This is a genomic window from Ensifer sp. Root558, assembly GCF_001427045.1.
Classification (GTDB): domain Bacteria; phylum Pseudomonadota; class Alphaproteobacteria; order Rhizobiales; family Rhizobiaceae; genus Ensifer; species Ensifer adhaerens.
This window is the reverse complement of the sequence record NZ_LMGC01000012.1, coordinates 617,645-675,315: the sequence shown is the minus strand read 5'-3', so window position 1 is coordinate 675,315 and position 57,671 is coordinate 617,645. Positions and strand designations below refer to the sequence as shown.

50 protein-coding genes (2 of these 50 running past the window's edge) are annotated in these 57,671 nt (G+C 62.5%); 16 read left to right on the top strand and 34 right to left on the bottom strand.

Features of this window, described 5'->3' with window-relative positions; translation table 11 throughout:
- Window positions 1–2,827 carry the 3' portion of an ATP-binding protein gene (locus ASD63_RS16565; RefSeq protein WP_034800832.1) on the top strand. It extends 872 nt beyond the left edge of the window, so only the last 2,827 of its 3,699 coding nucleotides appear in the window; its start codon lies beyond the left edge, outside the window; it ends in the stop codon at window positions 2,825–2,827.
- A 92-nt stretch (window positions 2,828–2,919) separates the two neighbouring features.
- Window positions 2,920–4,602 (top strand): iron ABC transporter permease, encoded by a 1,683-nt coding sequence (locus tag ASD63_RS16560; protein ID WP_034801377.1) that lies wholly within the window; start codon window positions 2,920–2,922, stop codon window positions 4,600–4,602.
- Between the two features lie 289 nt (window positions 4,603–4,891).
- Here ASD63_RS16560 and ASD63_RS16555 read toward each other — a convergent pair whose 3' ends face one another.
- On the bottom strand, window positions 4,892–6,844 hold the full coding sequence (locus ASD63_RS16555; protein ID WP_034800830.1) for an acetoacetate--CoA ligase: 1,953 nt from the start codon (window positions 6,842–6,844) through the stop codon (window positions 4,892–4,894).
- A 186-nt stretch (window positions 6,845–7,030) separates the two neighbouring features.
- Here ASD63_RS16555 and ASD63_RS16550 point away from each other — a divergent pair, with 186 nt between their 5' ends.
- On the top strand, window positions 7,031–8,848 hold the full coding sequence (locus ASD63_RS16550) for an AsmA family protein (RefSeq protein ID WP_034800829.1): 1,818 nt from the start codon (window positions 7,031–7,033) through the stop codon (window positions 8,846–8,848).
- Between the two features lie 78 nt (window positions 8,849–8,926).
- Here ASD63_RS16550 and ASD63_RS16545 read toward each other — a convergent pair whose 3' ends face one another.
- The 4 genes from ASD63_RS16545 to ASD63_RS16530 all read right to left on the bottom strand — a co-directional run bounded on the left by ASD63_RS16545 (window position 8,927) and on the right by ASD63_RS16530 (window position 12,952).
- On the bottom strand, window positions 8,927–9,745 hold the full coding sequence (locus ASD63_RS16545) for an ABC transporter permease subunit (protein ID WP_034800828.1): 819 nt from the start codon (window positions 9,743–9,745) through the stop codon (window positions 8,927–8,929).
- A 3-nt stretch (window positions 9,746–9,748) separates the two neighbouring features.
- Complete coding sequence (locus tag ASD63_RS16540; RefSeq protein ID WP_034800826.1) at window positions 9,749–10,660, bottom strand: ABC transporter permease subunit; 912 nt, start codon at window positions 10,658–10,660, stop codon at window positions 9,749–9,751.
- A gap of 4 nt (window positions 10,661–10,664) precedes the next feature.
- Window positions 10,665–11,807 carry an ABC transporter ATP-binding protein gene (locus tag ASD63_RS16535; protein ID WP_034801375.1) on the bottom strand — a complete coding sequence of 381 codons (1,143 nt, stop codon included), beginning with the start codon at window positions 11,805–11,807 and terminating at the stop codon, window positions 10,665–10,667.
- 104 nt (window positions 11,808–11,911) lie between these two features.
- Window positions 11,912–12,952 carry a polyamine ABC transporter substrate-binding protein gene (locus ASD63_RS16530; RefSeq protein ID WP_306299847.1) on the bottom strand — a complete coding sequence of 347 codons (1,041 nt, stop codon included), beginning with the start codon at window positions 12,950–12,952 and terminating at the stop codon, window positions 11,912–11,914.
- Window positions 12,953–13,341: 389 nt separating this feature from the next.
- Between ASD63_RS16530 and ASD63_RS16525 the strand changes: the two genes are divergently transcribed.
- A complete protein-coding gene (locus tag ASD63_RS16525; RefSeq protein WP_051659564.1) occupies window positions 13,342–14,310 on the top strand; it encodes a fatty acid desaturase family protein in 969 nt (322 codons plus the stop codon).
- Here the strand turns inward: ASD63_RS16525 and ASD63_RS16520 are convergent.
- Window positions 14,304–15,713 carry an XRE family transcriptional regulator gene (locus ASD63_RS16520; protein ID WP_034800820.1) on the bottom strand — a complete coding sequence of 470 codons (1,410 nt, stop codon included), beginning with the start codon at window positions 15,711–15,713 and terminating at the stop codon, window positions 14,304–14,306. The genes ASD63_RS16525 and ASD63_RS16520 overlap by 7 nt on opposite strands.
- A 228-nt stretch (window positions 15,714–15,941) precedes the next feature.
- Between ASD63_RS16520 and aceA the strand changes: the two genes are divergently transcribed.
- The 3 genes from aceA (at window position 15,942) to ASD63_RS16505 (ending at window position 18,970) form a co-directional block, all read left to right on the top strand.
- Window positions 15,942–17,231: an isocitrate lyase gene (aceA, locus tag ASD63_RS16515; protein WP_034800818.1), complete on the top strand. Its 1,290-nt coding sequence runs from the start codon at window positions 15,942–15,944 to the stop codon at window positions 17,229–17,231.
- Between the two features lie 120 nt (window positions 17,232–17,351).
- Window positions 17,352–17,591 carry a hypothetical protein gene (locus ASD63_RS16510; protein ID WP_034800815.1) on the top strand — a complete coding sequence of 80 codons (240 nt, stop codon included), beginning with the start codon at window positions 17,352–17,354 and terminating at the stop codon, window positions 17,589–17,591.
- A 269-nt stretch (window positions 17,592–17,860) separates the two neighbouring features.
- On the top strand, window positions 17,861–18,970 hold the full coding sequence (locus ASD63_RS16505) for a helix-turn-helix transcriptional regulator (protein ID WP_034800812.1): 1,110 nt from the start codon (window positions 17,861–17,863) through the stop codon (window positions 18,968–18,970).
- 64 nt (window positions 18,971–19,034) lie between these two features.
- On the opposite strand, the gene ASD63_RS16500 is transcribed toward ASD63_RS16505, so the two are convergent.
- Complete coding sequence (locus tag ASD63_RS16500) at window positions 19,035–19,916, bottom strand: LysR family transcriptional regulator (RefSeq protein ID WP_034800810.1); 882 nt, start codon at window positions 19,914–19,916, stop codon at window positions 19,035–19,037.
- Between the two features lie 89 nt (window positions 19,917–20,005).
- Between ASD63_RS16500 and ASD63_RS16495 the strand changes: the two genes are divergently transcribed.
- Window positions 20,006–20,209 (top strand): hypothetical protein, encoded by a 204-nt coding sequence (locus ASD63_RS16495; protein ID WP_034800807.1) that lies wholly within the window; start codon window positions 20,006–20,008, stop codon window positions 20,207–20,209.
- Between the two features lie 90 nt (window positions 20,210–20,299).
- Here ASD63_RS16495 and ASD63_RS16490 read toward each other — a convergent pair whose 3' ends face one another.
- The 3 genes from ASD63_RS16490 to ASD63_RS16485 form a co-directional block, all read right to left on the bottom strand.
- On the bottom strand, window positions 20,300–22,825 hold the full coding sequence (locus ASD63_RS16490) for a methyl-accepting chemotaxis protein (RefSeq protein WP_034800805.1): 2,526 nt from the start codon (window positions 22,823–22,825) through the stop codon (window positions 20,300–20,302).
- Window positions 22,826–23,179: 354 nt separating this feature from the next.
- Complete coding sequence (locus ASD63_RS35685) at window positions 23,180–23,326, bottom strand: hypothetical protein (protein ID WP_089044690.1); 147 nt, start codon at window positions 23,324–23,326, stop codon at window positions 23,180–23,182.
- 235 nt (window positions 23,327–23,561) lie between these two features.
- Entirely contained in the window at window positions 23,562–24,746 is a 1,185-nt protein-coding gene (locus ASD63_RS16485) for an NAD(P)/FAD-dependent oxidoreductase (RefSeq protein ID WP_034800802.1), read from the bottom strand.
- 123 nt (window positions 24,747–24,869) lie between these two features.
- On the opposite strand from ASD63_RS16485, the gene ASD63_RS16480 reads away from it, so the two are divergent.
- The 5 genes from ASD63_RS16480 to edd all read left to right on the top strand — a co-directional run bounded on the left by ASD63_RS16480 (window position 24,870) and on the right by edd (window position 31,903).
- On the top strand, window positions 24,870–26,306 hold the full coding sequence (locus ASD63_RS16480) for a glutamine synthetase family protein (protein WP_034800800.1): 1,437 nt from the start codon (window positions 24,870–24,872) through the stop codon (window positions 26,304–26,306).
- 15 nt (window positions 26,307–26,321) lie between these two features.
- The gene (locus ASD63_RS16475) at window positions 26,322–27,608 is read left to right on the top strand and encodes an FAD-binding oxidoreductase (protein WP_034800797.1); all 1,287 of its coding nucleotides are present in this window, start codon (window positions 26,322–26,324) and stop codon (window positions 27,606–27,608) included.
- A gap of 96 nt (window positions 27,609–27,704) precedes the next feature.
- On the top strand, window positions 27,705–29,180 hold the full coding sequence (gene zwf / locus ASD63_RS16470) for a glucose-6-phosphate dehydrogenase (RefSeq protein ID WP_034800796.1): 1,476 nt from the start codon (window positions 27,705–27,707) through the stop codon (window positions 29,178–29,180).
- An 8-nt stretch (window positions 29,181–29,188) separates the two neighbouring features.
- Window positions 29,189–29,887 carry a 6-phosphogluconolactonase gene (gene pgl / locus ASD63_RS16465; RefSeq protein ID WP_034800794.1) on the top strand — a complete coding sequence of 233 codons (699 nt, stop codon included), beginning with the start codon at window positions 29,189–29,191 and terminating at the stop codon, window positions 29,885–29,887.
- A gap of 195 nt (window positions 29,888–30,082) precedes the next feature.
- On the top strand, window positions 30,083–31,903 hold the full coding sequence (gene edd / locus ASD63_RS16460) for a phosphogluconate dehydratase (RefSeq protein ID WP_034800791.1): 1,821 nt from the start codon (window positions 30,083–30,085) through the stop codon (window positions 31,901–31,903).
- A 40-nt stretch (window positions 31,904–31,943) separates the two neighbouring features.
- Here edd and ASD63_RS16455 read toward each other — a convergent pair whose 3' ends face one another.
- From ASD63_RS16455 to ASD63_RS16425, 7 genes are all read right to left on the bottom strand, one after another.
- Window positions 31,944–32,327: a GFA family protein gene (locus tag ASD63_RS16455; RefSeq protein ID WP_234798730.1), complete on the bottom strand. Its 384-nt coding sequence runs from the start codon at window positions 32,325–32,327 to the stop codon at window positions 31,944–31,946.
- Between the two features lie 77 nt (window positions 32,328–32,404).
- Entirely contained in the window at window positions 32,405–32,812 is a 408-nt protein-coding gene (locus tag ASD63_RS16450; RefSeq protein WP_034800789.1) for a hypothetical protein, read from the bottom strand.
- Between the two features lie 228 nt (window positions 32,813–33,040).
- A complete protein-coding gene (ugpC, locus tag ASD63_RS16445; protein WP_034800786.1) occupies window positions 33,041–34,129 on the bottom strand; it encodes a sn-glycerol-3-phosphate ABC transporter ATP-binding protein UgpC in 1,089 nt (362 codons plus the stop codon).
- 49 nt (window positions 34,130–34,178) lie between these two features.
- Complete coding sequence (locus tag ASD63_RS16440; RefSeq protein WP_034800784.1) at window positions 34,179–35,837, bottom strand: alpha-glucosidase family protein; 1,659 nt, start codon at window positions 35,835–35,837, stop codon at window positions 34,179–34,181.
- 22 nt (window positions 35,838–35,859) lie between these two features.
- Entirely contained in the window at window positions 35,860–37,005 is a 1,146-nt protein-coding gene (locus ASD63_RS16435; RefSeq protein ID WP_034800782.1) for a carbohydrate ABC transporter permease, read from the bottom strand.
- A gap of 1 nt (window position 37,006) precedes the next feature.
- Complete coding sequence (locus ASD63_RS16430) at window positions 37,007–38,020, bottom strand: sugar ABC transporter permease (protein WP_034800780.1); 1,014 nt, start codon at window positions 38,018–38,020, stop codon at window positions 37,007–37,009.
- Window positions 38,021–38,212: 192 nt separating this feature from the next.
- Window positions 38,213–39,571, bottom strand: a complete 1,359-nt coding sequence (locus tag ASD63_RS16425) for an ABC transporter substrate-binding protein (RefSeq protein ID WP_034800777.1) — start codon at window positions 39,569–39,571, stop codon at window positions 38,213–38,215.
- A gap of 294 nt (window positions 39,572–39,865) precedes the next feature.
- Between ASD63_RS16425 and ASD63_RS16420 the strand changes: the two genes are divergently transcribed.
- Window positions 39,866–40,897 carry a substrate-binding domain-containing protein gene (locus tag ASD63_RS16420; protein WP_034800775.1) on the top strand — a complete coding sequence of 344 codons (1,032 nt, stop codon included), beginning with the start codon at window positions 39,866–39,868 and terminating at the stop codon, window positions 40,895–40,897.
- Window positions 40,898–40,945: 48 nt separating this feature from the next.
- Here the strand turns inward: ASD63_RS16420 and folD are convergent, their stop codons facing one another.
- Complete coding sequence (folD, locus tag ASD63_RS16415; protein ID WP_034800773.1) at window positions 40,946–41,845, bottom strand: bifunctional methylenetetrahydrofolate dehydrogenase/methenyltetrahydrofolate cyclohydrolase FolD; 900 nt, start codon at window positions 41,843–41,845, stop codon at window positions 40,946–40,948.
- A 251-nt stretch (window positions 41,846–42,096) separates the two neighbouring features.
- Window positions 42,097–44,109: a GumC family protein gene (locus ASD63_RS16410; protein ID WP_051659563.1), complete on the bottom strand. Its 2,013-nt coding sequence runs from the start codon at window positions 44,107–44,109 to the stop codon at window positions 42,097–42,099.
- Window positions 44,110–44,378: 269 nt separating this feature from the next.
- Here ASD63_RS16410 and ASD63_RS16405 point away from each other — a divergent pair, with 269 nt between their 5' ends.
- On the top strand, window positions 44,379–45,644 hold the full coding sequence (locus ASD63_RS16405) for a lipopolysaccharide biosynthesis protein (protein WP_234798729.1): 1,266 nt from the start codon (window positions 44,379–44,381) through the stop codon (window positions 45,642–45,644).
- Between the two features lie 15 nt (window positions 45,645–45,659).
- Here the strand turns inward: ASD63_RS16405 and ASD63_RS16400 are convergent, their stop codons facing one another.
- Genes ASD63_RS16400 through ASD63_RS16390 form a run of 3 tightly spaced genes read right to left on the bottom strand, consistent with a single transcriptional unit; the run spans window position 45,660 to window position 48,594 of the window.
- A complete protein-coding gene (locus ASD63_RS16400) occupies window positions 45,660–46,538 on the bottom strand; it encodes a DUF6492 family protein (protein ID WP_034801367.1) in 879 nt (292 codons plus the stop codon).
- 11 nt (window positions 46,539–46,549) lie between these two features.
- A complete protein-coding gene (locus ASD63_RS16395) occupies window positions 46,550–47,365 on the bottom strand; it encodes a WecB/TagA/CpsF family glycosyltransferase (protein WP_034800768.1) in 816 nt (271 codons plus the stop codon).
- On the bottom strand, window positions 47,362–48,594 hold the full coding sequence (locus ASD63_RS16390) for a glycosyltransferase family 4 protein (RefSeq protein ID WP_060516518.1): 1,233 nt from the start codon (window positions 48,592–48,594) through the stop codon (window positions 47,362–47,364). Before ASD63_RS16390 ends, ASD63_RS16395 begins: the two co-directional genes overlap by 4 nt.
- Window positions 48,595–48,749: 155 nt before the next feature.
- Between ASD63_RS16390 and ASD63_RS16385 the strand changes: the two genes are divergently transcribed.
- Window positions 48,750–49,739 carry a glycosyltransferase gene (locus tag ASD63_RS16385; protein ID WP_034800766.1) on the top strand — a complete coding sequence of 330 codons (990 nt, stop codon included), beginning with the start codon at window positions 48,750–48,752 and terminating at the stop codon, window positions 49,737–49,739.
- Between the two features lie 67 nt (window positions 49,740–49,806).
- Here ASD63_RS16385 and ASD63_RS16380 read toward each other — a convergent pair whose 3' ends face one another.
- The 12 genes from ASD63_RS16380 to flgK all read right to left on the bottom strand — a co-directional run.
- On the bottom strand, window positions 49,807–50,373 hold the full coding sequence (locus ASD63_RS16380) for a hypothetical protein (RefSeq protein ID WP_034800764.1): 567 nt from the start codon (window positions 50,371–50,373) through the stop codon (window positions 49,807–49,809).
- On the bottom strand, window positions 50,373–50,741 hold the full coding sequence (locus tag ASD63_RS16375; RefSeq protein WP_034800762.1) for a hypothetical protein: 369 nt from the start codon (window positions 50,739–50,741) through the stop codon (window positions 50,373–50,375). Before ASD63_RS16375 ends, ASD63_RS16380 begins: the two co-directional genes overlap by 1 nt.
- Window positions 50,742–50,865: 124 nt before the next feature.
- Window positions 50,866–51,420, bottom strand: a complete 555-nt coding sequence (locus tag ASD63_RS16370; protein ID WP_034800760.1) for a rod-binding protein — start codon at window positions 51,418–51,420, stop codon at window positions 50,866–50,868.
- Window positions 51,421–51,500: 80 nt separating this feature from the next.
- On the bottom strand, window positions 51,501–51,914 hold the full coding sequence (locus tag ASD63_RS16365; protein ID WP_034800758.1) for a hypothetical protein: 414 nt from the start codon (window positions 51,912–51,914) through the stop codon (window positions 51,501–51,503).
- A gap of 4 nt (window positions 51,915–51,918) precedes the next feature.
- Window positions 51,919–52,671 carry a flagellar biosynthetic protein FliR gene (gene fliR / locus ASD63_RS16360; protein WP_034800756.1) on the bottom strand — a complete coding sequence of 251 codons (753 nt, stop codon included), beginning with the start codon at window positions 52,669–52,671 and terminating at the stop codon, window positions 51,919–51,921.
- The gene (flhA, locus tag ASD63_RS16355; RefSeq protein ID WP_034800753.1) at window positions 52,668–54,755 is read right to left on the bottom strand and encodes a flagellar biosynthesis protein FlhA; all 2,088 of its coding nucleotides are present in this window, start codon (window positions 54,753–54,755) and stop codon (window positions 52,668–52,670) included. Before flhA ends, fliR begins: the two co-directional genes overlap by 4 nt.
- Window positions 54,756–54,886: 131 nt before the next feature.
- A complete protein-coding gene (fliQ, locus tag ASD63_RS16350; RefSeq protein WP_034800750.1) occupies window positions 54,887–55,153 on the bottom strand; it encodes a flagellar biosynthesis protein FliQ in 267 nt (88 codons plus the stop codon).
- A gap of 7 nt (window positions 55,154–55,160) precedes the next feature.
- Entirely contained in the window at window positions 55,161–55,571 is a 411-nt protein-coding gene (gene flgD / locus ASD63_RS16345; RefSeq protein ID WP_034800748.1) for a flagellar hook assembly protein FlgD, read from the bottom strand.
- Window positions 55,562–56,011, bottom strand: a complete 450-nt coding sequence (gene flbT / locus ASD63_RS16340; RefSeq protein ID WP_034800746.1) for a flagellar biosynthesis repressor FlbT — start codon at window positions 56,009–56,011, stop codon at window positions 55,562–55,564. The genes flgD and flbT overlap by 10 nt, the downstream gene beginning before the upstream one ends.
- The gene (flaF, locus tag ASD63_RS16335; protein ID WP_034800744.1) at window positions 56,008–56,355 is read right to left on the bottom strand and encodes a flagellar biosynthesis regulator FlaF; all 348 of its coding nucleotides are present in this window, start codon (window positions 56,353–56,355) and stop codon (window positions 56,008–56,010) included. Before flaF ends, flbT begins: the two co-directional genes overlap by 4 nt.
- 34 nt (window positions 56,356–56,389) lie before the next feature.
- A complete protein-coding gene (locus tag ASD63_RS16330) occupies window positions 56,390–57,436 on the bottom strand; it encodes a flagellar hook-associated family protein (protein WP_060516522.1) in 1,047 nt (348 codons plus the stop codon).
- A gap of 2 nt (window positions 57,437–57,438) precedes the next feature.
- Window positions 57,439–57,671, bottom strand: partial view of a flagellar hook-associated protein FlgK gene (flgK, locus tag ASD63_RS16325; RefSeq protein WP_034800740.1) — the final stretch only. It continues 1,225 nt past the right edge of the window; 233 of the gene's 1,458 nt are visible here — the last part of the coding sequence; its start codon lies beyond the right edge, outside the window; the stop codon is at window positions 57,439–57,441.

Genomic DNA, 57,671 nt, shown 5'->3' with positions numbered 1-57,671 from the left:
GGTTGCCGCGCCACAGGACGATGGCGACCTTGAGGACGCAGGCGTCCACGTCGCTGCAGGCCAGGTCGCTTTACCGGAGGAACCGGAGGCGCTTGCCGCCGCAGATGCGGAAACGTCGGCGCAGGGCGTGGAGCCAGCGGAAGATGACGGCGAGCCGGCGCTTGCAGTCGCGACCGACGTGACCGCGAACGATACGCCGGTTGCCGCGGAAATCCCCGTGACGGAAGAGGTCACTCGCGAGGATGAGACGGTAGAGGCGACCGATGCCGGCACCGCTGAAACGGAACAGGCCGACTTCGCCTTCGTGCCCGGCGGCCGTGCCGTCCGCTTCGTCTGGAAGATCGACGCCGAAGGCCGCTTCAGCGAGATATCCGAGGAATTCGCCACCGCCGTCGGTCCGCGCGCCGCCGATGTGATCGGCGCCACCTTTAACCACGTGGCAGCACGCTACGGCCTCGATCCTGATCAGAAGATCGGCGCGCTGCTGCAACGCCGCGACACCTGGTCGGGCAAGACGATTTTCTGGCCCGTGCAGGGCACCAGCCTCAAGGTTCCGGTCGACCTGGCGGCCCTGCCCACCTACTCGCGCGCACGCGAATTCGACGGCTTTCGCGGTTTCGGTATCGTGCGCCTTGCCGATGCCGTCGAAGACGAGCACGCCAACGGCCTGACGTTCGGCGCCGCAACGGACATGACGGCAGAAGCTGCCGCGGAAGCGACGCCGTCGGAAGACCACGCGCATACTCCAGCGGTCGATCCTGAGACCGTCGGCCCTGAGATCGAGGAGCGGTCCGCCGACGAGGTGCAGGTCGTCGCGCAGAGGTCCTCCGAAACGGAGGCCGAGCCTGTCGCAGCTGCGCAGGATCGTGATGCGCCCCAAGACCAGACCCTCACCTCCAGCGAGGAGGCAGAGGCAGAGCCGGACCATGCAGCCGAAGTTGCCGCGGACGAACAGGTCGCCGCAACTGACGATCTCTTCCAGGGAGAGCGCCCTGCCCTACAGCTCGTCGACAACGCTGAGCCCCCCGTCTCCGACAAGATCGTCGAACTCGAGAAGCATCGCGCGGCGACCGCGCTGACGCGGGGCGAACAGGCGGCGTTCCGCGAGATCGCGCGGCAATTGGGCGAGCATTTTGGCAGGCCGGCGGAAACCGCACCGGCAGAGGAAAGCGACGCAGCGGCCGATGCAAGCACACCCTTCCCGGTAGACGCGCACGAAGCCATCACTTCCTCGACGCCAGCGGCAGAAGAACCGACTGGCGTGGAAGAAACCGGAGAAGAGACCGACGACGGCGCAGCCGAGGACGAACAGGCGAACGTGCATCTCGAGCAGCAAGGGGCAGATATCGGCCTTAGCGGCGAGATCCTCGACAGCCTGCCAATCGGTATGCTCGTGCATCGCGGGGAAAAGCTGCTGCACGCCAATCCGGAATTTCTGCGGCTCACCGCCTATGGCGACCTCGACGACTTTGTCCGGGAAGGCGGCCTTGACGCACTCTTTGCCAATGGCGAAGAGGCGACCGACCAGGAACCCGACGGCACGATGATGCTGATCCGCAGGGACGGTCAGATGCGGCCGGTCATCGCACGGCTGCACACGATCCGCTGGGAAGGCCGGAGCGCGCTGATGCTGGCGCTGACGCCGGCGGCCGCGAACGCGCCGTCGACGAAAGCAGACGATGCCATCTCCGGTGACGACGTCGACCGTCTGAAGACGGAAATCGACGAACTCAAGTCCATCCTCGAAACCGCAACCGATGGCGTTGTCATTCTCGGGCATGACGGCGACATCCGCTCGATGAACCGCTCGGCAAGCGCGCTCTTCAACTATGACGAGGGCGAGATCCGCGGCAAACCTTTCGCCGCGCTCTTCGCTCACGAAAGCCAGAAGGCAGTCATCGACTACCTGCACGGGCTTTCCGGCCACGGCGTCGCGAGTGTGCTGAACGACGGACGCGAGGTGATCGGGCGGGAAGCGAATGGCGGCTTCATTCCGCTGTTCATGACCATCGGCCGACTTTCGGCCTCCAATGGCTTTTGCGCCGTGATCCGCGACATCACCCAGTGGAAACGCACCGAAGAGGAACTCCGGAACGCCAAGCGCGCCGCGGAAACGGCCAATGCCCACAAGACCGAGTTCCTCGCCCGCGTCAGCCACGAGATCCGCACGCCGCTCAACGCGATCATCGGCTTTTCCGACATGATGGCGAGCGAGCATTTCGGCCCGGTCGGTCACCCGCGCTACATCGAATATGCCGGCGACATCGGCCGGTCGGGCCGCCACGTGCTCGATATCGTCAACGATCTGCTCGACATCTCGAAGATCGAAGCAGGCGAAATGGAACTCGATTTCGGCGCCGTCGAGATCAACGACGCGGTCTCTGAAGCCGTGTCGCTCGTCCAGCCGCAGGCCAACAGCCAGCGCGTCATCATCCGCACCTCGCTTTCGGCAGCCGTGCCGAACGTCGTGGCCGACGGCCGGTCGATCAAGCAGATCGCGCTCAACATTCTGGCGAACGCCATCCGTTTCACGCCTTCGGGCGGCCAGATCGTGGTGTCGACCTCCTACGAGGCGAACGGTAGCGTCATGCTGAGGATCCGCGACACCGGCGTAGGCATGACCCGCGGCGAACTGGACCAGGCGATGAAACCGTTCCGGCAGGTGACGACAGGCGCGCGCAAGCGTGGCGACGGCACCGGGCTCGGGCTGCCGCTCACCAAGGCGATGGCGGAGGCGAACCGCGCCCACTTCTCGATCACCTCGGCACCCAACGAGGGAACGCTGGTGGAAATTTCCTTCCCGTCACAACGCGTCTTGGCGAACTGAGGCCGGATGCTATAAGGAAATGTTGACTTGTGGTGGCCAGTTTGCTGGCCGCCATTGGCCATTTCTTGCCGTCATGCCGCGGAATCGATCGATTGCAGTCCACATCTCAGAGCATCAAGCGCCGCCATGCGCGTGCCGGAACCGGTCTTTCGCATCCCCTGCTGGCGACATGGGCCGGATTGACATCGGTGATCGTGCTGATGCCGATCATCGCGATCGCCTGGCTGGCGATCTCGGGCGGCGGCGGCGACTGGCCGCATCTGATGCAGAACGTCATTCCGCGCGCCACCGGGCGCACGCTGCTCTTGATCTCGCTGACGGGTGCCGTGACCGCCTTCGTCGGCATCCTCACGGCCTGGCTTGTCGCAAGCTGCGAGTTTCCGCTGCGGCGCTTCCTGTCGGCAGCACTGGTGTTGCCGCTCGCAATCCCCGCCTATCTCGCTGCCTATGCGTTCGGCGAGCTTTTCACCTTTACCGGGCCGGTGCAGGGACTGATCCGCGCGATCTTCGGCTTCAAGACGAGCCGTGACTACTGGTTTCCGGATATCCGCTCGCTCGGCGGCGCCGTGCTCGTGCTGAGTTCGGTTCTCTATCCCTATATCTACCTCGCCTGCCGTTCGATGTTCCTGATGCAGGGACGCGCGGCCGCCGACGTCGCCCGCACGCTCGGCGCCGGGCCGCTGAAGGTGTTCTTCCGCATCCAGATCCCGATGGCCCGCCCGGCCATCATGATCGGCCTGACGCTGGTGGCGATGGAAACGCTGAACGACATCGGCGCGGTCGAATTCCTTGGCGTGCAGACGCTGACCTTCTCGATCTTCGACACCTGGCTGAACCGCGGCAGCCTCGCGGGCGCCGCGCAGATCGCCTGCATCATGCTGGTCTTCGTCATCGGCCTGATGATGATCGAGCGGGCCGCACGGCGACGCCAGCGCTTCTCCAGCCAGAAGACGACGTCCGCCGTCCACGATGCTGCCCGGCTCATACTGTCCGGCTGGAAGAAGTGGGCCGCCATGGTCGCCTGCCTGCTGCCCGTGGTTTCAGGCTTTGCCGTACCCGTGCTGATCCTCGGCAATTATGCGCTCAAGCGCATCGACCAGTTCATCGAGCCGCGGCTGCTCAACGCGCTCTTTCATAGCATCCTCGTCTCAGGTGCGACCGCAACGGTGACCGTTCTGCTCGGTTTCGTGCTCGCCTATGCGGCGCGCACGGGGCATTCTCGGGTGAGCGACATCGCCGGGCGGCTCGCCTCCTTCGGCTATGGCGTGCCCGGCACTGTTCTTGCGATCGGCGTGCTCTTCCCGCTGGCCGCTCTCGACAACATTATCGATGCCGGCATGCGCGATACGTTCGGTATCTCCACCGGGTTGATGATGACCGGCACCGGCTTTGCGATCATCTACGCCTGCAGCGTGCGCTTCCTCACCATGGCCGAGGGCTCGCTCGAAGCGGGTTTCCAGAAGCTTTCGCCGCATCTCGACATGGCGGCGCGCGCGCTCGGCCGGACCGGCGGCCAGACTTTGCGCACCGTGCTTTTGCCGATGATGCGGCCGGCGGTACTGACCGCCGCTCTCCTCGTCTTCATCGAGACGATGAAGGAGCTTTCGGCAACGATCATGCTCAGACCCTTCAACTTCAACACGCTCGCCACGCTCGTCTACGAAGACGCGTCTCGGGCCAAGGTCGAAGACGCTTCGGTCGCCGCGATGATCATCGTCGTCGCCGGCATGATCCCGGTCATCCTCGTGTCGCGGTCGCTCGAACGCCGCTCCTGAGCCCCGTTCAGCAAGGCCTGGCGGGCGAGAAACGCATAAAAAAAAGGTGGCTGGGAGGCCACCTCGATAGTTGAATGCTAAACCAACAATCGCTCGAGAAGTAACGACGTCATGTCCGCGACGGCATCTCTGCCGAACGCCGATCCAACATCGATCGGCCTCAAGTTGGCATGACCATGCGCCCCCAATCCTTAACAAGACCTTACCCGCCGGATCCGCAATTTTAGGGATTTTTCAGCAAGTCTGAAGCCTTGGTTAATTCCAATCACGCGAATCCGTTAACGCGCCCTCAATTTTTAAGGGCATCCAGTCCGGCGTAAAGATCAAGCGCCTCGGGGTTGGCGAGCGCCTCCTTGTTCTTCACCGGACGGCCGTGCACCACATCACGGACCGCGAGTTCGACGATCTTGCCGGACTTCGTGCGCGGGATATCGGCGACCGCGATCACCTTTGCCGGCACGTGGCGCGGCGAGGCGCCGACGCGGATGCGGTTCTTGATCGCCTTCGTCAGGTCGTCGGTCAGGGCGACGCCGGCGGCGAGACGAACGAAGAGAACGACGCGCACGTCGTCTTCCCAGTCCTGCCCGATGCAGAGCGCCTCTGCGACCTCCTCCATCTGCTCGACCTGATTGTAGATTTCCGCCGTGCCGATGCGCACCCCACCGGGATTAAGCGTCGCGTCCGACCGGCCGTGGATGATGATGCCGCCATGCTCTGTCCATTCGGCGAAGTCGCCATGGCACCAGACATTGTCAAAGCGCTCGAAATAGGCGGCGCGATACTTGGCGCCCTCGGGATCGTTCCAGAACATCACCGGCATCGACGGGAATGCCTTGGTGCAGACGAGTTCCCCCTTCTCACCGCGCACCGATTGCCCCTCATCGTTCCAGACGTCGATCGCCAAGCCAAGACCCGGCCCCTGGATCTCGCCGCGCCAGACGGGCTTCAGCGGGTTGCCGAGGACGAAGCAGGAAACAATGTCGGTCCCGCCCGAGATCGACGCAAGCTGAACGTCAGACTTGATGCCTTCGTAGACGAAGGAGAAGCCTTCCGGCGACAGCGGCGAACCGGTCGAGGTCAACAGCCGAAGGGTGGAAAGATCATGCGTGTTGGCCGGTACGAAGCCGCCCTTGCGCACGGCGTCGATGTATTTCGCCGAGGTGCCGAACACCGCGAACGTCTCGGCTGCGGCATAGTCGAAGAGCACGTTGCCGTCGGGATAGAAGGGCGAGCCGTCGAACAGGCAGAGGGTCGCGCCGACGGCCAATCCGGAAACCAGCCAGTTCCACATCATCCAGCCGCAGGTGGTGAAATAGAAGAGCTTTTCGCCGCGGCGAAGGCTGCAGTGGAAACGATGCTCCTTCAGATGCTGCAGCAGGGTGCCACCGGCCGAATGCACGATGCATTTGGGAACGCCCGTCGTGCCCGAGGAAAACAGCACGTAGAGCGGATGGCTGAAGGGCAAGCGTTCGAAGGTCAGGGTTGTTGCCGCAAACGGCGCGATGAAATCGGCAAGGGTTGCGCCACCCTCGATCGAGGCCGCCAGCGCGGCGCTGTCGCCGGCATAGGGAACGATCAGCGCCGGCACGCCAAGGGCCTTGGAGACCGCGCGAACCTTCACATCGACGTCCTGGCCCTTGCCGTTGTACCAATAGCCGTCGCAGGCAATGAACAGCTTCGGCGTGATCTGGCCGAAACGATCGAGGACGCCCTGCTCGCCGAAATCGGGAGAACAGGACGACCAGATCGCGCCGATCGAGGCGGTCGCCAGCATCAAAGCGATGGTTTCGGGCATGTTCGGCATCATCGCCGCAACGCGATCGCCGGGGCCGATACCCTGAGCCTTCAGCGCCTGCTGCAGGCGCGACACGAGCGCGCGAAGCTCGTCCCACGACAGGCGATACTCGACCTTGTCTTCACCGCGGAAGACGAGCGCGTCGCCGTCGCCGGTTTCGCGAAGAAGGTTCTCGGCAAAGTTCAGCTTCGCGTCGGGGAAGAAGCGGGCGTCGAGCATGCGGTCGCCGTTGACGAGGGCTGTTGCGCCGCGTTCTCCGATGACGCCGCAGTGCTCCCAAACCGCGGTCCAGAAGTCACCGCGCTCGGCCACCGACCAGGCGTGGAAGGCATCGTAATCCGCAAAGGTTCTGCCGAAGCGTTTGCTGCTCCAGGCGATGAATTCGGCCATGGGGCTATGCGCAAGGATTTCCGGACCTGGAACCCACAACGGCTGCTCTGCGTGCATGCTTTCCTCCACTCCTGCTCCATGCCCTCTATACCATGCTGCATCGCAAAATAAACAGCACCGGAAAGCGCCTCGTCATCGCGTGGACGACATTTACCTGTCTGTTGCCTGTCCGTCGCATTTGATTTCTGAGGACCGAAGGCCTATCCAAGCTCACGTGACCCAAGCGACGGCGACCAGGCGGACATGAGACGTAAATTTCTGCATATGATGCGCGACGTACGCCTGTTGTCGCAGCTGCGGCGCCGCCATTTCCTGTGGCCGGCCGCGATCGGCGTCGGGCTTGCAGCCGGCTACAACGCCGTCCTGCCTCTGGTGATTTCGACGACGAACGTGCGTCCGACCGTGGAGCATATGCTGGACGCCTGGTCCGGCGGAAAGAGCCGAATATCGGGCAATCCCGAGATCAGCTTCTGGCCGGAACCGACTTTGACGCTCCGCTCGGCGACGATCGAAACTACGGATGGATCGTCCCGCAAGCTCGCGCATATCGGCAGCATTACCGCGACGTTCAGCCTGTTTTCAGCGATCGACGGCACACCGGCGCTGGACGATATCCGGCTGATCGAGCCCGTCGTCACGCTCGAGCGGCACACGGACGGCACACTCAACTGGCAGCGGCCGCACTGGCTGAGTACCCCGGACACACAGGCTGCCGAGAAGGATACGCCGTTCGGCGATGTCACCGTCGAAAACGGCCGCCTGCAGATCATCGACCTCGTCACCAACCAGACCCGGGAATTTTCCGGCATATCCGGAACCGTCTCCTGGCCTTCGTTCACCAAGCAGCTCAGCGCCCGGCTTTCGGGAAGCCTTGGCGGACAGACGGTGGCCTGGACGCTCGAATGCAACGAACCGCTGATGCTGCTGACCGGCCACGATGCGGCGCTCAAGACGTCGCTATCCTCGGCGGCGCTCAGTCTCTCGTTCGAAGGCAACGGCAATCTCTCCCCTGCACCGACTGCCGCGGGACGGCTGCAGGTTTCGACGGCCTCGCTGCAGGCCCTTGCCGCCTGGTACAAAGGCAAGGCGGCGGGCGCATTGCCGGACAGCGGCTTCAGCCTCAGCGCCAACGTCACCAGCGGTAAGGCCTCGCTGAAGCTCGACGAGCTTCAGCTGACGCTCGGCGGTGCCAACGCGACCGGCATCCTCGACATCTCCACGCCGATCGACGATACCCACCGCGTCGAAGGCACGCTCGCCTTCGACCGCATCGATCTCAATGGGCTGCAGCCGTTCATCGACCCGCTGGAGCCGGACGAACTCACACAACAACTCGGCGACGCGTTCGCGCGCAGCTGGCGTGCCGATGTGCGGCTGTCGGCGCAGGAGGCACTGGTAGGCCCGCTACGGCTCGAAGATCTCGCCGCCGGCGTCATCATCGATCACGGGCGCGCCTCCATCGACGTCGCCGACAGCACCTATGCCAATGGCCGGCTCAGCGGGCGGCTCGCCGCTTCGGAAGAGGGGCTGGCCGGCGGTGGCCGTCTGGAACTGGTGCTGAAGAATGCCGACCTTGCCGCCGCCCTTGCTGACTTCGGTTTCACCGGCCCGGTTCCGACCGGCCGGGGCAATGTCAATCTGGACCTTACGACGGAACACCCGTTCTGGCGCGCGCAGGTGGCCGAGGCTTCCGGCCGCATCAGGCTTTCGCTCGCCAACGGCAACCTCACCGGCTTCGACGCAAATGCCTTTGCGAACCTTGTCCGGGCCGGAGAATTCTTTTCGCTGGCGCAGGCGAGCGACGGCAACTTCGCCTTCCAGACGGCGGATATCGAAGCCAGCTTCGGGGAAGGGTCGGCGCGGCTGAACCGAGCGCTCTTTGCCGGCCAGACCGGCAATCTCTCGGTCAACGGCGTCATTCCCTACCGCAGCGGCAGCCTGGCGCTCGCAGGCACCTACACCGACACATTGAATGCCGGGCAAAGGCTGCGTTTCTTCGTCGGCGGTTCCTGGCCGAATGCAGTGATCTCACCCCTGTCGGTTCTTGGCGAACCCAACTGAAAACGGCCGGCGTCAGAGACACCAGCCGTCGGTTCGTGGCGGACAAGCCGCGTCACGCTAGTCTCGAATTCGCACCGTTCAGGACTGGGCGAAGGCCGCCCGCTCGTCCCGTTCGCGCTGCGCCTCGCGCTGCTTGGTGACGATCGAGGCAACGACCACCCCGATGGCGACGACACCGATGAGGATGGTGCAGATCGCGTTGATTTCCGGCGTCACGCCCAGCCGCACCTGGCTGTAGATCTTCATCGGCAGCGTGGTGGCGCCCGGTCCCGTGGTGAAACTCGAGATCACCAGATCGTCCAGCGACAGCGTGAAGGCGAGAACCCAGCCGGAAAACACCGCGGGCGCGATGACCGGAAGGGTGATCGAGAAGAAGGTCGTGACCGGCGTGGCGCCGAGATCGAGGGCTGCCTCTTCGATCGACCGGTCGAAGCTGAGCAACCGCGACTGCACCACCACAGCAACGAAGCACATGGTGAAGGTGATGTGCGCCAGCGTGATCGTCCAGAAGCCGCGGTCGAGACCGATGGCAACGAACAACAACAGCAGCGACAGGCCGGTGATCACCTCGGGCATGACGAGCGGTGCATAGACCATGCCGGAAAACAGCATGCGGCCACGGAAGCGCGTGTAGCGGACGAGCGCCAAAGCCGCGAGCGTACCGAGCACGGTGGCGAAGGTCGCCGAGATCAGCGCGACGCGGATCGTCACCCAGGCGGCATCGAGCAGCGCCTGGTTATGCCAGAGCTGCGTGTACCATTTGGTCGAAAAGCCCGCCCAGACGGTGACGAGCTTCGATTCGTTGAAGGAGAAGATCACCAGAAGCACGATCGGCAGGTAGAGAAAGCCGAAACCGAGCACGATCGAGGCGATGTTGAAGCGTGACCAGTTGCCCATGTCCTACCTCCCCTCGCTGTCGGCTTTGGCCTGGGCGTTCTGGAAGTAGACGATCGGCAACACCAGGATCAGAAGCAGGATCGTCGCCACGGCCGAAGAGACCGGCCAGTCGCGGTTGGCGTTGAACTCGTTCCAGAGCGTCTTGCCGATCATCAGCGTTTCCGAACCGCCAAGCAGGTCGGGGATAACGAATTCGCCGACGGCTGGGATGAAGACCAGCAGGCAGCCGGCGACGACGCCCGCCAGCGACAGCGGGAATGTCACGCGCCAGAAGGCGGTAAACGGCGTGCAGCCGAGGTCGAGCGCGGCCTCCGTCAGGGTGTGATCCATCTTCTCAAGCGACGAATAGATCGGCAGCACCATGAAGGGCAGATAGGAATAGACGATGCCGATATAGATCGCCCAATTGGTGTTGAGGATGATCAGCGGTTGGTCGATGACGTTGATGCTCATCAGGAACTGGTTGAGCAGCCCCTCGGGTTTGAGGATCGCGATCCAGGCGTAGACGCGGATCAGGAAGCTCGTCCAGAAGGGCAGGATCACCAGCATCAGCAGCGTCGGGCGAATGGTCTTCGGCGCTTTCGCCATACCGTAGGCAACCGGATAGGCGATCAGCAGCGTCAGCACGGTCGAGACGCCCGCGATGATGACGCTCGACACATAGGCGTTGAAGTAGAGGACGTCTTCCGTCAGCCAGACGTAGTTGTCGAAGGAGAATTCCCGCGCCTTTTCAAGGATGCCGGACAGGCCGCCGAACAGATCGAAGACCGGCGTATAGGGCGGCATGGCCACCGCCGTCTGCGACAGCGAGATGCGGAAGACGATGAAGAAGGGGATCAGGAAGAAGAACAGCAGCCAGGCATAGGGGATGATGATGACGAGGCGGCTGAAGAGGGCGGATGCGACACGGGTCATGGCCTCAATCCTTCAGAACGACGCCGGCATCTTCGCCGAAGGAAACCCAGACCTCCTGGTCGTAGCCGAGCGGATCCTCGACCGCGCGCACCGCGTTGAGCGACGAGGCCTTGATCACGCGTCCGTCCTTCAGGCGCACGTGGAAGACGGTCATGTCGCCGAGATAACCGATATCCCAGATCTCGCCCTGAACGGTGTTGACGGGCGCGTGCGCCGGCGGCTGGCGGCTGACGCGGATCTTTTCCGGGCGGACGGCGACGGCGGACTTGCCGCCGGCAGCCGGCGTCTCGGGCGATGCCATGCGGATCGGGAAACCGTTGGTGCCCTCAAGGCGCACATAGCCGCCCTCGGCGCCGGAAACAGCGCCCTCGAAAATGTTGACGTCGCCGATGAAGTCCGCGACGAAACGGGAGTTCGGCGCCTCGTAGATTTCGGCAGGCGTCGCCACCTGAATGACCTTGCCGTGGCTCATCACCGCGATGCGGTCGGCCATGGTCATTGCCTCTTCCTGGTCGTGGGTGACGACGACGAAGGTGAGACCGAGTTCCTGCTGCAGATCCATCAGTTCGAACTGGGTCTCCTCGCGCAGCTTCTTGTCGAGCGCGCCGAGCGGTTCGTCGAGGAGCAGCACCTTCGGCCGCTTGGCAAGTGAGCGGGCAAGCGCGACACGCTGGCGCTGACCGCCCGAAAGCTGGTGCGGCTTGCGCTGGGAAAACTTTTCGAGCTTCACCAGCTTCAACATCTGGGCGACGCGCTCGGCAATATCCGCCTTCGGCATGCCATCCTGCTTCAGGCCGAAGGCGATGTTCTTCTCCACGTTCATATGCGGGAAGAGCGCGTAGGACTGGAACATCATGTTGACCGGACGCCTGTAGGGCGGAATGCCGGCCAGGCTCTGTCCGTCGAGAATGATCTCACCCGACGTCGGCTGTTCGAAGCCGGCGAGCATGCGCAGAAGCGTCGACTTTCCGCAGCCGGACGCACCGAGCAGCGCAAAGAACTCGCGCGTGTAGATATCCAGCGAAAGGTCGTCGACGGCGGTGAAATCGCCGAACCGCTTGGTCACGTTCTTGAAGGAAATGAATGGCTTGGAAGCGGGATCCGCCCAAGGGGCAAAGGACCGCCGGATACTGCCGAGAGACTTCATCATCTATCCCCGAATGATACAGCCGATGGGCACTCTCGTTTTCCCCGGTGCCCCCTTAAGAAAATTGCCCGGATTTTGAGGTCCGGGCAATTCGTTTTCCGCTCTTACTGGCCGGTTACGACCTTTGTCCAGAGACGGGTCAATACCCTCTGCTCTTTCGCCTCGAAGGGCGTCACCGTGAACAGTTTCTGCATCACCTCTTCCGTCGGGTAGATGGCGGTATCTTCCATGACGGCCTTGTCGAGGAACTGCTGCGAGGCCTTGTTGCCGTTGGCGTAGAAGACATAGTTCGATGCCTTGGCGACGACCTCGGGCTTCATCATGTAGTTGAGGAAGGCGTGCGCCTCCTCGACGTGCGGTGCATCAGCCGGAATCGCAAGCATGTCGAACCACATCTGCGCGCCCTGGGACGGGATCGCGTAGTCGACGGTCACACCAGCCTTGGCTTCGGCCGCACGGTCGCGGGCCTGGAAGACGTCGCCGGAAAAGCCGATTGCAAGGCAGATGTCGCCGTTGGCGAGCGCGTTGATGTATTCCGAGGAATGGAACTTGCGCACATTGGGGCGGATGCTCGCCAGCAGCTCAGCCGCCTTTTCGAGATCGGCCGCCTCGTGGCTATCCGGGTTGAGGCCGAGATAGGCGAGCGCCGAAGGCATCACGTCGGTCGGGGAATCGAGGATGTGGATGCCGCAATCCTTGAACTTCGCCGCCAGTTCCGGCTTGAAGATGACGTCCCAGTTGGGCTTCTCGTCCGTGCCAAGGATCGCCTTCATCTTGTCGACATTGTAGCCGATGCCGGTTGTGCCCCACATGTAGTCGATGGCATAGTCGTTGCCCGGATCGTACTTGGCCGTACGCTCCATGATCACGTCCCACATATTGGAAAGGTTCGGCAGCTTCGACTTGTCGAGCTTCTGGAACACGCCCGCGGCGATCTGCCGCTGCAGGAAGGTTGCCGTCGGCACCACCACGTCGTAGCCGGAGCCACCTGCAAGCAGCTTCGTCTCCAGGATCTCGTTGGAATCGAAGACGTCGTAGACGACCTTGATACCGGTCTCCTTGGTGAAATCTTCCAGAATGCTGCTGTCGATATAGTCCGACCAGTTGTAGACGTTGACCACGCGCTCCTGCGCCGAGGCCAGCATGGTCGAGCCGGCCAGAACGGCTGCCGCCAGGGTTGTGACGATGAGCTTGGACATACAACTCCCCTCTTGGTTTTTTCGTATCGGGCCCGGCACGCCGGGACACCGTCCAATCCGCTTCGTTCAGGCCGGAGGTTAGGCATCTTTCTCGATAACCTCAAGCGCTTTCGTGCCGATAAGAAGCGCCGCCCTGTGGGCTCATCAGTTTCACAAGTCGAAGAAAAACGGGCACTTATGGCGCCTTGCTTCCAGCCTGTCGCCTTCGACCCGGCCGCGGCGGCACCGTTAACCATAGCTTTGCCGCCTCTGTACGGACCGCCATTTACGATTGATTAACCATGATCGCCATGCGATTTTCCCGACAGTTGCGGTTCAGGATCTCAGGTGTCGTCATGGGTGAGCAGATCGTCGGCGGGAAAAGCCGCAGGATCGATCCGAAGCAGTTGAAGCGCCTGTCGGTGCTCGAGCCGCAAAAGGCCCTTGCGGCAATCGCATTCGACTGGACGATGATCGCAGCAGCCATCGCCGTCAGCGAGTATTTCGGCAATGTCTTCGTCTACCTGATTGCCGTGGTGCTGATCGCCGGACGCATGCATGCGCTCGGCTGCATGATCCACGAGGCGGCGCACTATCGCATCATCCGCAACCGGAAACTCAGCGACTGGATGAGCGACCTGCTGCTCGCCTGGCCGGTGCTGGCCACGGTCGATGGCTACCGCCAGAACCATCTCGCCCACCATCAGCACGCCAATAGCGACGAGGATCCGGACTGGACAGCGAAGCTCGGCATGCCGCAATTCACCTTTCCGCAAAAGGTTGCGCGCGGCGTCACGCAATTGCTCGGTTACCTCGTCGCGGTCAATTCGCTGCGCGACATGCTGCATATGGCCAAACGCATGGGCAAGAACGACCGTTCAACGCTGCAGTACAAGCTGCTGCGCGTCGGCTTCTACGCCGCCGCCGCCGCGATCTTCACGCTCTTCGGCATCTGGCGGGAAGTGGCGCTCTACTGGGTGGTGCCGTTCCTCACCTTCTTCTGCCTGTTCCTTTATATACGCAGCGTCGCCGAGCATTTCGGCAGCATGGACTATAGCGACGAACTGACGAGCTCACGCACCGTCTATCCGCACGCCTGGGAGAAGCTGTTCTTCGCGCCCCACAACATCAACTACCACCTGGAGCACCATCTGTATCCCGGTGTGCCGTTCTACAATCTACCGGAACTGCACGCGATCCTGATGCGCAACAAGGCCTATGCTGACACGGCCCATATCACCCGCGGCTATACTACCGGGCTACCGGCGGAATGCTTTGCCGCGAATGCGCCGCTTCTGCCCAACCAGCACCCCGTCAGCTACTGAAAATCGAAAACGCTGAGCCCGGTCGCCATCTCATCAAGTCCGAGCGGCCGGGTAACGGGCGGCTCGGCACGCGCCAGGCAGCCCTGGCGCTCGCAGAGCCGACAGCCGGCACCGATTTCGACCGCCGGCAGCAGCACCGAACCGTAGACGGTCTCGTCGGCAAACGAAGCTTCGCAGCCTAGAAGCAGGGCTGTGCGCCGGACGCGCTCGTGGAACGCCGCCTGCGGACCCTCCAGCGTGCGTGCGATGGTCAAGAATGCAGCGCCGTCGGGCATCTCGACACGATCGACCAGTAGCTGGCCCGGCACTGAGAAGGCGGCATGGATATTGAGCTTGGGACAGCCACCGCCGAACTTTGCCTGAGGGAAGCCCGATGCGCCCGCCCTCCGCAATCGGTGGCCGGCATTGTCGATCTCCATCAGGAAGAATGGCAGCCCTTGGGCGCCCGGCCGTTGCAGCATGGTCAGCCGGTTGGCCGCCTGTTCGAAGGAGACCTGGAAACGGGCGCGCAGGACATCGAGGTCGTACTTCGCCCGTTGTGCGGCGGCGAGGAACGCAGCATAGGGCATCATCAGCGCATGCGCGCCATAGCGCGCCAGCTCGAAGCGAGCAATACGGCGTGCCTCCGCGGTCGAAAGCCGTAACGACCCAAGCTCGGCCGTGATCGCCTCGTGGCAGGCAATCGACACGGCCTCCATCGCGATCTCGCGCAACTGGTCGTAGGGCGACAGCCGCTCGGAAACGAAGAGGCGCATGGAGTGCCTGTCGAAGCGACGGCGCAGGTTCGGCATGGCATGGACCGGCAGGCTGCGCACGACGAGGCCATGCTCCTTCTTCAGCCAGGCCTTGAGCGCGCCGATGAGATCATCACCCGGCGAGAGCGCCTCGTGGAAGGCTTCCGCCGCCGCCTCGATGCCGGCAAAATAATTCGGCCGCCCCTCGAAGGTCTCGCGTACCTCGTCCATCGGCAACCGTGTGCCCGAAAGCGCCTCCATGTGCCCCTGCCCCGCCAGGAGGTCAGCCAAGTCCCTGAGACGCGCTGCCTGCTCGCGATAGGCGCGGTAGAGCTTGACGACGCCGCCGGCAGCATTGGGGGCCGCTTCTGCCACCTCGATCAGCTCCTGCTCTCCCGGCAGCTCGGCCGACAGCAGTGGATCGGCGAAAACCTCGCGCAATTGCGTGAGGCTGCCGCCGGTTTCGCCCTGCAACTCGTCGAGGTCGACCTTGTAGACCGAGGCAAGCTTCAAAAGCAGCTGCACCGTCAGCGGCCGCTGGTTGCGCTCGATCAGATTGAGATAGGACGGCGAGATACCGAGGGCCTCGGCCATGGCCGTCTGCGTCAGCGACAGGCCGTTACGAATGCGCCTGACCCGCGGGCCGGCAAAGATCTTGTTCTCGGCCATTTGTAACTACCTTTACAATCCGCTCAACGCAGGGCGTTTTACATTTTTTACAAATTTACTTCGCCGCCCTGTCAAAGGCAAGACAACATAACCCTTTTGATCTCTGCAAACGACCGTTTCCAATAGCCGAATACTGCAGCGCAATGTAAAAACTGTCACATGAACTCGAAACACAAGTCGCCATACGACAAAAGTCGAATGGGTGTTTGATTTTGACAGGAGGAAGTAATGACTGATTTTTACAAGCTCGTTCCCAGCGCACCGCAAGGCCGCTTCGATGGCGTCGATCGCCCCTATACCGCAGAGACCGTGAAGCGGCTGCGCGGGTCGGTCGAGATCCGCTATTCGCTGGCCGAAATGGGCGCGAACCGCTTGTGGAAACTCATTCACGAAGACGACTTCGTCAACGCACTCGGCGCACTTTCGGGCAACCAGGCAATGCAGATGGTGCGCGCCGGCCTGAAGGCGATCTACCTCTCCGGCTGGCAGGTCGCAGCCGATGCCAACACCGCTTCGGCCATGTATCCGGACCAGTCGCTCTATCCGGCCAATGCCGCGCCTGAGCTTGCCAAGCGCATCAATCGCACGCTGCAGCGCGCCGACCAGATCGAGACCTCAGAAGGCAAGGGCCTTTCGGTCGACACCTGGTTCGCACCGATCGTCGCTGACGCCGAAGCCGGTTTCGGCGGTCCGCTCAACGCCTTCGAGATCATGAAGGCCTTCATCGAGGCGGGCGCTGCCGGCGTCCACTACGAGGATCAGCTTGCTTCGGAGAAGAAGTGCGGCCATCTCGGCGGCAAGGTGCTGATCCCGACGGCAGCCCATATCCGCAACCTGAACGCGGCACGGCTTGCCGCCGACGTCATGGGCACGCCGACGCTGGTCATCGCCCGCACCGATGCGGAAGCGGCAAAGTTGCTCACCTCCGACATCGACGAGCGCGATCGCCCCTTCGTCGACTACGATGCCGGCCGCACGGTCGAAGGCTTCTACCAGGTGAAGAACGGGCTTGAGCCCTGCATTGCCCGCGCCATCGCCTATGCGCCGCATTGCGACCTGATCTGGTGTGAGACCTCCAAGCCGGACCTGGAACAGGCCCGCAAGTTCGCCGAGGGCGTGCACAAGGCGCATCCGGGCAAGCTGCTCGCCTACAATTGCTCGCCGTCGTTCAACTGGAAAAAGAACCTCGACGACGCGACGATCGCCAAGTTCCAGCGAGAGCTGGGCGCGATGGGCTACAAGTTCCAGTTCATCACGCTTGCCGGCTTCCACCAGCTGAACTTCGGCATGTTCGAACTGGCGCGCGGCTACAAGGCACGGCAGATGGCCGCCTATTCGGAGCTGCAGGAGGCGGAATTCGCCGCCGAGGTCAACGGCTACACCGCGACCAAGCACCAACGCGAAGTCGGCACCGGCTACTTCGACGCCGTCTCGATGGCGATCACCGGCGGCCAGTCCTCGACAACAGCCATGAAGGAATCGACCGAGCACGATCAATTCCGCCCGGCCGCAGAGTGAAAGCCCGGCGGGAGCGTGGCAATCCCTGCCCGCTGCGCTCCTGCCGACCCCTCGTAAGTGAAATGGATGCGGGCGGAAAACCGCAAGCACCTCCAGCCTCGAACCTCAAGGAGAAGTCCAATGACAGTCCAGACACGCGTCAAGGAACGGGCCGAGGAACAGTCTTCGGCGATGACCCCGGACCAGCAGGCGGCAATCCGCATGGTCGCCAACGACCTGCACCGCCTCAACCAGTCCGTCATGAAGGCCGTCGATGCCGGCGTTTCGGTCGAGCTCGTGCGCTCCGCCCGCCACCACGGCGGCGAAGGGAACTGGGGCGACCTGCTGATCCCGGTTATCGTCACCCAGGGCCGGCCATGATGCTCGCCACAACGCTGTTCGCGACGATCCTGCTGTCGCCGCTAGCGCTCCGCCACACAGCTGTGGCCGCGAACGTGAGAGCAACCAAAAGTTGATTTCACCGAAACCGGTTGAAAGTGGGAGAAATTGGAATAGCCGGCTCTTTGCCGGCTATTCTGCGTTGTCAGGATGGCAACGCACGCAACGAATGCTTGTCTCCGCTATTTCAGGTTGATCGAACCCGTGATGCCTGACTATATTAGGCATACCTGTCTTAGACAAAGGCACGCATGTATCGTTCGACGAAACCTGCAGATACCGCCGAACTGACGGAGCTGATCTACGGCGCCGCCTTTGGCGATTGCGGCTGGCAGGATTTTCTCGACCGGCTGACGACGACCATGCCCGATGGATGCTCTGCGCTCCACTATCATGACCTCACAGCGCCAGCGTCGTGCGTGCCCTATGTCTCCGGCTTTACCTCTGATGCCATCGACCAGTTCAACGATCACTTCGCGGCGATCAATCCCTGGATACCGAAATCGGTTCTCGTGCCGGTGGGCCGCGGTCTCTCCGGCGAGCATATCGTCTCGCGCTCGGAGCTGATGAAATCGGAATTCTACAATGACTGGCTGAAGCGCCAGACCGGCAGCGAGACCACCGTCGGCGTGACCATCGTGCGCAGCCCGACGCGGACCCTGCTCGTGTCGACCTGCACCTCGTCGACCGACGAGGAACTCAACCAGCAGGCGGCGGACCAGTACACGCTTCTTGCGCCCCACCTGAAGCGCGCCTTCGACTTCCTGCGGCGGCGCGACCTGATGATGGCCGAGCAGCATGAGGGCCGGACCCTGCTCGATACGATCGGCGTCGGCGTGATTTATGTGGGCGGCAATCTGCGCATCCGCTCGATGAACCACAACGCCGAGCGAATGGCGGCGAACGGCTCACCGTTCCGGGTCGCGGTCAACGGCCGCCTGTTCATGGACGAACCGGAAACCAATGCGGCGCTCGAGCTTCTGGCCTCGCCGGTCGGCGCACCGGCACAGCCGCAACTGCGTGTCGTCAGGACCGCGGAGCACGGCGCCTTCCGCATTACCTTGGTGCGGCGAAGTGCCAGCATCTTTACCGAACTTCTCGACGGACCGACTGTGGCGGTTCTGGTCGAGCCCGCGACGTCGCTGCTCGGCGATCTCAGGCACGACCATCTGAAGGACAATTATGGTCTGACCCCCGCCGAAATCCGCATCGCCTGCGGTATCGCCGCCGGCCTGACGCTGAAGGAAATGTCGCAGGCCAACGGCGTCAGCTATGAGACGATCCGGACGCAGCTCAAAAGCATCTACGCCAAGACCCGGGTCAACTCGCAGGCGGCACTCGTCAAGCTGCTGATGCGCTGACCCATATACAAAAAAGACCACGGCGGTAGCGTTCCCAGCAGCAGGGTTCAGTCCTTGCTCCGCCTCAGCTGCGGCGCGGTCGCTTTCCGGCAAAGATGTCCACGTGACTACGCAACAGCCTGGTCATGCGGTCGACGACCGTTCGTATTTCCTTGCGGTGGCGATCCTCATTGTTCATGACGATCCATTGCCGGTGCCGGAGCGCCGGGATCTCCTCGCCGGCGCGCTCCAGCATCGGATCGAGATCGCCGACGAAACAAGGAAGCACCGCACAGCCGGCGCCGGCGCGGGCGAGATCGAGCAGCGAGCGCGGCCGCGTGACCGTGGCGACGATCCGCCCCTCCCAGCCCCCCTTCATCTGCTCGTGCGGCCAGCGCAGATAGGCGGAGATCGCCTCCTCCTCGCCGACGGCCACCCATCGCGCGCTCGCGCCCGACGGCGCGTTCTTTTGACGATAGGCGGCATAGGCGACGTCGCCGACCGGACTTGCCGCCAGATAGGCCTCCTCGGGCTCGAAGGCGCGGATGCCGATATCGGTCTCGCGATAGGCGAGGCTGGCGCGTGTTTCGCCGACCGTGATCGCGAGGCTGAAGCCGTCCCTTTCGGTGCAGAGCGCCGGAAAGTTCTCCGCCAGCAGCCAGGCGATCCAGGTACCGACGGTGATGCGGACCGTTACGCCCTCGCCTTCCTGCCGCCAGCTCTCGACCCGGCGCGCCGCCGATTCCATTTCCTGAAGCTGCTCGAACAGCAGTTCACCATCGCCGGTAAGCTGGTAGCCGGTCTGGCTGCGCAGAAACAGCGCGCGGCCCGTGCGCTCCTCGAGTTCCAGCATCCGCCGGCCAACGGTCGCCGGGCTGGAGCCGAGCGCCTGCGCCGCTCCGGTGAGCCCACCAGCGCGCGCCACGCTCATGAAACAGCGATAGATATCCCAATCCATGTCTTTCATCGGTGAAAAACATAGAGCGATACCCGATGTATGTAAAACTAGTTTTGCTGCATAAAAGAAGTGATGCCCATCAACTAAGGAGCATCGCGATGGAAATGATGGCAATGGTCTACATCGCCGACATGGCCCTGAAAACGCGCCGCTGGGACGAGGATTTCGATCCGAAACCGCCCGCCCTTCTACGTCGAACCTTCACAACACTCGCGGCCGCGGTCACCAAGCGACGCAAGAGCAGCCTCTACGCCGATAAAAAAAGCACCGCGAAGCCCTGCGGCCACGCGGTGCAATGTTAGCCCCTGCCCTTGTTATATCGCACGGCACCGGTTGCCGTGCTTTCGGCTGGCGGCGTTGCCTGCCGCCAGCGAAACCGTCTACCGCACGCCTCAGGCCGCCCGGTAGTTGTCGTAGTCTTCCGCCGCCGGCTCCAGCCGGAACTGCTCGACCAGCATCATCAGCGTGTCGGCCTGGTTTGAGAGCGCGCGGCTCGTCGCCGTCGCCTCTTCCACCATCGAGGCGTTCTGCTGCGTCATCTGGTCCATCTGGTTGACTGAGCCGTTGACCTCGTTGAGCGCCACGGCCTGGTCGCGGCTGGCAGTCGCGATCATCTCGACGTGCTGGCTGACCGTGACGATCTGGGCGCTGATCGAAGCCAGCACTTCGCCGGTTTCCTTGACCAGGTGCGAGCCGGCATTGACCTCGTTGGTCGACTTGTTGATCAAGCCCTTGATCTCGCGCGCAGCTTCTGCCGAGCGCTGGGCCAGTTCACGCACTTCCTGGGCGACGACGGCAAAGCCCTTTCCGGCTTCACCCGCCCGTGCCGCCTCGATGCCGGCGTTCAGCGCCAGGAGGTTGGTCTGGAAGGCGATGTCGTCGATCACTTCGATGATTTGCTCGATCTGGCGCGAGGCCTCCTCGATGCGTCCCATGGCGGCGATCGCGTTGGTGACGACGGTCGCCGAGCTATCGGCGCTGCGTTTCGTCTGGATCACCGCATGGTTGGCTTCGCCGGCACGCTCGGCCGAGGAACGGACGGTGACGGTGATCTGGTCGACGGCGGCCGCCGTCTCTTCGAGGGAGGCGGCCTGGGCCTCCGTGCGCTTCGACAGCGAATCTGCCGCATGGTGCATGCTGGAGCCGCTCTCCTGGATCGCCTGCGCATTGGCGCGGATCTGGGCGAGCGTGTCCTGCAGGCGGATCAGCGAACCGTTGAAGTCCTGGCGAAGCTGTTCGAGGCGACCATGGAACGGCACGTCGATCTGGCGCGACAGGTCGCCCTGGGCCAGGCGGCCGAGACCAGCGGCAAGCTCGCTGACGGCAAGATCGATCTGGCGATCGAGCTCGCGTTTTTCCTGGTCGTTGCGGCTACGCTCGATTTCGGCGCGGCTGCGCTGCTCCTCGCTTTCCGCTTCGATGCGGACCTTGGAGAGCGCGTTCTCCTTGAACACGCCGAGCGCACGGGCCATGTCGCCGATTTCGTCGCGACGACCATCGCCATCGATCGTCGTGTCGAGGCGGCCATCGGCGAGACGACGCATCGCCGCGGTGATCTGACCGATCGGCTTCTTCAGCGTCAGCGTCAGCGCGATGCCGGCCAGAAGCGCGATGACGACGCCGGCAACGGTGGCGGCAACCGAGATCTGGTTCGCCTCGTTGCGCTCGGTCCCGGCGGCAACCTTCTGCTGTTCGGCAAATTCGGTGAGATCGGTCCAGATCTGGTTGATCGATTGTCCGGCGGCGTCGAAGTCTGCGGTGCGCTTGACCGTGATTTCGACGAGCGCTGCGGCATCCTTCTTCATCGCGGTCAGGATCGGCATCAACGTGTCGGCGATCTTGTCGAAGGATGCGCCGTCGCTTGCGACACCGCGAAGCGTCGCCATGTTCTGCTGAACGGCAAGCGACTTGTCGAGCAGCTTCTGGCGATTGCCCTCGTTCGTCTGCCCCATGAAGGTGGCGGCGGAAATCTGGATATCGGTGATCGACGACGACAGCCTACGGGTAGCGGTCAGAACCGATTCCGTCGTGACGATCTGTTCGTCGAGTTCGGCGAAAATCCGCGTGGCGTCGCGCATCTTGCCGACGGAAGCCGCTTCCAGGCGGAAGCTCGCAGTGCGGAAGCGGTCGACATATTTGGAAATGCCGGCAAGCGTTTCCGGTCCGGCGGGCGCCTTCAGGATCGAGCCGATCTCGCTCGAAGCCGAGGTGATGGTCTCGGTGAGCGACTTTTCGTCCTTCGGCAGCAGGCGGAAGATGTCACGCTCGGTGCGGCCGATCATCGGGAAGCGTTCCTTGACCGCCTTCAGCTTCTCCTCGACGGTGATCGCCTTGCTCACTTCGGTGCCGAACTCGTTGAAGAAGCGGCTTGCGCGCATCAGCTTTTCGGCTTCGCGCAGCATGGTCTTGGCGGCGTTCTCGCTCTTGCGAACGGCGTATTGCAGGCGGTTCGACTCTTCATTGATCTTGGCGCGCTCGATCAGCAAGGCGTCGAGGTTCGAGCTCATTGCCGTGCGCAGGTCCTGCTCGCCAACGTGCAGCGTCCAAAGGCCGCCGATGCGCGCTTCGATGTCGCTGGTCGCCGCGATCGCCGCCTTCAATTCGTCCTGGCCGTTCTGGCCGGCAACCTGTGCAGCGGTATCGGCGAGCACGTCCTTCTGCGCCGAGATCGTCGATTGCACGGCATCACGTGTTTCTTCGGTGGTCGAATGCAGGAAGGCGTTCATGCCCGCATAGACATCCTTGAAGCCGCTCAAGGTCTGCAACACGCTGTTGGAAATCTCCATGCGTCCCTGAAGCAGGCCGGATGCATAGAGGCCGGTGATACCGACGGCACAGATGCTGACGACGAAGGGCAGGATGAAAAACAGCACCTTCGTCTGGATCTTGAAGCGGGCAAGAATTCTATCGATGAACATGGAAAACACCTTGGCTCGCAGCTCGCATTCGCCTCCCCCGACGGCTCACTACGTCTTCGCACTCAACGACAAGGCGTGAATGTGCGAACGATCGAGAGCCACCCGATGCGCAAACAGGCTGATGTTTTTCGAAAAATCATGCGGCGCACACCGCCAGTCCGTCGGCAATCATTGCGGATCCACGGCGCCACTCCTCGGCAACGTGAACCTGACGAAACTCACATCGTCACACTATCTGTTTTGAACGATTAAAATTTGTATAAGCGCGTTCCGCCCGCGACAGAAAATCCGTAGGCGTGCGCGGACGCGTCAAATGCGCCCGAGAGACGGCCGCTCAGGGCCGATCCCCTGAACTCAGAACCAAAGAGCCGGGAGGGCTGCGAGGGCAGCAACGGCAAAGAATGCAATCAAGGCGAGGCGCGTGAGCACGGCCTTCTGCTGACGGCTTTCATCGGTGCGGGCGATCGCGATGGCGCGGGGACGGCGGCGGATTTGGTTCATGGCATCCTGTCCTTGTCACATTGACCGGCAACGTTCGGTCCGGATGACCCCGCATTGCCTGTCACAGTTATATTGCAGCCATGCCGTGGCGGAAGAAAGTCAAAAAATTAGAAACAGTGTTATTTCCGTTTACGCGACAATCCGATCCACCAACTGCCGGCTGTGCCGACAAGGATAAAGGTTCGGCGAGATACATTAACAATCACTGAAGCTCGATCCGCCAAAAGCGGGGAGATCAGGCGTCCTGGCCGGCCGCAAAGCCCGATGCCCAGGCCCATTGGAAATTGTAGCCGCCGAGCCATCCGGTCACATCGACGCACTCACCGACAAAATAGAGCCCCGGCACCGCCTTGGCCTGCATCGTCTTGGAGTCGAGCCCGTTGGTATCGACGCCGCCAAGCGTAACTTCGGCCGTCCGGTAGCCTTCCGAACCGGCTGGCTTGATGGTCCAGGCCTGGATCGAGGTAGCAAGCTGATTGATGGCCTTATCCGAGAGGTCGGCAAGCTGGCGCCCGGTCAGCTTTGCGCCGTCGGCGAAAAACTGTGCCAGCCGCCGCGGCAGGATATCGCCGAGCGCCGTCTGCACCGCCTGTTTGCCGTGGGTGCGGCGGATTTCTTTCAGGATCGCGGCAATGTCGATGTCGGGCATCAGCCTGAGCACGATCTCCTGCCCTTCGCGCCAATAGGAGGATATCTGCAGGATCGCAGGGCCGCTCAGGCCGCGATGGGTGATCAGCACCGCCTCGCGGAACGCCGTCTTGCCGGACCGCGCTTCCGCATCTGCGGCGACGCCGGCCAGTTCCCCGATCGCTTCGAGCTGCGCCGGGTCGAGCGTCAGCGGCACGAGACCGGGCCGCGTTTCAATGAGCCCGAGACCGAACTGCTCGGCGATCCGGTAGGCAAGCCCGGTCGCCCCCATCTTCGGGATCGACTTGCCGCCGCTGGCAACGACCAGCGACTGCGCATCGATCGGCCCCTCGCCCGTCATCACGCGAAAACCGGCGCCATGGCGCTCGACACTCTCGATCGCCGTTTCGAGGCGAAGATCGGCATGCACGTCACGCATTTCGGAAAGCAGCATCTTGATGATGTCTTTCGCCGAATGGTCGCAGAAGAGTTGGCCGAGGGTCTTTTCGTGCCAGGCTATGCCATGCTTTTCGACAAGAGCCAGGAAATCGCGCGGGGTGTAGCGCGCCAGCGCCGACTTTGAGAAATGCGGGTTGGTCGACAGGAAGTTCTTCGGTCCCGCATGGATGTTCGTGAAATTGCAGCGGCCGCCGCCGGAGATGCGGATCTTTTCGCCCGGCGCCTTGGCATGGTCGAGCACGGCCACGCGGCGGCCGCGCTTGCCCGCCTCGATGGCGCACATCATGCCGGCGGCACCGGCGCCAATGATGACCACATCTGTCTTTTCAGCCACCAAACACTCCGCTCGTTTGTCCTTCCATTCCGGGGGCAAAGCAGAAAGTCAATGATCAAGCCCATCTAGCCAATTGCCAATCTGTGGTTATGATGCGCTATCCGAAGCCAAAACCGGTGATTTATGCCCTCCAAGAGAAGTGCTGCCCAACAAACAACGAAAATCAGCAAAACTTCGAAAATACCTCCCGCCCTCCACTCCCTCCGAGGTGTAAAGACCTGGAAGGAAGCCACGGACTGGCTCAAGATCCGCGGCATCGAAGACGTCGAATGCATCACGCCCGATCTTGCCGGCGTTCCGCGCGGCAAGATGATGCCGACCTCGAAGTTCACCTCCAATACCTCGCTGGCGCTGCCGTCCGCCGTCTATCGCCACACGATCTCGGGCGAATATCCAGACGAAACCGGCCAGTTCCGCTACGATTCCCGCGACAGCGACATCAAGCTCGTGCCCGATCTCTCGACCCTTTCGGTCGTGCCCTGGGAGACCGACCCGACGGCGCAGGTGATCTGCGACATCGTCGGATCGCAGGGCGAACAGATCAGCTACACGCCGCGCAACGTGCTGAAGCGCGTGGTCGATCTCTACAAGCAGAAAGGCTGGAAGCCGGTCGTAGCACCCGAGATCGAATTCTACCTCGTCGCCACCAATGACGATCCGGATTATCCCCTGCATCCACCGAAGGGCCGCTCCGGTCGCTCGATTCTCGGCGGCCAGGGCTATTCGATCGCCGGCATCAACGAATTCGACGAACTGATCGACGACATCTACCACTTCTCGGAGAAGCAGGGTCTCGAGATCGATACGCTGATCCACGAAGAAGGGCCGGCGCAGCTGGAGATCAACCTGCGCCATGGCGATCCGATCGAGCTGGCCGACCAGGTGTTCCTGTTCAAGCGCACCATCCGCGAGGCGGCGCTGAAACACGGCATCTACGCCACCTTCATGGCGAAGCCCATGCAGGGCCAGCCGGGCTCGGCGATGCACATTCACCAGTCGGTGGTCGAGATCAACACCGGCCGCAACCTGTTCTCCAACCCGGACGGTTCCGCATCGAAGGAATTCTTCCACTTCATTGGCGGCATGCAGCACTATGTGCCGCGCACGCTTGTGATGATGGCGCCCTATGTGAACTCCTTCCGCCGACTGACGCCCGACATGTCGGCGCCGGTCAACACCGCCTGGGGTTACGACAACCGCACCACCGCCTTCCGCATCCCGGTGTCGGAGCCGGTCGCCCGGCGTATCGAGAACCGGCTGCCGAGTTCAGATGCCAATCCCTATCTGGCGCTCGCGGCCTCGCTTGCCTGCGGTTATCTCGGCATCATCGAACAGCGCGAACCGACGGCGCCGACCGAGGACACGGCCAACGAGGGCGAGATCGACTTGCCCCGCGGCCTGCTCGAAGCCGTGGCCCTACTGGAATCGGCACCGTCGCTGGCCGAGGTGCTGAGCCCGGAGTTCATCGCCATCTATGCCGGCGTCAAACGCGGCGAGTTCGAGACCTTCATGCAGGTCATCAGTCCCTGGGAACGCGAATTCCTGCTTCTCAACGTCTGACCTCAGAGGTTCTCCATGTCCTGGCAAAGCCCGATCTCGCCCGGTTACTCCTGGTATGAGGCGACGGTTCCGGACCGACCGGAGTATCCGGCCATGCCGGGATCGCGGAAAGCCAATGTCGCGATCGTGGGCGGCGGCTATACGGGATTGCAGGCGGCTTACAACCTTGCCAAGCAAGGCGTCGACGTCACCCTGATCGACGCCTGCCGCTTCGGCGACGGCGCCTCTGGCCGCAATGGCGGCCAGTTCGGCACAGGTCAGCGCGCCTGGGCGGATGAGACGGAGGAAAGCCTCGGCCATGAGCGGGCGCAGGCACTGTTCGACATGGCCGAGAACGCCAAGCGTTACGTGCTCGACTTCGCGAACGGGAACGGGATCGACATCGAATTCGTGCCAGGCCAGCTCTCGGTCGGGCACAAGCAAAGCCTCGAAAAAGACTATCGCGACCATGCCGAAGCGATGGCGGCGCGCTTCGGCTATCCGCATCTGACTTTCATGGAGCGCGAGGAAACAGCAAGCCGGCTCGGATCGAACCACTACCACTTCGGCATTCGCGATGCCGGCACCGGCCATATCCACCCCATGAAGCTGCTGGTCGGCCTTGCGAAACAGGCAGCGCTTGCCGGCGCCAACCTTTTCGAGCAGACCAGGGCCCTGAAAATCGACCGCCAGGGTGGCGCGATCGTCATTGCCACCGACCGCGGCACCATCACCGCCGACCGCGTTCTCGTCGCCTGCAATGCCTATATCGGCAACCTGGAGCCGGTGAGCGCCAGCCACGTCATGCCGATCCGTTCCTTCATCGGCGCGACGACGGTGCTTTCGGACCACCCTGATGTCATTCCCGGCGGCGAATCGGTCGACGATTCGCGCTTCGTCGTGCGCTACTTCCGCAAGTCGCGGGATGGTCGGCTGCTGTTCGGCGGCCGCGAAGCCTATACGGCCGACAATCCGCGCGACATCTCCACCCATATCCGCCGGCAGATCAGCGAGATCTACCCGCAGCTCGCCAATGTCGAGATCACCCACGCCTGGGGCGGCTCCGTCGGTATCACCATGCCGCGCACCCCCTTTTGTCGCGAGGTCATGCCGGGCGTCACCTCGATCGGCGGCTATTCCGGCCACGGTGTGATGCTCTCCAACTATTGCGGCAAGCTCTATGCGGACCTGGCGCTCGGCAAGGGCACCGAGCTCGACCTCTTGAAGGCTCTGAAAATCCCGGCTTTTCCGGGCGGAACCCGGTTCCGCTCCGCCCTTCTCTTCTTCGCGCTTAGCTGGTACGCATTACGCGACAGGTTTTGAAAAACGCTTGCGGCGGCATTTTATTGCGCCGCACTCTAGCGCCTTTAAATCGATTAGATTATATGTGCCCCTGACCTGAACAGATCGAGATATCCCATGAGCAGCCAGATCATCCCCGTCGAACCATTTGACTATGTGGTGTTCGGGGGCACCGGCGATCTTGCGGAGCGCAAGCTGTTGCCGGCGCTCTATCACCGCCAGTTGGAAGGCCAGATCACCGAGCCGACGCGCATCATCGGCGCCTCGCGCGCGGCGCTCAGCCATGAGGACTATCGCAAGTTTGCCGTCGATGCTCTGAAGGAACATCTGAAGGCGGAAGAGTACAAGGAAGAGGAAGTCGCGAAGTTCGCTGCACGCCTGTTCTACGTCTCCGTCGACGCCAAGTCCGACCAGGGTTGGGACTCGCTGAAGAAGATCCTCGAAGAGGGCAAGGAGCGCATCCGCGCCTTCTATCTCGCCGTCGGCCCTGCGATCTTCGGCGACATCTCCGAGCGCATCCGCGATCACAAGCTGATCACCAAGAACACCCGCATCGTCGTCGAAAAGCCGATCGGCCGCGACCTCGCCTCTGCGACCGAACTCAACGACACGATCGGCAAGGTTTTCCGCGAAGAGCAGATCTTCCGCATCGACCACTATCTCGGCAAGGAGACGGTGCAGAACCTGATGGCGCTGCGCTTTGCCAACGCGCTCTACGAGCCGCTGTGGAACTCGGCCCATATCGACCACGTGCAGATCACCGTGTCGGAAGCCGTCGGGCTTGAAAATCGTGCCGGCTACTACGACAAGGCCGGCGCGCTGCGCGACATGGTGCAGAACCACATCCTGCAGCTCGTCTGCTTCGTCGCCATGGAAGCGCCGACCTCGATGGACGCCGAAGCGGTGCGCGACGAGAAGCTGAAGGTTCTGCGCGCGCTGAAGCCGATCACCTCGTCGAATGTCGAGCAGGTGACGGTGCGCGGCCAGTACCGCGCCGGCGCTTCGGCCGGCGGCCCGGTCAAGGGCTACCTCGAAGAACTCGAAGGCGGCGTTTCGAACACCGAGACCTTTGTGGCGATCAAGGCGGAAGTCAGCAACTGGCGCTGGGCCGGCGTGCCTTTCTACATCCGCACCGGCAAGCGCCTTGCCGGCCGCATGTCGGAAATCGTCATCACCTTCAAGCAGATCCCGCATTCGATCTTCGACAGCAATGCCGGCCGCATCTCGGCCAACCAACTGGTCATCCGCCTGCAGCCGAACGAAGGCGTGAAGCAGTCGCTGATGATCAAGGACCCGGGCCCGGGCGGCATGCGCCTGCGCAGCGTCTCGCTGGACATGAGCTTTGCCGAAGCCTTCGCCGTGCGCAATGCGGATGCCTATGAGCGGCTGCTCTTCGACGTCATCCGCAACAACCAGACGCTGTTCGTGCGCCGCGACGAGGTCGAGGCCGCATGGAAGTGGGTCGATCCGATCCTGAAGGCCTGGGAAGAAACCGGGCAGCAGGTTCAGGGCTACACCGCCGGCACCTGGGGTCCGAGCCAGTCAATTGCGCTGATCGAGCGTGACGGCCGGACCTGGAACGACGCGATATAGGTGCGCCGATGACGTCTAAGCTTCATACATTCGAAAACGGCGCAGCACTGGCGCAAGGCCTTGCCGATGCGGTCAGCAGCGCTCTTGCTGCCGGTGTCGCCGCACGCGGCTCCGCAAGCATCGCCGTCTCCGGCGGCTCCACGCCCAAGGCATTCTTCCAGGCGCTTTCGAAGAAGGACATCGCCTGGGACAAGGTGACGGTGACGCTGGTCGACGAACGCTTCGTGCCGCCGGAAAGCGACCGCTCCAACCACGGCCTCGTGGCGGCCAACCTGCTTCAGGACAAGGCCGCTGCAGCAACTTTCCTGCCGCTCTACCAGGCGGCCCCGACAGCGGAGGCCGCGGCTGATCTCGCAAGCCGGGAAACGGCGAAGATCGGTGCACCGTTCGACGTGGCGATCCTCGGCATGGGAACGGACGGGCACACTGCATCGTTCTTCCCGGGCGGATCGCAGCTCGCGCGCGCCATCGATCCGGCAACGCCGCGCGGCGTGATCACGATGGAAGCCGAGGGTGCCGGCGAAACCCGGCTGACCTTTACTTTTGCCAGCCTCCAGGATGCGCGGCTTCTGGTGCTGCACATCGAAGGCGAAGGCAAGAAGACGGTTCTCGCCAAGGCCGAAGAAGCTGGCGACGAGAAGGACATGCCGATCCGCGCGATGCTGCGCCGCGCCGCGTCGCCGGTGCAGATTTACTGGGCGCCGTAGATCGGAATGATGTTGGGCCGAACCGGCCCGATAGGAACTTTGGAGACACGTTCAGCCGGTGGCGCGCTCCCGTCGGAATGGACAGGTGTTTCTGAGAAACGCCGGGACGCGGCTTGCGCTCTCCCAAGCTCGCCGCGCTCCGGACGATGACTGGATGAAGATGAGGAGTCTGAAGACTCCGGAACAGGATTTGTCATGTCCGCCGATTCCCGCATTGCCTCGATCACGGCTCGCATCGTCGAGCGCTCGAAACCCCACCGCGAGCCCTATCTCGATCGCGTCCGCCGGGCGGCATCGAGCGGTCCGCATCGCAGCGTGCTCGGCTGCGGCAACCTCGCGCATGGATTTGCGGTCTGTTCCCCCGCCGAGAAGGTAGCGCTTGCGGGCGACCGCGTGGCCAATCTCGGCATCATCACCTCCTACAATGACATGCTTTCGGCGCATCAGCCGTTCGAGACCTATCCGGCGCTGATCCGCCAGGCGGCAAGCGAGGCAGGGGGCGTCGCACAGGTTGCCGGCGGCGTGCCGGCCATGTGCGACGGCGTCACGCAGGGGCAGCCGGGCATGGAGCTCTCGCTGTTTTCCCGCGACCTGATCGCCATGGCCGCCGGCGTCGGCCTGTCGCACAACATGTTTGATTCCACCGTCTATCTCGGCGTCTGCGACAAGATCGTGCCGGGCCTCGTGATCGCAGCGCTCACCTTCGGCCACCTGCCGGCGATCTTCGTTCCCGCCGGACCAATGACCTCGGGCCTACCGAACGACGAGAAGGCGCGGGTCCGCCAGTTGTTCGCCGAAGGCAAGGTCGGCCGCGACGAACTGCTCGAGGCGGAATCCAAGTCCTACCACGGACCGGGAACCTGCACCTTCTACGGCACCGCCAACTCCAACCAGATGCTGATGGAGATCATGGGCTTCCACCTGCCCGGCGCTTCCTTCATCAATCCGGGCACGCCGCTGCGCGACGCGCTGACCAAGGAAGCCGCTAAGCGGGCGCTGGCGATCACCGCCATGGGCAACGAGTTCACCCCGGCGGGCGAAATGATCGACGAGCGCTCGATCGTCAACGGCGTCGTCGGCCTGCATGCGACCGGCGGCTCGACCAACCACACGATGCACCTCGTCGCCATGGCGCGGGCTGCCGGCATCGTGCTCACCTGGCAGGACATTTCAGAGCTCTCGGACATCGTTCCGCTGCTGGCCCGCGTCTATCCGAACGGGCTTGCCGACGTGAACCACTTCCACGCCGCCGGCGGCATGGGCTTCCTGATCAGCCAGCTGCTTCGCGCCGGCCTGCTGCACGACGACGTGCGCACCGTCGTCGGCCAGGGGCTCGACGCCTACAAGATCGACGTCCGGCTTGGCGCCGACGGCAATGTCGAACGCGTGCCGACGCCGAAGGAAAGCGCTGACCCGAAGGTGCTTGCGACCATCGATCAGCCGTTCCAGCATTCGGGCGGCCTGAAAATGCTGACCGGCAATCTCGGCAAGGCCGTCATCAAGATCTCTGCCGTCAAGCCGGACCGTCACATCATCGAGGCGCCAGCCAAGATCTTCCACGACCAGGCCGAGCTCAATGCCGCCTTCAAGGCCGGCAAGCTCGAGGGCGACTTCGTCGCCGTCGTGCGCTTCCAGGGCCCGAAGGCCAACGGCATGCCGGAACTGCACAAGCTGACGACCGTGCTCGGCATTCTGCAGGACCGCGGCCAGCGCGTCGCCATCCTGACGGACGGCCGCATGTCGGGTGCGTCCGGCAAGGTGCCGGCGGCAATCCACGTGACGCCGGAGGCCAAGGACGGCGGCCCGATCGCCCGCATCCAGGAAGGCGATATCGTCCGCATCGACGCTGTTGCCGGAACGATCGAGGTGTTGGTCGAGGACATCGCACTCAAGACACGTGTGCCCGCGCATGCGGATCTGTCGGACAACGACTTCGGCATGGGCCGCGAGCTGTTCGCGCCGTTCCGCGCGATCGCGGGTGCGGCTGATCAGGGCGCCAGCGTTCTCTTCCACTGACATAGAAAAGCGCCGCTCCCGTTGGGGCGGCGCTTGGTCTTCAAACGATCGTGAAAAGCTCAGGGCAGTGGCCCGGGGAACATGTCGTTGCGCCCGTCATAGCGCTCGATTTCCAGCGTGAAGACATCAACCCCTCGATGCAGCGCGCATTGATCGAGATCTTGTTATCCGGATAGCCGCTGCGCATGATCGGGGTCGAACAGGTCGGGCAGAAATGGTGCCCCTCGTTGACGCCGCGCCAGATGTAGCTCGACAGGCGACGCTTTTCGGTCAAGAGCTTTACCTTTGCGGCGTCCACCTTCCAGTGCAGAAAGCCGGAGCGCCGGCAGGTCGAGCAGTTGCAGTCGACGAGACCACCAAGCTCTTGGTCGACTTCGACGGCGATATCGCCGCAATGGCACGAAAGCCGATAGGGTCGCTGCATGGTTCAGGTCCGAATCCGTTGATTGAGACCACAACCATCCATTGAGCGCGGTGGAGCCGTCAAGCCCAGCATGGCACTCAGCGGTAGATGTCGAGCGTCCGGTTGCGGTGGTTCGGATGGCTGCTGTAGACGAAGATACGATTGAGGTCGCGGTCGGTCAGCATGCGCAGGAAGCGCGCCTCGATGACGTTGTTGGCATGCACCCGCTTCAACAGGCAGCCGACCATCTGGATGCGTGCGCTCGGGATATCCAGGTAGAAATTCTGTGGCAGCTGGTACTGCGTGAGGATGCTGATCAGCGCGCCGCTTTTCGAAAGCTTGATGATTTCGCAGCGACGAGAGCTCAGTTGCGTCATGCCCTTCTCAGTGTATTCGATGCGCGCCTCGTTTCGCGTGTCCTCCATCGGGAAACTGGTCTCCCGATCGTACATGAAGGACTCTTCCTTGTTCAGGAAGTGCTGCAAGACAGGTGCCGCGCCGTTCATCGAAATGCCTTTCCATATCCCCTTTTGATACAGACTAGCGGCAGAGATTTAACAGACGGTTGGTCCGACGACCGGATGAAAAACCGCCCGGCAAAAACCGGGCGGAGCAAGTTCGTGACCAGGAATCTTGGTTACGCAATCCTCAACGCAAAGCCGCTTCGCACGTTTCCTTGGAAGTAGGCCGCAACTCCGGACGGAAAACCGCTTCGCACTTTTCCTGCAATTGCTTCAGACGCGGTAGCTGCGGCCCTCGTCGTTGAAGAGGTGTAGCTTGGCCTTGTCGGCCGTGAAGCGCACCTTGTCGCCGCGGTGAACCGGCAGGATGCCGGGGATCTTGGCGATGATCGGCTCCTTGTCGACGAGACCCTCGATATAGAGCAGGGTCACTTCGCCGAGCGCCTCAACGATCGAGATCGTGCCTTCGAACAGGAAGTCGTCGCCTATCGAGACCTGCAGGTCTTCCGGGCGAACGCCGAAACTCGCAATCTTGCCGTTCTGCGAGGAGTCGGTCGGGATATCGAGCGTCACGCTCTTACCGCCGGTCAGCTTCACCGTCGTCTGCGCGCCGGTCGCCGTGATCGTCGAAGGGATGATGTTCATCGCCGGCGAGCCGATGAAGCGCGCGACGAACAGATTGGCCGGACGCTCATAGAGTTCGAGCGGCGGGCCTACCTGCTCGATGTGCCCCTGCGACAGCACGACGATGCGGTCGGCGAGCGTCATTGCCTCCACCTGGTCGTGGGTGACGTAGATCATCGTCGTGCCCGCCATCTGTTCGCTGAGCTTGGCGATCTCGATGCGGGTGGCGACACGAAGGGCCGCGTCGAGGTTCGAGAGCGGCTCGTCGAATAGGAAGACCTTGGGGTCACGGCAGATGGCGCGGCCGATGGCGACGCGCTGTCTCTGCCCGCCGGAGAGCGCCTTCGGCAGACGGTCGAGATACTTGGTCAGCTGCAGGATATCGGCGGCGTTGCGCACGCGACGGTCGATCTCTTCCTTGCTTTCCTTGGCGATCCGCATGCCGAAAGCCATGTTGTCGTAGACGGTCATGTGCGGATAGAGCGCGTAGGACTGGAACACCATGGCGATGCCGCGCTTCGACGGGGGCACGGTGTTGACGCGCTCGCCGTCGATGAACATATCGCCGCCAGTGATCTCCTCGAGACCGGCAATCATGCGCAGAAGCGTCGACTTTCCACAGCCGGACGGGCCGACGAAAACGATGAACTCGCCCTGCTTGATGTCGAGATTGATGCCGTGGATGACATCGACCGCGCCGTAGGACTTGCGGATATCTTTAAGCAGCAGACCCGTCATTGCACCCTCCTCTTCGGTTCTTCCCGTCTATCTCTGTTGTCATCTGCCTTCACACCAGCCGCGCGAAGTAGGCGCCCCAGGCCGGCAGATGCACCGTTCCGTTCTTGACCTCGGACACGAAGCCGTGCCCTTCCAATGCAGCCACCGGCTCGTTCGGCAGCGTGGCCGCAGCCGGCACGCCGCTCATGTTGAACAGGCAGAAAAGATTCTCGTTGCCGTGGCTGCGCACGAAAGCAAGCACCGAGCCGTCCGTGCTCAGGAACTCGATCTCGCCCTTGGCAAACGCCGGATACGCCTTGCGGAAATGCAGGAAGCGACGGTAGTGCTCGAGCACCGAGGCCGGATCGCCCTGCTGCGCCGACACGGCGCGGGCGAGATGTTCGGCCGGAACTGGCAGCCAGGGTTTTGCGCTGCCGAAGCCGCCATTGACCGTGGCACCGTCCCAGACCATCGGTGTGCGGCAACCGTCGCGACCCTTGAAATCCGGCCAGAACTGGATGCCATAGGGATCCTTCAGGTCTTCATAGGCAAGCTCGGCTTCCGACAGCGCCAGTTCCTCGCCCTGATAGATGCAGACCGAGCCGCGCAAAGACATCAAAAGGCTCGCCAGCAGCTTGGCGTGGGCGTCGCGGTCGGCCACGCCTTTCCCCCAGCGGCTGACATGGCGCACGACATCGTGGTTGGAAAACGCCCAGCAGGCCCAGCCCTCGGGCGCGGCCTTCTGAAAATTCCTCAGAACCTCGGCGACAGTCGCCGGTGTCAGCGGATCCGGCGCCAGGAATTCGAAGGCGTAGCACATCTGCATCTTGTCGCCGCCGGAGGTATATTCGCCGGCGATCTCCAACCCGCGCTGGCTGTCGCCGACTTCGCCGACCGCAGCGATCGCCGGGAACTCGTCCATAACGGCGCGGAAGCGCTTCAGGAACTCGAGGTTCTCCGGCTGGTTCTTGTCGTAGAGATGTTCCTGATAGTTGTAGGGGTTGACCGCCGGTGCGGTCTGGGCGTTACGGCGCTCCGGCGCCAGCGCCGGATTGTCGCGCAGCTGCTTGTCGTGGAAATAGAAGTTGATGGTGTCGAGGCGGAAGCCGTCGACGCCGCGCTCCAGCCAGAAACGCTCGACGGCCAGCAGTGCATCCTGCACTTCCGGATTGTGCAGGTTGAGGTCCGGCTGCGAGGTCAGGAAGTTGTGCATGTAATATTGCAGGCGCGTCGGATCCCACGCCCAGGCCGAGCCGCCGAAGATCGACAGCCAGTTGTTGGGCGGGGTGCCGTCCGGCCTGGAATCAGCCCAGACGTACCAATCAGCCTTCGCGTTCGTCCGGCTCGACCGACTTTCGACGAACCAGGGATGCTGGTCCGACGTGTGCGAGAGAACAAGGTCGATCATCACCCGGATGCCAAGGCGGTGCGCCTCGGCTATGACCGCGTCGAAGTCGGCAAGGCTGCCGAAGATCGGGTCGACATCGCTATAGTTGGAGACGTCATAACCGAAGTCCTTCATCGGCGAGGTGAAGAACGGCGAAATCCAGATTGCGTCGGCACCGAGGGCGGCAATATGCGGCAAGCGGGCAACGATGCCCTTGAGGTCACCGATGCCGTCGCCGTTGGAGTCCTGGTAGGAGCGCGGATAGATCTGGTAGATCACCGCGCCGCGCCACCAATCCCGATCGGCCTGCAAAGTGGAAGTGCTCATTTCGGTCATGCTCATTGTCGTCGAAAGTCCTTAGATGTCAGCCGCCCTTGACCGAGCCCGCCAGCAGGCCGCGCACGAGATAGCGCTGCAGGCTGAAGAAGACGATCAGCGGAACGATGATGGTAATGAAGGCGGAGGCCGTCAGGATCTCCCAGTTGCCGCCGCGTGAACCGAGCAAGTTGACGAGCCGGCCGGTCAGAACCAGTTCGTCAGGCCCCGCGCCCAGGAACACGATGGCGACCAGCAGGTCGTTCCAGGTCCACAGGAACTGGAAGATCGCGAAGGAAGCGAGCGCCGGGAAGGACAGCGGCAGGATGATCTTGACGAAGATATCGAAATCGCTGGCGCCATCGACGCGGGCGGATTCCATGATTTCGCGCGGCAGGCCGGCCATGTAGTTGCGAAGCAGATAGATCGCCAGCGGCAGGCCGAAACCGGTATGGGCGAGCCAAATGCCGACATAGGTCTTGGCCGGCACGCCAAAGAAGGCGCCGACGCCGTTATAAAGCTTCAAGAGCGGGATCAGCGACATCTGCAGCGGCACGACGAGGAGGCCGACGACCACGGCGATCAGGATCGCACGGCCCGGAAACGGCATCCAGGCAAGCGCATAGGCCGCGAAGGCGGCGATCATGATCGGGATGATGGTCGCTGGCACGGCGACCGTCAGCGAATTGATGAAGGAGCGGCCGATGCCTTCGGCGCTCAGGACTTCGACATAGTTGTCGAAGGTAAAGCGCGGCGGCGATGATGCGGTGACGAAGACGCGCTGGCCGCGCGATCCCTCCATCTTCTTGTCGGAAACGATCTCGAAGTTGCCGTCGGCCTGAACGGTCAGTTTCTCGCCGTCGTTGAGCTCGGCGGTTTCGCCGGCCCTGAACGCAGTCGGCTCACGGCTGTTGAAGCCGAAGGCGGAGATCTGGCCCGGCTGACCTTCGAGCAAATTGCCGGAGATCACGAACTTGCCGTCGCGCTCCACCTGGCTTTCGGGGCCGGGCGCTCTCACGACGGTGTTCTGCGACGAAGTCGAAAGGGAAGTCCACCAGCCGGAGACGGCAAGCTGGTCCTTGTCGCGCAGCGACGAGATCAGAAGGCCTGCGGTCGGCAGCGTCCACAGTGCGACGATCAGAAAGACCGAGAGGTGGACGACCCACATGAGGGGAGAGCGTGTCGCTGGGTTCATCTCAGTGCCCCTTCATTTCCTTGGCCGCATTGCGGATGTTCCAGACCATGATCGGAATGACGAGGATCATGATGACGACGGCGATCGCAGCCCCTCGGCCGAAGTCGCCGCCACCGCGGAACATCCAGTCGAACATGAGGTTGGCGAGCACCTGGCTCTGCCACTGGCCGTTGGTCATGGCGAGCACGATGTCGAAGACCTTCAGCACCAGGATGGTGATGGTCGTCCAGACGACGGCGATCGTGCCCCAGATCTGCGGCACCATGATCTTGAAGAAGATCTGCCAGCCATTGGCGCCGTCGATGACGGCAGCCTCGATCGTCTCCTCCGGGATGCCACGAAGGGCTGCCGACAGGATGACCATGGCAAAGCCGGTCTGGATCCAGACGAGGATCGCCATCAGGAAGAAGTTGTTCCAGAAGGGCAGCGTGATCCAGGCCTGCGGCGCGGCGCCGAAGGCAACGACGATGGCGTTCAGAAGGCCGATCTGCTCTGCCCCTTCAGGCCGGAAGTCATAGATGAATTTCCAGATGACCGCAGCGCCGACGAACGAGATCGCCATCGGCATGAAGATCAAGGTTTTTGCGATGTTGCCCCACCAGATCCTGTCGGTGAGCGCAGCGATCACCAGGCCGAAGAAGGTCGCAAGCGCCGGGACGACGAGCAGCCAGAGGAAATTGTTGTAGATCGACTGACGGAACTCGCCGTCATTGATCATCCAGGCGTAGTTGCTGACGCCGACGAAATTCTGCCCGGCGCGATCGTGCACGCTGTACCAGAGCGACATGAAGACCGGATAGATGAGATAGGTCGCAAGCGCGAAGAGCGCCGGCGCCAGGAACAGCCACGGCCGGATGGCATTGGTGATCCGCAGGTTCCGCGACGCAACCGCACCGGATTTTCCCTTGGACGGGAAGATCAGGTCGAGGACGAAGCTTGTTCCCCAGAAATAGGCGGCGCAGCCGAGCACACCGGCCAGCATGAACCCCGCAGCAGCGGCAAGCTGATAAAACATGACATGTCCCTCCCCTTCGATGCACGTCCCCGTGCAGGGCTGGCGATTGTCGCCGTTCTCATTGGGGCGCGCGGCGTCTTGCAGGCAGAGTGCGGGAAACGAACGGAGAACCGCATACGCTTCTCCTCGTCCCGCTCTGGCAGCGAACCCGGGTCGGCAACGGGCGGCATTTCTGCCGCCCGTTTTGGGCTGTTACTTGATGGCGTCCCAGGCCTTCTGCACGCCGTCGGCGACGTCGGCCGAGGACTTGCCGCCGACGAAATCGACCATGCCGGTCCAGAACGCACCCGCACCGATCTTGCCGGGCATCAGGTCGGAACCGTCAAAGCGGAACGTGGTGGCGTTCAAGAGGATCTCGCCCTGCTTCTTCAGCGGCGGGTTGCCGTAGGTGTCGACATTGACGCTCTTGTAGGGCGTCAGGAAGCTCGTCTGCGCCATCCAGACTTCATGGGCGATCGGGGTCTTCAGGAACTCGATGAAGGCGCGTGCAGCCGGCGTGTCCTTGGTGATCATCGCCAGCGTGCCGGCGCCAAGCACCGGATTGCCGAGCTCCTTCTTGCTCTCGTAAGGCGGCATGTAGAAGAAGTCGGCGTCCTCGCCGATCTTCGTGCCCTCGGGGAAGAAGGACGGGATGAACGACGCCTGGTGGTGCAGGTAGCACTTCGGCGGCGAGGCAAAGAGGCCCTTCGGGCTGTCGCGGAAGTCGGTCGAGGCAACCGCTGCTGCACCGCCATCGACGAACTTGTCGTTCTTGGCGAACCAACCGAACTCGTCGATCGCACCGACGACGGCCGGATCGGTGAACGGGATCTCGTTCTTCACCCACTTGTCGTAGACGTCGGCCGGCTGCGTACGCAGCATCATGTCTTCCACCCAGTCGGTGGCCGGCCAGCCGGTGGCACCACCGGAGCCAAGGCCGATGCACCAGGGCTTACCGCCATCGGCGGCGATCTTCTCTGTCAGCGCCTTCAGCTCTTCCATGGTCTTCGGCACTTCGTAGCCGGCGTCCTCGAAGTTCTCCGGCGAGTACCAGACGAGCGACTTCACGTCGATCTTGTAGGGGAATGCAAAGAGCGCAGCATTGCCGTCCTTGCCCTTGTAGGTCGACAGATCGACCCAGGACTGACCGGCGGCATAGTTGTCGAGCAGCCACTTCTGGGTTTCGTCGCCGAGCGGCGTCAGGTAGCCCTTGGAGGCGAGATCGGCGATCAGACCCGGCTGCGGGAGGATCGAGATTTCGGAGGGGCTGCCGGCCTGGGTGTCGATGACGATCTGCTGCTCGTAGTTTTCAGACGAGGAGTACTTGATCTCGGCGCCCGTCGCTTCGGTGAAGTAGGCATAGACGCTCTTGAACAGCGCCTCGTCTTCGCCGCGCCAGGGGCCGAAGATCGTCAGCGTCTGGCCCTTGAGGTCGTGGCCCTTCTTGAACTCCTCGAAGCTCGCCCAGTTGAACTTCGTATCTTCGCCCGGCTTGAACTTGAGGTCGGCGGCGCCGGCTGCACCTGCAATCAGGGCAAAGGCGGCCACGCCCAACAGCAATGATCTCTTCACGTTCTTCTCCTCCCAAAGATGAACCCGGATCCCGCCGGGCAGACGACAACGCGCGAAAAATTCAAAGCGCTTTGAGTTCGCTAACAAACCATTGCGACACGCGCGGAGTCAAGAGCTTTCCCATCGCTGTTCTCCATGCGACGTAATTGTGCCCTGCGGTAACGTTTTGCACCGCGCAATAGTTGAATTCCGCTTTGTTGCTCGAAAAACGGATGCTACACAAACCGGAGGGCGCTGGGGCCAAACACCAAAAATCATATGGGTATCCAAAGCGCTTTGAGAGGAATCCCGACCATGGCGGTCAATCTCAAGCAATTGGCGGAGCTGCTCGGCCTGTCACAGACGACGGTCAGCCGGGCGCTGAACGGCTATCCGGAAGTCAACGCCGAAACCCGTCAGCGCGTGCTGCAGGCCGTGCGTGAGACCGGCTACAGGCCGAACCGCGCAGCGCAGCGATTGGCCACCGGCAAGGCCTATTCGATCGGCATGGTCATGCCGATCGCGCCCGGCATCGATTCCGACGTACATTTCGGCGAGTTTCTGGCAGGGCTGGCGGAAGAGGCGGTCAAGCACGACTTCCACTTCGTGCTCAATCCGAGCGCGCCGGAGGACGAGGAGGTGACCTTCCGGCGCCTGGCGGCCAGCGGCAATGTCGATGCGCTTTTCCTCGCCTATATGCGCGCCAACGACCCGCGCATCGCCATGCTGAAATCGCTGTCGATCCCCTTCGTCGTGCACGGCCGGTCGATCGGCGAAAGCCGCGACTATCCGTTCCTCGACATCGACAATACGAGTGCCTTCTACGACGCGACACGGCTGCTTATACAGCTCGGACACCAGCGGATTGCGCTGATCAACGGGCCGGAATATCTGGCTTTTTCCATTCGCCGGAAAAAAGGCATGCTGCGGGCGCTCGCCGAACACGGCCTTTCGCTCGACGAGGCGCTTGTCCAGCATTCGCTGATGACCGACGAGCACGGCTACCGCAGCATGCAGCCCTTCCTGCAGCACGCGCAGCCGCCGACGGCGGTGCTCTGTTCAAGTACGGTGCTGGCGCTTGGCGCTGTCAGGGCGATCAACCAGGCGGGCTTGAAAATCGGCGAAGACATTTCGCTGATCGCCCATGACGACGTCTTGCCGATGCTGAAGCCCGAAAATTTCAGCATCCCGCTGACAACGACACGCTCGTCGCTGCGGGCCGCCGGGGCGCGTATCGCCACACGGCTGATCGGCGGCATCCTGAAGCGCGGCGACTATCCGGAGCAGGAACTCTGGCGCGCCGAACTCATCGTGCGCGCCTCGACCGGACCTGCCCCGCAAAAATGAAAACGCGCCGCAATCGCGACGCGTCTCATCATCCCATATGAGCCAGGATCAGAAGCGCGGCGGCTTGCGGCCGGCCTTGCGATAGGCGGCAATCACGGTGTTGGCCATCAGCATGGCGATGGTCATCGGTCCGACGCCACCCGGCACCGGCGTGATCACGCCTGCAACCTCGGCGGCTTCCGCAAAGGCGACGTCGCCGACGAGTTTGGACTTGCCCTCCCCCTTCTCCGGCGCTGGTACGCGGTTGATACCGACGTCGATGACCGTCGCGCCCGGCTTCACCCAGTCGGCCTTCACCATTTCGGGGCGTCCGACGGCGGCAACGAGGATATCGGCGTTGCGGCAGACGGCGGCCAGATCCTTGGTGCGCGAATGGGCGGTCGTCACCGTCGCGTTGGCGGCAAGCAGCAGCGCTGACATCGGCTTGCCGAACAGGTTCGAGCGACCGATGACGACAGCGTTCAGACCGGAGAGATCGTCGCCATGGGTCTGGCGCACGAAGACCATGGCGCCGGCCGGCGTGCAGGAGACGAGACCGCCTTCGAGATCGCCGGTCGCAAGCTTGCCGGCATTGACGACGTGCAGGCCGTCGACGTCTTTTTCGGGCAGGATCGACTGGATGATCGGCTCGGAATTCAGATGTTTCGGCAGCGGAAGCTGCACGAGGATGCCGTGGATAGAGGGATCGGCGTTGAGCTTAGCCACGAGTGCAGCGAGTTCTTCCTGGGTCGTTGCCTCGGCCAAGGTGTGCTGGACCGACAGGAAGCCGCACTCCTTGGCCATCTTGCTCTTGGAAGAAACATAAGCGTGGCTTGCCGGATCGTCGCCGACGATCACGACGGCGAGACCTGCGCGAACACCCGCATCCGTTTCGAGCGCACGGGTCGCGGCCTTCACGCTTTCGATCACCGAAGCGGCGACCTTCTTGCCATCAATCACAGTCGTCACGGCATGTTCCTCCTGGCTTCCTGTTCACGCGGCATACTCTAGTTCGCCTCAGAAAAGGCGATGGCCTCAACGCGCCCTATGCTGTCCCAAACGCATAAATGCAAGAGGCGACAACGAGGTTGGCTGCCGTTTCGATTGCCCCGATGATATTTCCTCTCAAGACTGAGAGGTGCACGTGGTTTCGCCGAAAGCCGTGAGGTCTCAGCCTCACAAGACGTTCGCGAATGAAGCGTGCCTCTCCGCCCGTCGTATCAACGGCGCGCGAGCTTCTGGCGGGAATAGTGCTCGACGCGAGACCTCAGCGCGCGAAGGCCTTCCTGGACCTTGGCGATGTCGGCGTCATCCTCGTCTACGGTCTGCGGCACAGGCTGAGCCGTGACCGGACCCGCCGTTGCGCTCCGGCGAGCAACGGCATAGGCAGCGTTTAGCGATTGCGCATGGTGCGCAGCCGGACTGAACTGCGGCGGCAGCTCGAGCCTGGCCGAAGCCGGATCAGGCTGCGGCTGCTGGCGCCGTGTGGGCTCGGGGCCGCCATCGGGTTCCGGCGGCTCGGGCGCCTCATCGTCCTCGGCCTTCCGGGTTGCGGGAAACAATCCGTTCAAGCTGCGATAGATGCCGAGCAGCACGCCGAGGCCGAGGCCGGCAAAGAAACCCGCCATGGTGGCGGCGATCACGATGATCTTGCGGGAGGGCCCTTTTGCCTGCAGCGCCGGCTCGGCCTTGGAGATCACCCGGATGTTCTTCGCGGTCAGCTTTTCCTCTTCGCGCGTCTCGCCGGCGCGCTTCAGGAAGGATTCGTAGATCTCGCGGGTCGCCGCCGCTTTTCGCTGCAGCTCGCGCAACTCGACGAATTCGGCGGAGGAATCGATCTGGCGCGCCTTCTGGACGGCAAGCTGCTGCACGAGGTCCTGTTCCGTTCGCTGGGCGCGGTCAAGCTCGGTCCCCGCCGCAGCCGCGATGCGGCGCAACTCGTTGGCGATCTCCGAGCGCGACGACTCGAGTGCCTGCTGAACGGCGATGCGTTGGGGATGGCGGGGCCCGAGGCTCGCATCAAGGGCGCTCAGTTGCGCCCTGGTCGCCGCGTATTGCTTGCGCAGTTCGGAGAGCGCCAGCGAACTGATTTCCTCGGGATAGGCGCCCGTCAGAACATCGGTGAGCTGCACCTTGCCGGACGCCTCGGCCTTGGCTTTCGCCTCGGCGATGCGATTGCGGGCCGCAGCGACCTGATCACTGAGGCTGAGGAGCTGCTTGTCGGCGATCAATTCGCCGCCGGCGCCGACAATGTCGTTGCTCGCCTTGTAATCCTCGACGGCCTTTTCGGCCGCGTCCAGTTCGGCCTTCAGTTCCTTGATACGCGCGTCGAGCGCAACCGTCGTCTTCTGGAAGAAGCCGGATTGCGCGGCGGTCTCCTCGCCGAGGAACGTGTCCACCAATCGGTTGGCAATCAGTGCCGACTTCTCGGGATCCCTGGTCTTCGCCTCAATGGTGACGATGAAGGTTTTCGGATCGCGCCAGACCTGAATTGCCTCGCCCAAGGTCTTCAGGACGCGCGCGGACGCGTCGCCACCAGCTCCCTTGCCGGCGAATTCCGGGTCCTTTTCCAGATCGAGACTGGCCGCGACCTTTTCCATAACCGTTCGCGAGCGCAACACTTCGAGCTGGCTGTCGACGATGGCGAGAATGCCTTCGGTTGCGAGCGATTGTTTCGACAGATCGGAATCCGTCAGCCGCACTTCGCGCGGATCGACGTAGAGCTTGCTTTCGGAAACGAAGACGCTGGGCGTCGACAACGCCAGCAGGACGCCACCGACGGCGCCGAGCGCCGTGGTCGCGAGAATGATCTTGCGGAGCTGCCAGACCGCGCGCACCACGGTCTTGATATCCACGAGCGGGCGGTCACCTGCGGCTCGCCCGTCGGCTGTCACTGGCGCAGCCCCCTCAGGCGGACTATCGGCAAGCCAGCGCGCAAACTTGCCACGCATGCCGCCGAGGCCGGGTTGGTTACGGGCGGCGGGTGCCTTGGCTGTCGGCCGAACCGTTTCGCCGCGCGGGGGCTGACCTTTCGAACGGTTTTCGCGCCGGGCCGCTGATTGATTGGCTGATCCACCGGAACCGGACAGACGACCGAGCAAGGACGAGCCTGCACCCTGCGGGTCGGCGGTGCGCCTGTCTCGCGCACGCGCGGGATCGCGCGCGTCCTCTGCTGCAAAATCGAGCAACGATGCACGCGGAACCGGGCGTTTCTCGTCGTCGATGTTGAACATGACTGATCCCGCGGCTGCCGAAACGGCGAATTCCGAATAGTGAAGCCAACCTAAGGAAACATGGAAAACAAATCGTTAATTTCGGCGGGAAGTGACGGCGCGAACGGCGTGATCTCACGCCTTATTAAGCTTTCCCGCCTATGACGGAGGGACGAGCGCAATTCCAGGTGAACGCTTTGAGCGCCCTGCCCTTGGAACTGTGAGATATCAAGGAGATAGAGCGTTTCCATCGGCATCGAGCGGGAAACGCGCTACTGGAAATGTCGGCCGTGCCCCATCGCATCAAAGCGCTTTATCTCCGCCACCGGGCGCTCATCCACGCTTACCTCTCGATGACCGGAGGTTCGGCGGGCCGGCTCGTGCTGTCGCTCGTCTATTTCATCGCCGTTGCCAACACGCTCGCCATCGCCGATTTCGGGTTGTTCGCGACCGCGTCTGCCGCCGGCATCATGATATCGCGCGTGCTTGCCTTCGGCTTCATGTCGCCGCTCTATCGGGTCGCGACCGTAAAGCCGCTGCTTGTCGGCACCTATAGCGCCGGCTTCCTGGTCGGCGCCGTGCTGTCGCTGCCGTTGATCGCAATCAGCTGTGCGATCACCTTCCTCGCCCTCTTTTCCCGCGACATGGCTGCCGGCACTTTTGCTGCCTTCATGCTGGCCGAGATCCTCTGCTGGCGCGGGCTGGAGACCGCCGTCATCGTGCTGAACGGTCTCGGTCGCTTCGGGCGCGGCGCCCTCCTCGTGGTGATCGGAACGGCGATCCGCACCGCCGCTGCCCTGCTCCTTGCGTTGCTCCCCTGGAAAACGCTCGAAGCCTGGTCCTACCTCTATCTGCTTGCGAATGCGCTCGGCCTTCTGGTGGCCCTTCTCTGGTTCTACCCGCCTGTCCGGCTGCGCTGGCAGCCACGGCTTTACTTCCGGCGCTGGGCGGATTCGGTGTCGGTCGCCGGCGCCGAGGTGCTGTTCTACATCCAATCGGAGTTCGACAAGATTGCGGTACTCGCCATTGGCGGGCCGGCGGTGTCCGGCCTCTATGCCATCCTGATGCGGCTGGCGGACCTGACGGCGCTGCCGGTGCGGTCATTCAACACCTTGCTCGTCCAGCGCATCATGCGAACGCCCGAGGCGATTGCCCGCTGGCGTGTCCGGCTCTCGATCGAACTCCTGGTGGCGCTTGCGTCCTTTGCCGCCATCGCGGCCATGGCATTCTATCTGTGGGTCTTCCCCGATGGGCTCGGGCGCAACGTGTCGGCAGCCGCGCCGATTGTCGCGATGATCGTGCTCGTGCCCTCGTTCCGCAACCTGATCGAGTACCACTCCGAACTGCTCTACGCGACCGGCCGCACTGTGCGGCGCATGCTGAACCTGTTGATTGCCGGCGTCGTCAAGGTGGGGCTGCTGGTTCTGTTGCTGCAGACGACGGCCGACGTCACGACCTGGGCGCCGGCGCTCAACGGGATCTTCCTGGTCCTCTACGCGCTCTCGTTCGGACTGACCTATTCGGCGCTCAGAAAGCCGGCTGATCGGGTCATCTGAAACAAGACAGATGCCTCAGGCCGCGAGTTCGAACACCGCCCGGCGAATATCGTCGAGATCGTGGCCGACGAAGGACTGCACGCCGATGCCGACCTGATGCGGCGCCATGTCCTTCAAGAACGCCCTGAGTCCGGAGAGATCCTGCCGGTAGCTGTCTTCGAACCAGAGCACATGACAGAGCGCGGCATCAGAGGGAACATGACCTTCCCCGCCCAGCACCTCGTCGACGAAGCGCCCGTAGATCGTGCATTCGGAGAAGGCGCGGGTGCGGGTCATCGCCCTCACCCAGTTCCGACCGTGCAGCGTCTCGATGTGCTCGAGCAGCTTGCGGCTGGTATCGGTGCGCCACGCGATCAGCGTGTTGATATAGTCGTTGGCCGGCAACGTGTAGGGGCCGATCCCGAGAAGCCTGTCGGAATGGGCGAGCCATTCGAGATGGTTGGAGCGCATTTGCGCATTAATCGCCCCGTCCTTGCGGTAGAGCGTCAACCGCTCTCCCTGCCAGAGGCTGCCGGGATCGAAGGCGCGCAGGAAGACGACATCGGAATCGACGGCAAACATCGCCGCCTCGTCGATGTGGCGCGCGAGCACCAGGCGGCGAAGCTGTTGGGCATGCCAGCCACGCAGCGGCAGGCCAAAGGGGCTGAGCCACAGCTTCCGGCGGCCGCCCGAAAGCGGGTCGGTGACGGGATGCAGCCACCAGGGCAGGAGATCGCGTTCGCTGATAACCTGGCGTCTGGAGCCCTCCAGTTGCCGGAAGAGCTTAACGTCGAAATCGGCAACCAGCAGATAGTGCTTCCAATCGCCCTGAAGCTTGCGGTCCATGCTTTCGCACATCAGCCGGCAGCGCTCGAAGTCATTGGCGTAGGACGCTGTGACAATGGCTGTGCGCATGGTCTGACCGTTCACGATGTTCCCGTCCGAAGGCTGGTGTCGGCGACGTTTTCCCGCGCCCGCCCCGACAGCTTGTGCCAGAGGACGTAAAACAGGAAAAGCGGGTTTCCGAGGACATAGCGACGCCACATGCGCCGCGGCTCGACCGCCAGGCGAAAGAACCATTCCAGCCGCATCCGGCGCAGGAACTTCGGCGCCCGCGGAAACGCCTCGGCGACGAAATCGAAGAGCGCGCCGACGGTAATGACCAGCCGGGCGTCCTGCGGCCCCACATGGGCATCGACCCATTTCTCCTGACCGGGGCTTCCCATCGCCACCAGCAGGATATCAGCATTCAGCGCCCGGACATCGGCAAGCACTTGCTCGGAGTGGTCACGATCGAAGAACCCGTCGGAAACGGGGAGGAACTCGTGCCATGGCGCGTGCCTGCGAAAATTCTCGGCCGCGCGCGCAAGCACCTTCGCACGGGCGCCGATCATCGCAACGCGCAGCGGCCGGTCGATGAAGGTCAGCAGCGCCGGCACGAAGTCCGTGCCGTTGAGATTGGCCGGGAACATGCTGCCGTAAAAGAGATAGGAAGCAATATCGACGCCGTGACCGTCGGGAAAGACGACCTGGCGACCGAGAACCTCGCGGTACTCGCCGTCGCGCATCATCAGGTTGGCATTGTTGGCGTTGAGGAAGGCGAGCGTTGTTTGCCCGCCCGGGCGCGACAGCGCGTCGGCCGCAAAGGCAAAGGCACTCCCCCAATCGAAATCGACCACCGGCATGCCCAGGATGAGGCGCCCGGACAGGGCGGCGTTCGCGCCGGTGGTCGTCTTGGTCACGACCGCCCCCCGTCATGGACCTTCAGCTCGGGCGGAACCGAGGGTGTCTCGGCCGAGGCACTCGGAGCGAGGCCGGCCAGCACATTGCGCATGACCCGCATCAGCTTCGCCTTCTGGGCGCGATGGAAGACCGAACCGTCAAGGCGTTGGCGGTCGCCGCCGCGCGCGCGGGTGACCTTGTCGACCAACAGGCGCGCGAACTCGGCCGGATCTTCGGCCGCGGCGCAATTCTCAGGAAGCGCCTCGATGCCGCGCAACGACGCCTGCGTCGCCACGGATGGCATGCCAAGCTCGAAGGTCTCGATGCTCTTCAGCTGGACGCCCGTACCGCCCCGGCTGACGAGCGGTATGACCGCACTTTCCGTGACGAAGGCGCGTGCATCAGGAACCCGTCCGACGAAGCGAACACCGGGATGGGAAACCGCCGGTATGCCGTCCATCTGGCCGGCAATCGCGATCGAAAGATCCTGCGGCAGATGCGGTACGACCTCGGCGAGAAACCAGTCGAGCCCCAATCGGTTCGGCCGCCAGCTCCAGGTCCCGATCAAGCCGAGGTCCTGCTGGAGGTCGGCTGCTTCTGTCGGCACTACTGCCGCATCCCAACCGGTGACCAGCGGCAGCACGAAGGCCCGGTCGCTCACGGCGCGGCCGAAGCCGAAGCGATCGGCCTCCGCAAACGTCCAGACGGCCACCGCATTCTGCGCCAGTTGCTGCTCGTAGCGTTCGAGATACTGCGCCTCGCGCCGGAAAAGAAAGCGTTCGACCGTACCCTTGGCCCGCTCGGCATTCTCAAAGGCAGAATCCGCCTCGACATTGTGCGCGACATAGATCGACGGATGGGGGCGGAAAACCTGCTGGAAAGCGGCCGGCAGTTGCACCGAGTTGAGCACGAGACCGTCGAACGGAGCGAGGCTCTCGAGGATCGACTGAATCCGGCTCGACGACACCATCAGCATCTTGCCGGATGAGACGGTCGTGCGGTTGAGGAAGGCCGTCGCGAGCCAGCTCAACTTCTGCCACGTGCCAACCTTGGCATTGGTGACTTCCAGCTCGCCGAGAAGATGCATATCGCAATCGGGCGCGGGCACGCGTCCCGGCTGGAGAAAACCGATGACGCTGACGCGGTGACCGAGCGCGCGCAGACCATCGAGCACAGCCCGGTTGGCAATGTCGAAACCGGACGCCGGATTGGCGACGGGAACGAGCGAAGAGACCAGGACCAGATGCATTTTGCCACACGTCATGAATGGAACTGCGGCCTTCATTAGCAGCATGGGGTGAAGGAGCGCTTAAAGACCCCTTTCAAAATCTGCCGCCAGGGTTCAGCATCTGTTTAGGAAGATCTGCTGTATTGCGACACAATTTTGCTTCTACAGGTTTCGCCATGACGACGACCGGCCAGGACATTTCCGTCTACTTCCGGACAGAGCTGGAAGACGCCGGCGACATCGAACTCGTCGTCGTGCTGCCGACGTTCCGTCGGCCGGATCATGTCGTCAAGACGCTGAAAACCATTGTTTCCCAAAGGCCTGACATCTCCTACGCCACGGTCGTCGTCGAAAACGATGCCGACGGGCTGGCCGGGGCTGCGGCGGCCAAAGACTTCTTCCTGGGACATCCTTCGGATTCTGTCGTGATCGTCGCGCATCAGCGCGGAAACTGCCACGCCTACAATGCCGGTTGGGCGACGGCGCTCCAAACCTACCCGAACCTCAAGGCGATCGCGATCATCGACGACGACGAAGTGGCGGCGCCCGAATGGCTCGATTGCCTCATCGCGGCACAGGAAACGACCGGTGCCGATATGGTCGGCGGCCCGCAGCTTCCGGTTTTCGAAGGCGATGGCGGGCAGAAGTGGAAACGCCATCCGGTCTTCACGCCCCATTATGACGCGACCGGGCCGGTGCCCATCCTTTATTCCTCCGGCAACGTGCTCGTTACGCGTGGAGTGCTGGACGCGATGCCGCAACCCTTCCTGGATCCCGCCTTCAACTTCATCGGCGGCGGCGATGCGGATTTCTACAGCCGCTGCAAGGCGAAAGGGTTTTCCTTTGCCTGGGCAACCGACGCCTGGGTTGCCGAGACCGTGCCCGCCCGCCGCACCAGCGCATCCTGGATCCGGGCGCGCAGCCTCAGGAACGGCGCGATCTCGACGATGCTCGAACATCGGCGTGACCCGAGCTTCAAAGGCCGGCTCAGGACCTTCGGCAAATCGCTGGCGCTGCTTGGCGCATCGGTGCCGCGCGGGCTGGAACTGTGGAACAAGAGCGGGCTGGCAGCGGCCGGACTATACCACTTCTATGTGGCGATCGGCCGGCTGATGGCGGAACTCGGCCTCATCAACGAGCAGTACCGCACCCCGGAAAAGAACTGACGGATACCGCCTCGTCGAGGGCAAGCGGCCGAGCGGAAACCCACCCGGGCGTCCCTTCCAACAATCATCAGTGCGCGCTGCTTGCCTTGACGGCGCCTTCAGGCAACTTGTCGCCGGCGACGTTGCCGTTCTTGTCGGTGATCGGGACCGGCTTTTGCCGCGGCACATTCTGGCTGTTGGCGACGCGTTTGACGTCTTCCTTGGTCAGATATTCGAGCTGCTCGACGAGCACCTCGGTAATCACCTCGTCGCCGAGCTTCTTGTTCAGGCCGTCCTTTACCGTCGTCTTGAAGGTGGGCAGGTCGAACGTACCGGTGTCGGCGATGTCGATGAATTTCGAACCGACGAGCAAATCGTAGAGTTCATCGGTGACCATCTGGCGCAGTGGCGCGCGAAGATTGTTGATCCCCTCCTTGGTGGCGGAGAAGGAAAGCTTGGTCAGGAAGTAGCCCTGAACGGAACCATCCCGGATGACCGGAATGGTGATCATCTCACCGGGAACATATTGCTCCGATGCGCGCCGGGCAGCCTCGCCGTCCGGGACGGCGGGCGCGGAGGCGCTTTGCATCGAGAAGTAGACGGATCCGAGCGTGACCGCGCAGACCCAGACCCCGGTGAAAACGAGCTTCAGCATCAGAAATCGCTATAGCGGAACTGCGCTTCGGAATAGATGCCGTCCGCATCGGCATCCTGGGCGGCGGTCTTCAGGAGGTCGACGACGGCGCGAACGGCTTCGAGATGGGCCTCGACCTTCTGCGAATTGACCGACAGCTTTTCGCGCAGGTGCAGAGCATGCGAGGAGAAAGCCGAAGAGTTTTCGCCCGGCAGCATGTCACGGTGCAGCATCGTCAGTTCGTAGAGGCAACGGCTCTTGTGCGCGTTCGATGTCTTGATATCGAATTCCGGGTCGATGCCGATCCGGCTGTTCTCGTTGTCGAGGATCATTTCCAGGCGGCCGAGCACGTTCTGGATCCGGACGTCATTGGATGCCATGGCTTCCATGAATCAACTCCCATTTGGATCACGATGATTTCTGGTCGGATCGACCGGATTCTCAAGCGCGAACTATTTCTATGAATTAGAGCGAAGTGCGGACGGAAAACTGCAAGCAGTTCCCCCACCCGCCCTAGGCTTGCTTGTTCTTGTCGTTGTCGGTCGTAAAGCCGGTCAGCGTCTTGCGCTCGTATTCCTGCACGAGGCTTGCGGCGAGGTTTCGGCTGTTACCGTCCAGCGATGCCTGAACCCGATCGGTGCCTTCGGCGCCCGCGAGCTGTTCGGCAATGCCGATGCCACCGCTCTTGGAGATCACGTCGCCGATCTGCTCGGCCATCATGCTCTTCCAGATATCACCCGCATTGCCCTTGCCGAAAACGTTCTCGCTTTCGGTCGGCAGCATCGACTTCACGAAGTTCTGCAGCACCATGGCCTCGAACTTGCGATAGGTCTCCGGAATCTTCTTCTGTTCGACGCGGTTGTTGAGGTCGCCGAGCCCGCTCGAACCTTCCGGCGACAGATTGAGAACGTTGACGGCAGCGGCAAAGCCGTTGCCGTTTTCCGCCAGACTCGTCGCCTTGAACGCGGCACGGTTGGCCTTCAACCGCGCCTGCGCTTCCTGCACTTCGGTGGGGTCGGCGGCGCGCACGACATCCATCACCAGATCGCTGGGCGGAGAGATGGCCATGACGAATCCTCTCAAAATCGAGCCTGGGCATTGGTCGGCCCGGATCCGCTCCGCCATCGGAGCAAACCGGGAATAACGTACTATCGCCCGTCAAGCTTACGGGAAGCTGGCGCGTTGCCCGTAACGTGTTGATCGATCAGGTCGTAGATGGAATTGTCGGCCTCTTCGCGGTCCTCGGACTGGCGGGCCTCCTTCATGTTTTCCTCGAGCCGGTCGGCTTTCGCGCGCTCCGTCAGCATGCGCGCCTCGTGCGTTTGCTGGATGCCGTGCAGCATCTGGTCCTTCTGCACAAGCCGTCCGATCTGCGAGGAATAGTGGCCGGAGAACATGCGGTGCATCGGATGAGCCGAGCCCATGGCATCGACGACGACATCGATCGTCTCAGCCAGAACCTCGCGCTGCCGCACCATCTCGACGAAATCCGCCTCCGCCATCTGCTCCAGATGGCGTTGGACGGCGACCAGGCGCTTGAGCTTCTGCGAGCGGGTCTTCATGCCGCTATCCTCCCTGCATGACCAGCGCGAAACCGTCGCCGAACAGGCGCAGCATCGCAGCGATACCGAGATAGAGCAGGAACAAGCCGCCCATGATCAGATAGGGCTGCGAGATGAAGTAGATCGGGATCTGTGGCGCCAGCTTGTTCACCATGCCGATCGCCACGTTGAAAAGCAGGCCATAGATGATGAAGGGGCTCGCGAGCCTCAACATGATCATGAAGATCTGCGCCAGCGAATCCGTGAGCGTGATCAGCACACCCTGCGGATCGAAGGGAGTGCCGATCGGCATGGCCCGATAGGATTGAACGATCGCCTCGATCATCACATGATGGAAATCCAGCATGAACAGCACCATCAGGCCGGCGAAGCTGATCAAGCTGGTCACCTGGTTTTCGGGCGTATCTTCGATCACATCCGACGATGGCGGCGAGGCAAAGCCCATCAACATGGTGATCGCCGTTCCGGTGAACTGCAGTCCAAGGACATAGTAGCGGGCGACAAGGCCCATGACCGCGCCGACCGCCGTCTCGGCGGCGATCAAATAGATGTAGCTGTGCCCCTTGCCGGTTACCTGCGGATAGATGTCCGTCCACATGACCGGCAGGATCGCCATGGAAACCGCGACTGCAATGAACAGCCGCACCTGCATCGGAACGCGCGCGCTGGAGAACCCGGGCATGATCATGATGCAGCCGCCGATCCGGCAGAAGGCCGCAAACAGCGCCAGCACCGTGCCCTCCGGGTCGGTGATCATGAAATGGAGCCGATGATCTTGATCTCAAGGCCCTTGGCAAGCTCGACATGCGAGAGCACGGGCAATGTGGCAAAGAGGCGCTCGATGATCATGCGCACATAAGAACGGGATTCGGGCGAACTTACCAGCACGAAGGGCATGCCGCGATCGAGATGTTCACGGATAACTTTCGTCGCCTGCTCGCTAAACTCTTCGAGGTGACGCGGATCGATGTCGAACTCGACGACCTCGCCCTTGGCGTCGCGCTTCAGCGCCTGGTGGAAGACCATGTCCCACTTGTTGCCGAGCCTGAGCACGCGCAGGACGCCGTTGTCGGCGAGGTCGCCGCAAAGCTGCTGCGACATGCGCACGCGCACATGCTCGACGATCTGCTCAGTCTTGCGCACATGCGGCGCGAGTTCGGCGACCGCTTCAAGGATCAGATGCAGGTTGCGGATCGAGACACGCTCGGCAAGCAGCAATTTCAACACCGCCTGCAGGCCCGAATAGGACATGTGCGAGGTGCAGATTTCGTCGGCGAGCTTGCGGTACTCCGGATCGAGCCGCTCGATCAGCACCTTGACGTCCTTATAGGAAAGCAGGTGCGGCAGGTTGTTGCGGATCACTTCGCTCAAATGCGTCAACACCACCGAGACGTTATCGATCGGATGGAAGCCTTCGCGCTTGAGGTCCTCGGTAAAGGTTTCGAGGATCGAGACCGCCGGCATGCCGAAGGCGGGTTCGCGGATCTCGTCGCCCGGAACACTCGGCCGGCGACCGCCGCCGGTGACCACCAGGACTTCGCCGACGCGCACCGTGTTGGACGCGATCGTCGTGCCGTGGATGCGGATGTGGTAAGCCTTGTCCGGAATGCTGATGTCGTCCGAAACCTTGATCTCCGGAATGACGAGGCCGTACTGGCCAGCAAACTTGCGGCGCATCTTGCCCACGCGGAAGGCGAGTTCCTGGTGCGCGCCAAGCAGGCGGGTCGAGACCTGCTTGCCAAGAAGCAGCTCGATCTCGGCGGTCTTCAGCACCGACTTGACCGAGTCCTGCTCGCCTTCCTTGGTCTGCTGGACCTTGGCCGCCTCTTCGGCGCGACGCGCGGCATTGGCAGCCTCGATCTGGCGCGGCACGAGCCAGCTCAGGAACGCCATGCCGCCGCCGAGCACGGCGAAGGGCAGGAACGGCAGGCCGGGAACGACCGCCAGGAGAATGATAAGACCGGAGGCGACCATCAGCGCCTTCGGATAGCCGCCGAGCTGCCCGACGACCGCCTGGTCGGTGGAGCCGGCCGTGCCGCCGCGCGACACCAGAAGGCCGGCGGCGAGCGAGACGATGAGCGCCGGGATCTGCGAGACGAGACCGTCGCCGACCGAGAGCTTGACGAAAACGTCGGCCGCTTCGCCGATCGGCATGCCATGACGCAGGTAACCGATGATGATGCCGCCGAAGATGTTGATCGCGGTGATGATCAGGCCGGCGATCGCATCGCCGCGCACGAACTTGGAAGCACCGTCCATGGCGCCGTAGAAGGAGCTTTCTTCCTCGAGCTCACGCCGGCGGCGCTGTGCTTCCTTCTCGTCGATCAGGCCCGCCGACAGGTCGGCGTCGATCGACATCTGCTTGCCGGGGATCGCATCGAGGGTGAAGCGCGCGCCGACTTCGGCGATACGCGTCGCACCCTTGGTGATGACGATGAAGTTCACGGTGATGAGGATCAGGAAGACGATCAGACCGATGACAAAATCGCCGGACATGACGAGGCTGGCAAAGCCGGAAATGACGCCGCCGGCAGCGCCGTGGCCCTCGTGGCCGTGCGAAAGGATGACTCGGGTGGTGGCGATGTTCAACGCCAGGCGCACCATGGTCGAGATCAGCAGGATGGTCGGGAACGAGGAGAACTCGAGCGGACGCTGGATCCACAGCGAGACCATCAGGATCAGCACGGAAAAGGCGATCGAGAACGCGAGCCCCATGTCGATCAGGAAGGGCGGGATGGGCAGGAAGAGGATCGACAGGATCGCGACGATCCCGAGCGCGAAGCCGACGTCCCGGCCCTTCGGTGCTACTTTCGGGATGATCAGCGCTGCTTGCTGTGCCATGTCTCTTCCGTCTCATCATGAGATCAAGGCAGCATTCACACGCGCTGCCCCACTATAGAGACGGAGATAGCGACCCAAGCTTGCGCGAGGGTTTCATGGCGCCGCATGCGAACAGCTTTGGCGCTGCGGCCTCAGAAACCGGATTGGATGCGCGAGAAGATGATGTCGGTGAAGATCGAAATCTGGGCGCCGATAAAGGGCGCGGACACGGCAACCGTGATCATGACGGCAAGGATCTTCGGGACGAAGGTCAGCGTCATTTCCTGGACCTGGGTCAGCGCCTGAATGAAGGCAATGACGACGCCGACAACCATGGCGGCGAGAACGGCGGGCCCTGAGGCCACGATCACGGTCCAGATCGCGGCCTGTACAATATCGAGGGCATCCGCCTCATTCATGGAGTTATCACTTCACCTTGACGCCCGGGCCGATAACAAGCTCCTTGCCGTTATCCAGCACCGCAATGATTCCGTCAGAGTATAGTTTCACTTCCTTAACCACGCCAGTGGTCTTGCCGTCTTCGCTGGTGACGGTGCGCCCGATGACGGCGTCTGCCTCGCTCAGCGACGTGCGCTGCAGCAGGCTTTCAAGGTTCTTGTTGGTCTTGATCGTCTGCTCCACCTGCGAGAAGGTCGCAAGCTGGGCGATCTGCTGCGTCGCATCCATCGGCTGCGTCGGATCCTGATTCTTCATCTGGGCGACGAGCAGCTTCAGGAAGCTCTCGTAGTTGAGCGATGCCTTTGCGGCGTCGCCGCCCGAATCCTGGGCCGAAACATTCGGGGTGTAGCCGTTGTTGCTGACGCCGCTTACCGCCATGGTGCGATCTCCTTGCGAATCTGCTCGACCGTTGCCGGCGTGATTTCCTGCGTGTTGAGAATGCGGTCTTCGATTGCATAGAGGCCGCGGATCGCCTTGAGCGCTTCGAAGGCGCGGCCGTTGGTCACCAGCCCGTCGACGCGCTTCAGCTCGGCAAGGATCTCTTCGTTCTTGAAGCAGTTGAGCAGCATGACGATCGACTTGCGGAACATCGCGGTCGATTGCTCGGCGCCTTCCGGATTGATGAGGATCATCTGCGCGATGAAATAGAGCTGCTTCAGCGGCGTCGTTGCGTCTTCCGGCTGCAGCACGTGGTTTTCGAGCAGGAACGTCACATCGTTCAGGAACTCGACCGCGACCTTCCGGTCCACGCGCAGCACCGCGCCGTTTACAAAAATCCGTTCGCCCGACTTCAGCGAGATACGCAGTGTGCTCTTCATTTCAGTCCATCCCTGATGATGGTGGTAATGTCAATTATGCCCTGGAAGTTGGAGGATTCGCGTTTGCGGATCTTTTCCGTCTCGTTGAGTATCCAGATGGCGATCGAAATCAGATTGGCGCGCAGCTCTTCGTTCAGCTGGTTCTCCGGTGCACGCAGATCCTCGATGAAACGGATCCACAGGCGCCGGGTAAAGTAGATGGCCTCGATGGCCTCTCTCGAATACCCTTTCTGCTGTTTCGCTGCTTCCATGAGCGCGATCGAGCGATCGAGTACCTGCCGTTCTCGATTCTTGGAGTCGGCGACGCCGTCCTCCATGATCTCGGCATAGGAAAATTGGTACATTCAGACATCCTTCATGTTTGTCCGGCTCCTCACACTAGAGGAAATTGAGCAAGCTCATCTGCTGTAGTCGCGACGTTAGTGTATAGGACGTTTCCAACTGCACCTTGAGCGTGTTGATCCGGGTCGATGTCTCGATCGGATCGATGCCTTCGAGGTCGGCGACATGCGTGTTGACCAGCTTGAGCTGCGCGTCGATCGAGGTGTTCGCCTTCTTCACCCGCGATTCCGAAATACCGAGCTGGCTGCGCTCTGCATTGAGGCCGGCGATGCCCTGCTCTGCATACTGCAACGCCTCGACACCGATCGCCGCCCGCACCTCGGGGGTCACGTTCTTGTCCATCAGCTCGGCCGTGATTACGCTTGCCATGGCAAACATGCGGAAGCCGTTGGTATTGGCGTTGGTCGAGCTTTCGATGACTTCACTGGCGCTGATCCGGCTCGTCATGTTCTGGCTGGATGCGTCCGACCAATTTGCATCCCAGCCCGTACCGGTGAACATCGGCTCGACCGTATTCTTGATGAAGTCCTGCATCTGGGTGACGGTGATCTGGTCGTCGGACGTGATGCTGTTGGCGGTCTTGAACGCCGTAAACGCAGCGTCGAAGGCAGTCTTTGCCGCCGACGTAGCGGTGTAGTCGGCGAGAGGCTTGGCGTCGGTATTGATGCCCGAAAACAGGAACTCGCCGTTGAAGGACGTGTTTGCGGCGGCAGTGAAGGTCTGCAGCGCGCCCAAGATCTCGGTCTTCTGGATCTTAAGCTGGCTCGCGGCATCGTTGCCCTTGTAGGTAACGAGCGTGTCGCGCACCTTTTCGGCCGCTTTCGCCATCGTTTCCAGCGCACCCTGCGAGCCGGAGAGGCGCTGGGTTACGACCGAGTTGGTGCTCTTCATCGAGTTCAGCCGGTCGATCTCGCGCTGAAGGTTGAGCGAGCGCGACGCCGTCGCACCAAGCGTCAAGCCGACGTCGTAGTGCCGACCCGTCGTCTGCTCCTGGGTCGCCTTCAGCAGATCCATCTGGTTCTGCTGAATCGTCATGCGCATGGCGGTCTGGATCGCCAGATTAGAAACGTAGGACGTCTTCATGATTACCTCACAGCTTCCATCAAGGCCGCCATCATGGCGTCCACGGTACTCACCAGCTTGGCCGATGCTTTGTAGGATTGTTCGAGATCGAGCAGCAGCGACAGTTCCTCGTCAATGCTGACCCCGGTCTGCTTGCTGAGCGCTTCCTGGGTGCGCGACAGCATAGCGCGCTTGTTGTCGTCGGCGGTCGATGCCGTCTTTCGGGTCTGCTCCAGCCAGCCGACCGACCCGGTCG

Coding starts and splice junctions, on each gene's coding strand:
- flaF (WP_034800744.1), bottom strand. CDS start 56,355: ATGTACCAATTTTCCTATGCCGAGATCATGGAGGACGGCGTCGCCGAC.
- zwf (WP_034800796.1), top strand. CDS start 27,705: ATGAGCAGCCAGATCATCCCCGTCGAACCATTTGACTATGTGGTGTTC.
- ASD63_RS16545 (WP_034800828.1), bottom strand. CDS start 9,745: ATGGGCAACTGGTCACGCTTCAACATCGCCTCGATCGTGCTCGGTTTC.
- ASD63_RS16410 (WP_051659563.1), bottom strand. CDS start 44,109: ATGTTCAACATCGACGACGAGAAACGCCCGGTTCCGCGTGCATCGTTG.
- ASD63_RS16540 (WP_034800826.1), bottom strand. CDS start 10,660: ATGACCCGTGTCGCATCCGCCCTCTTCAGCCGCCTCGTCATCATCATC.
- ASD63_RS16390 (WP_060516518.1), bottom strand. CDS start 48,594: ATGCATCTGGTCCTGGTCTCTTCGCTCGTTCCCGTCGCCAATCCGGCG.
- ASD63_RS16555 (WP_034800830.1), bottom strand. CDS start 6,844: ATGCACGCAGAGCAGCCGTTGTGGGTTCCAGGTCCGGAAATCCTTGCG.
- ASD63_RS16530 (WP_306299847.1), bottom strand. CDS start 12,952: ATGCTGGCCTCGGCGCAGGAGCGCGTGGTCAACGTCTACAACTGGTCG.
- flhA (WP_034800753.1), bottom strand. CDS start 54,755: ATGGCACAGCAAGCAGCGCTGATCATCCCGAAAGTAGCACCGAAGGGC.
- ASD63_RS16440 (WP_034800784.1), bottom strand. CDS start 35,837: ATGAGCATGACCGAAATGAGCACTTCCACTTTGCAGGCCGATCGGGAT.
- ASD63_RS16385 (WP_034800766.1), top strand. CDS start 48,750: ATGACGACGACCGGCCAGGACATTTCCGTCTACTTCCGGACAGAGCTG.
- ASD63_RS16380 (WP_034800764.1), bottom strand. CDS start 50,373: ATGCTGAAGCTCGTTTTCACCGGGGTCTGGGTCTGCGCGGTCACGCTC.
- ugpC (WP_034800786.1), bottom strand. CDS start 34,129: ATGACGGGTCTGCTGCTTAAAGATATCCGCAAGTCCTACGGCGCGGTC.
- ASD63_RS35685 (WP_089044690.1), bottom strand. CDS start 23,326: ATGAACCAAATCCGCCGCCGTCCCCGCGCCATCGCGATCGCCCGCACC.
- fliR (WP_034800756.1), bottom strand. CDS start 52,671: ATGATCACCGACCCGGAGGGCACGGTGCTGGCGCTGTTTGCGGCCTTC.
- ASD63_RS16495 (WP_034800807.1), top strand. CDS start 20,006: ATGGAAATGATGGCAATGGTCTACATCGCCGACATGGCCCTGAAAACG.
- ASD63_RS16500 (WP_034800810.1), bottom strand. CDS start 19,916: ATGAAAGACATGGATTGGGATATCTATCGCTGTTTCATGAGCGTGGCG.
- ASD63_RS16475 (WP_034800797.1), top strand. CDS start 26,322: ATGTCCTGGCAAAGCCCGATCTCGCCCGGTTACTCCTGGTATGAGGCG.
- fliQ (WP_034800750.1), bottom strand. CDS start 55,153: ATGAATGAGGCGGATGCCCTCGATATTGTACAGGCCGCGATCTGGACC.
- ASD63_RS16525 (WP_051659564.1), top strand. CDS start 13,342: ATGGGTGAGCAGATCGTCGGCGGGAAAAGCCGCAGGATCGATCCGAAG.
- ASD63_RS16375 (WP_034800762.1), bottom strand. CDS start 50,741: ATGGAAGCCATGGCATCCAATGACGTCCGGATCCAGAACGTGCTCGGC.
- aceA (WP_034800818.1), top strand. CDS start 15,942: ATGACTGATTTTTACAAGCTCGTTCCCAGCGCACCGCAAGGCCGCTTC.
- ASD63_RS16535 (WP_034801375.1), bottom strand. CDS start 11,807: ATGAAGTCTCTCGGCAGTATCCGGCGGTCCTTTGCCCCTTGGGCGGAT.
- ASD63_RS16455 (WP_234798730.1), bottom strand. CDS start 32,327: ATGCAGCGACCCTATCGGCTTTCGTGCCATTGCGGCGATATCGCCGTC.
- ASD63_RS16510 (WP_034800815.1), top strand. CDS start 17,352: ATGACAGTCCAGACACGCGTCAAGGAACGGGCCGAGGAACAGTCTTCG.
- ASD63_RS16400 (WP_034801367.1), bottom strand. CDS start 46,538: ATGCGCACAGCCATTGTCACAGCGTCCTACGCCAATGACTTCGAGCGC.
- ASD63_RS16505 (WP_034800812.1), top strand. CDS start 17,861: ATGTATCGTTCGACGAAACCTGCAGATACCGCCGAACTGACGGAGCTG.
- ASD63_RS16370 (WP_034800760.1), bottom strand. CDS start 51,420: ATGGCCATCTCTCCGCCCAGCGATCTGGTGATGGATGTCGTGCGCGCC.
- ASD63_RS16430 (WP_034800780.1), bottom strand. CDS start 38,020: ATGTTTTATCAGCTTGCCGCTGCTGCGGGGTTCATGCTGGCCGGTGTG.
- ASD63_RS16490 (WP_034800805.1), bottom strand. CDS start 22,825: ATGTTCATCGATAGAATTCTTGCCCGCTTCAAGATCCAGACGAAGGTG.
- ASD63_RS16450 (WP_034800789.1), bottom strand. CDS start 32,812: ATGAACGGCGCGGCACCTGTCTTGCAGCACTTCCTGAACAAGGAAGAG.
- ASD63_RS16365 (WP_034800758.1), bottom strand. CDS start 51,914: ATGAAGACCCGCTCGCAGAAGCTCAAGCGCCTGGTCGCCGTCCAACGC.
- pgl (WP_034800794.1), top strand. CDS start 29,189: ATGACGTCTAAGCTTCATACATTCGAAAACGGCGCAGCACTGGCGCAA.
- edd (WP_034800791.1), top strand. CDS start 30,083: ATGTCCGCCGATTCCCGCATTGCCTCGATCACGGCTCGCATCGTCGAG.
- ASD63_RS16480 (WP_034800800.1), top strand. CDS start 24,870: ATGCCCTCCAAGAGAAGTGCTGCCCAACAAACAACGAAAATCAGCAAA.
- flgD (WP_034800748.1), bottom strand. CDS start 55,571: ATGGCGGTAAGCGGCGTCAGCAACAACGGCTACACCCCGAATGTTTCG.
- ASD63_RS16435 (WP_034800782.1), bottom strand. CDS start 37,005: ATGAACCCAGCGACACGCTCTCCCCTCATGTGGGTCGTCCACCTCTCG.
- ASD63_RS16330 (WP_060516522.1), bottom strand. CDS start 57,436: ATGAAGACGTCCTACGTTTCTAATCTGGCGATCCAGACCGCCATGCGC.
- ASD63_RS16520 (WP_034800820.1), bottom strand. CDS start 15,713: ATGGCCGAGAACAAGATCTTTGCCGGCCCGCGGGTCAGGCGCATTCGT.
- ASD63_RS16420 (WP_034800775.1), top strand. CDS start 39,866: ATGGCGGTCAATCTCAAGCAATTGGCGGAGCTGCTCGGCCTGTCACAG.
- ASD63_RS16550 (WP_034800829.1), top strand. CDS start 7,031: ATGAGACGTAAATTTCTGCATATGATGCGCGACGTACGCCTGTTGTCG.
- flbT (WP_034800746.1), bottom strand. CDS start 56,011: ATGAAGAGCACACTGCGTATCTCGCTGAAGTCGGGCGAACGGATTTTT.